52 protein-coding genes, 1 tRNA gene and 1 pseudogene (2 of these 54 running past the window's edge) are annotated in these 57,061 nt (G+C 71.6%); 41 read left to right on the top strand and 13 right to left on the bottom strand.

Annotated elements, in window-relative coordinates; genetic code table 11:
- On the top strand, positions 1 to 1,056 hold the 3' portion of the coding sequence (gene pgm, locus AB0M36_RS28805; protein ID WP_364163462.1) for a phosphoglucomutase (alpha-D-glucose-1,6-bisphosphate-dependent). 588 nt of this gene lie to the left of the window's left edge; the window shows 1,056 of its 1,644 coding nt (coding positions 589-1,644); its start codon lies off the left edge, out of view; it ends in the stop codon at positions 1,054 to 1,056.
- Here pgm and AB0M36_RS28800 read toward each other — a convergent pair.
- A complete protein-coding gene (locus AB0M36_RS28800) occupies positions 1,046 to 1,693 on the bottom strand; it encodes a response regulator transcription factor (RefSeq protein WP_364163923.1) in 648 nt (215 codons plus the stop codon). The genes pgm and AB0M36_RS28800 overlap by 11 nt on opposite strands.
- Complete coding sequence (locus AB0M36_RS28795; RefSeq protein WP_364163459.1) at positions 1,693 to 4,077, bottom strand: histidine kinase; 2,385 nt, start codon at positions 4,075 to 4,077, stop codon at positions 1,693 to 1,695. The genes AB0M36_RS28800 and AB0M36_RS28795 overlap by 1 nt, the downstream gene beginning before the upstream one ends.
- 183 nt (positions 4,078 to 4,260) lie before the next feature.
- On the opposite strand from AB0M36_RS28795, the gene AB0M36_RS28790 reads away from it, so the two are divergent.
- A complete protein-coding gene (locus AB0M36_RS28790) occupies positions 4,261 to 6,588 on the top strand; it encodes a bifunctional diguanylate cyclase/phosphodiesterase (RefSeq protein WP_364163456.1) in 2,328 nt (775 codons plus the stop codon).
- A gap of 12 nt (positions 6,589 to 6,600) precedes the next feature.
- Here AB0M36_RS28790 and gndA read toward each other — a convergent pair whose 3' ends face one another.
- Positions 6,601 to 8,034: an NADP-dependent phosphogluconate dehydrogenase gene (gndA, locus tag AB0M36_RS28785; RefSeq protein WP_364163453.1), complete on the bottom strand. Its 1,434-nt coding sequence runs from the start codon at positions 8,032 to 8,034 to the stop codon at positions 6,601 to 6,603.
- A gap of 210 nt (positions 8,035 to 8,244) precedes the next feature.
- On the opposite strand from gndA, the gene AB0M36_RS28780 reads away from it, so the two are divergent.
- Together AB0M36_RS28780 and AB0M36_RS28775 are read left to right on the top strand one after the other, a co-directional pair.
- A complete protein-coding gene (locus tag AB0M36_RS28780; RefSeq protein ID WP_364163451.1) occupies positions 8,245 to 8,559 on the top strand; it encodes a type II toxin-antitoxin system PemK/MazF family toxin in 315 nt (104 codons plus the stop codon).
- A 159-nt stretch (positions 8,560 to 8,718) separates the two neighbouring features.
- Positions 8,719 to 10,584 (top strand): SpoIIE family protein phosphatase, encoded by a 1,866-nt coding sequence (locus AB0M36_RS28775; RefSeq protein WP_364163920.1) that lies wholly within the window; start codon positions 8,719 to 8,721, stop codon positions 10,582 to 10,584.
- Here the strand turns inward: AB0M36_RS28775 and AB0M36_RS28770 are convergent.
- Positions 10,581 to 11,042: an Lrp/AsnC family transcriptional regulator gene (locus tag AB0M36_RS28770; RefSeq protein WP_364163449.1), complete on the bottom strand. Its 462-nt coding sequence runs from the start codon at positions 11,040 to 11,042 to the stop codon at positions 10,581 to 10,583. The genes AB0M36_RS28775 and AB0M36_RS28770 overlap by 4 nt on opposite strands.
- A gap of 98 nt (positions 11,043 to 11,140) precedes the next feature.
- Here AB0M36_RS28770 and AB0M36_RS28765 point away from each other — a divergent pair, with 98 nt between their 5' ends.
- From AB0M36_RS28765 to AB0M36_RS28750, 4 genes are all read left to right on the top strand, one after another.
- A complete protein-coding gene (locus AB0M36_RS28765) occupies positions 11,141 to 12,058 on the top strand; it encodes an SMP-30/gluconolactonase/LRE family protein (protein WP_364163446.1) in 918 nt (305 codons plus the stop codon).
- A gap of 93 nt (positions 12,059 to 12,151) precedes the next feature.
- On the top strand, positions 12,152 to 13,432 hold the full coding sequence (locus AB0M36_RS28760) for an erythromycin esterase family protein (RefSeq protein WP_364163443.1): 1,281 nt from the start codon (positions 12,152 to 12,154) through the stop codon (positions 13,430 to 13,432).
- The gene (locus AB0M36_RS28755) at positions 13,425 to 14,111 is read left to right on the top strand and encodes a phosphoribosyltransferase family protein (RefSeq protein WP_364163440.1); all 687 of its coding nucleotides are present in this window, start codon (positions 13,425 to 13,427) and stop codon (positions 14,109 to 14,111) included. Before AB0M36_RS28760 ends, AB0M36_RS28755 begins: the two co-directional genes overlap by 8 nt.
- An 85-nt stretch (positions 14,112 to 14,196) precedes the next feature.
- Positions 14,197 to 16,827, top strand: a complete 2,631-nt coding sequence (locus AB0M36_RS28750; protein ID WP_364163438.1) for a hypothetical protein — start codon at positions 14,197 to 14,199, stop codon at positions 16,825 to 16,827.
- Here AB0M36_RS28750 and AB0M36_RS28745 read toward each other — a convergent pair.
- The gene (locus AB0M36_RS28745) at positions 16,810 to 17,811 is read right to left on the bottom strand and encodes a DUF2867 domain-containing protein (protein ID WP_364163435.1); all 1,002 of its coding nucleotides are present in this window, start codon (positions 17,809 to 17,811) and stop codon (positions 16,810 to 16,812) included. The two genes, AB0M36_RS28750 and AB0M36_RS28745, sit on opposite strands and share 18 nt — an antisense overlap.
- A 49-nt stretch (positions 17,812 to 17,860) precedes the next feature.
- Between AB0M36_RS28745 and AB0M36_RS28740 the strand changes: the two genes are divergently transcribed.
- From AB0M36_RS28740 to nrfD, 8 genes are all read left to right on the top strand, one after another.
- Positions 17,861 to 18,469, top strand: coding sequence for a TetR/AcrR family transcriptional regulator (locus AB0M36_RS28740; RefSeq protein ID WP_364163432.1), 609 nt, complete (start codon positions 17,861 to 17,863; stop codon positions 18,467 to 18,469).
- A 28-nt stretch (positions 18,470 to 18,497) separates the two neighbouring features.
- Positions 18,498 to 19,331: a hypothetical protein gene (locus AB0M36_RS28735; protein ID WP_364163429.1), complete on the top strand. Its 834-nt coding sequence runs from the start codon at positions 18,498 to 18,500 to the stop codon at positions 19,329 to 19,331.
- A gap of 84 nt (positions 19,332 to 19,415) precedes the next feature.
- The gene (locus tag AB0M36_RS28730; protein WP_364163426.1) at positions 19,416 to 19,544 is read left to right on the top strand and encodes a hypothetical protein; all 129 of its coding nucleotides are present in this window, start codon (positions 19,416 to 19,418) and stop codon (positions 19,542 to 19,544) included.
- An 87-nt stretch (positions 19,545 to 19,631) separates the two neighbouring features.
- Positions 19,632 to 19,964: a metalloregulator ArsR/SmtB family transcription factor gene (locus AB0M36_RS28725; RefSeq protein ID WP_364163423.1), complete on the top strand. Its 333-nt coding sequence runs from the start codon at positions 19,632 to 19,634 to the stop codon at positions 19,962 to 19,964.
- Positions 19,961 to 20,425: an SRPBCC domain-containing protein gene (locus tag AB0M36_RS28720; RefSeq protein WP_364163420.1), complete on the top strand. Its 465-nt coding sequence runs from the start codon at positions 19,961 to 19,963 to the stop codon at positions 20,423 to 20,425. Before AB0M36_RS28725 ends, AB0M36_RS28720 begins: the two co-directional genes overlap by 4 nt.
- A 21-nt stretch (positions 20,426 to 20,446) precedes the next feature.
- Complete coding sequence (fdh, locus tag AB0M36_RS28715) at positions 20,447 to 23,719, top strand: formate dehydrogenase (RefSeq protein ID WP_364163417.1); 3,273 nt, start codon at positions 20,447 to 20,449, stop codon at positions 23,717 to 23,719.
- Positions 23,720 to 23,723: 4 nt separating this feature from the next.
- Positions 23,724 to 24,632: a 4Fe-4S dicluster domain-containing protein gene (locus tag AB0M36_RS28710; protein WP_364163917.1), complete on the top strand. Its 909-nt coding sequence runs from the start codon at positions 23,724 to 23,726 to the stop codon at positions 24,630 to 24,632.
- A 218-nt stretch (positions 24,633 to 24,850) separates the two neighbouring features.
- The gene (nrfD, locus tag AB0M36_RS28705; RefSeq protein WP_364163414.1) at positions 24,851 to 25,798 is read left to right on the top strand and encodes an NrfD/PsrC family molybdoenzyme membrane anchor subunit; all 948 of its coding nucleotides are present in this window, start codon (positions 24,851 to 24,853) and stop codon (positions 25,796 to 25,798) included.
- 13 nt (positions 25,799 to 25,811) lie between these two features.
- Here the strand turns inward: nrfD and selD are convergent, their stop codons facing one another.
- Positions 25,812 to 26,816 (bottom strand): selenide, water dikinase SelD, encoded by a 1,005-nt coding sequence (gene selD, locus AB0M36_RS28700; RefSeq protein ID WP_364163411.1) that lies wholly within the window; start codon positions 26,814 to 26,816, stop codon positions 25,812 to 25,814.
- Positions 26,817 to 26,863: 47 nt separating this feature from the next.
- Between selD and AB0M36_RS28695 the strand changes: the two genes are divergently transcribed.
- The 3 genes from AB0M36_RS28695 (at position 26,864) to AB0M36_RS28685 (ending at position 28,594) form a co-directional block, all read left to right on the top strand.
- Positions 26,864 to 27,820, top strand: coding sequence for an inositol-3-phosphate synthase (locus AB0M36_RS28695; protein WP_364163408.1), 957 nt, complete (start codon positions 26,864 to 26,866; stop codon positions 27,818 to 27,820).
- A 25-nt stretch (positions 27,821 to 27,845) separates the two neighbouring features.
- A tRNA-Sec gene (locus AB0M36_RS28690) sits at positions 27,846 to 27,941 on the top strand.
- Between the two features lie 182 nt (positions 27,942 to 28,123).
- A complete protein-coding gene (locus AB0M36_RS28685; RefSeq protein WP_364163406.1) occupies positions 28,124 to 28,594 on the top strand; it encodes a GNAT family N-acetyltransferase in 471 nt (156 codons plus the stop codon).
- A 117-nt stretch (positions 28,595 to 28,711) separates the two neighbouring features.
- Here AB0M36_RS28685 and AB0M36_RS28680 read toward each other — a convergent pair whose 3' ends face one another.
- Positions 28,712 to 28,867 carry a hypothetical protein gene (locus AB0M36_RS28680; RefSeq protein ID WP_364163403.1) on the bottom strand — a complete coding sequence of 52 codons (156 nt, stop codon included), beginning with the start codon at positions 28,865 to 28,867 and terminating at the stop codon, positions 28,712 to 28,714.
- A 186-nt stretch (positions 28,868 to 29,053) separates the two neighbouring features.
- On the opposite strand from AB0M36_RS28680, the gene AB0M36_RS28675 reads away from it, so the two are divergent.
- Both AB0M36_RS28675 and AB0M36_RS28670 read left to right on the top strand, forming a co-directional pair.
- Positions 29,054 to 29,629, top strand: coding sequence for a helix-turn-helix domain-containing protein (locus AB0M36_RS28675; RefSeq protein ID WP_364163400.1), 576 nt, complete (start codon positions 29,054 to 29,056; stop codon positions 29,627 to 29,629).
- A complete protein-coding gene (locus AB0M36_RS28670; RefSeq protein WP_364163398.1) occupies positions 29,626 to 30,879 on the top strand; it encodes an MFS transporter in 1,254 nt (417 codons plus the stop codon). Before AB0M36_RS28675 ends, AB0M36_RS28670 begins: the two co-directional genes overlap by 4 nt.
- Before the next feature lie 16 nt (positions 30,880 to 30,895).
- Here AB0M36_RS28670 and AB0M36_RS28665 read toward each other — a convergent pair whose 3' ends face one another.
- On the bottom strand, positions 30,896 to 31,456 hold the full coding sequence (locus AB0M36_RS28665) for a GNAT family protein (protein ID WP_364163396.1): 561 nt from the start codon (positions 31,454 to 31,456) through the stop codon (positions 30,896 to 30,898).
- A gap of 89 nt (positions 31,457 to 31,545) precedes the next feature.
- Here AB0M36_RS28665 and AB0M36_RS28660 point away from each other — a divergent pair, with 89 nt between their 5' ends.
- On the top strand, positions 31,546 to 32,001 hold the full coding sequence (locus AB0M36_RS28660; RefSeq protein WP_364163393.1) for a MarR family transcriptional regulator: 456 nt from the start codon (positions 31,546 to 31,548) through the stop codon (positions 31,999 to 32,001).
- Between the two features lie 27 nt (positions 32,002 to 32,028).
- Here AB0M36_RS28660 and AB0M36_RS28655 read toward each other — a convergent pair whose 3' ends face one another.
- A complete protein-coding gene (locus tag AB0M36_RS28655; protein WP_364163390.1) occupies positions 32,029 to 32,805 on the bottom strand; it encodes a hypothetical protein in 777 nt (258 codons plus the stop codon).
- A 184-nt stretch (positions 32,806 to 32,989) separates the two neighbouring features.
- On the opposite strand from AB0M36_RS28655, the gene AB0M36_RS28650 reads away from it, so the two are divergent.
- Genes AB0M36_RS28650 through selB form a run of 11 tightly spaced genes read left to right on the top strand, consistent with a single transcriptional unit; the run spans position 32,990 to position 44,475 of the window.
- A complete protein-coding gene (locus tag AB0M36_RS28650; RefSeq protein WP_364163388.1) occupies positions 32,990 to 33,181 on the top strand; it encodes a Flp family type IVb pilin in 192 nt (63 codons plus the stop codon).
- Entirely contained in the window at positions 33,178 to 33,603 is a 426-nt protein-coding gene (locus tag AB0M36_RS28645; RefSeq protein ID WP_364163385.1) for a TadE family protein, read from the top strand. The genes AB0M36_RS28650 and AB0M36_RS28645 overlap by 4 nt, the downstream gene beginning before the upstream one ends.
- Positions 33,591 to 34,697, top strand: coding sequence for a pilus assembly protein TadG-related protein (locus AB0M36_RS28640; RefSeq protein WP_364163382.1), 1,107 nt, complete (start codon positions 33,591 to 33,593; stop codon positions 34,695 to 34,697). The genes AB0M36_RS28645 and AB0M36_RS28640 overlap by 13 nt, the downstream gene beginning before the upstream one ends.
- Positions 34,698 to 34,716: 19 nt before the next feature.
- Positions 34,717 to 35,520 (top strand): Flp pilus assembly protein CpaB, encoded by an 804-nt coding sequence (cpaB, locus tag AB0M36_RS28635; protein ID WP_364163379.1) that lies wholly within the window; start codon positions 34,717 to 34,719, stop codon positions 35,518 to 35,520.
- A gap of 11 nt (positions 35,521 to 35,531) precedes the next feature.
- Positions 35,532 to 36,671 (top strand): P-loop NTPase, encoded by a 1,140-nt coding sequence (locus AB0M36_RS28630; RefSeq protein WP_364163376.1) that lies wholly within the window; start codon positions 35,532 to 35,534, stop codon positions 36,669 to 36,671.
- The gene (locus AB0M36_RS28625) at positions 36,672 to 38,027 is read left to right on the top strand and encodes a CpaF family protein (RefSeq protein WP_364163373.1); all 1,356 of its coding nucleotides are present in this window, start codon (positions 36,672 to 36,674) and stop codon (positions 38,025 to 38,027) included.
- A complete protein-coding gene (locus AB0M36_RS28620; RefSeq protein ID WP_364163370.1) occupies positions 38,024 to 39,964 on the top strand; it encodes a type II secretion system F family protein in 1,941 nt (646 codons plus the stop codon). The genes AB0M36_RS28625 and AB0M36_RS28620 overlap by 4 nt, the downstream gene beginning before the upstream one ends.
- A gap of 1 nt (position 39,965) precedes the next feature.
- Positions 39,966 to 40,889 (top strand): type II secretion system F family protein, encoded by a 924-nt coding sequence (locus AB0M36_RS28615; RefSeq protein WP_364163368.1) that lies wholly within the window; start codon positions 39,966 to 39,968, stop codon positions 40,887 to 40,889.
- Between the two features lie 33 nt (positions 40,890 to 40,922).
- Complete coding sequence (locus tag AB0M36_RS28610) at positions 40,923 to 41,348, top strand: response regulator (protein ID WP_364163365.1); 426 nt, start codon at positions 40,923 to 40,925, stop codon at positions 41,346 to 41,348.
- Between the two features lie 56 nt (positions 41,349 to 41,404).
- The gene (selA, locus tag AB0M36_RS28605) at positions 41,405 to 42,730 is read left to right on the top strand and encodes an L-seryl-tRNA(Sec) selenium transferase (RefSeq protein ID WP_364163362.1); all 1,326 of its coding nucleotides are present in this window, start codon (positions 41,405 to 41,407) and stop codon (positions 42,728 to 42,730) included.
- 2 nt (positions 42,731 to 42,732) lie between these two features.
- The gene (gene selB, locus AB0M36_RS28600; RefSeq protein ID WP_364163359.1) at positions 42,733 to 44,475 is read left to right on the top strand and encodes a selenocysteine-specific translation elongation factor; all 1,743 of its coding nucleotides are present in this window, start codon (positions 42,733 to 42,735) and stop codon (positions 44,473 to 44,475) included.
- 81 nt (positions 44,476 to 44,556) lie between these two features.
- Here the strand turns inward: selB and AB0M36_RS28595 are convergent, their stop codons facing one another.
- From AB0M36_RS28595 to AB0M36_RS28580, 4 genes are read right to left on the bottom strand one after another with little or no spacing between them, the layout of a single operon-like run.
- Positions 44,557 to 45,186 carry a hypothetical protein gene (locus AB0M36_RS28595; protein ID WP_364163356.1) on the bottom strand — a complete coding sequence of 210 codons (630 nt, stop codon included), beginning with the start codon at positions 45,184 to 45,186 and terminating at the stop codon, positions 44,557 to 44,559.
- Between the two features lie 30 nt (positions 45,187 to 45,216).
- Positions 45,217 to 46,059 carry a hypothetical protein gene (locus AB0M36_RS28590; RefSeq protein ID WP_364163353.1) on the bottom strand — a complete coding sequence of 281 codons (843 nt, stop codon included), beginning with the start codon at positions 46,057 to 46,059 and terminating at the stop codon, positions 45,217 to 45,219.
- A gap of 30 nt (positions 46,060 to 46,089) precedes the next feature.
- The gene (locus AB0M36_RS28585) at positions 46,090 to 46,446 is read right to left on the bottom strand and encodes a hypothetical protein (RefSeq protein WP_364163350.1); all 357 of its coding nucleotides are present in this window, start codon (positions 46,444 to 46,446) and stop codon (positions 46,090 to 46,092) included.
- Positions 46,446 to 47,126: a hypothetical protein gene (locus AB0M36_RS28580; protein WP_364163348.1), complete on the bottom strand. Its 681-nt coding sequence runs from the start codon at positions 47,124 to 47,126 to the stop codon at positions 46,446 to 46,448. Before AB0M36_RS28580 ends, AB0M36_RS28585 begins: the two co-directional genes overlap by 1 nt.
- 171 nt (positions 47,127 to 47,297) lie before the next feature.
- On the opposite strand from AB0M36_RS28580, the gene AB0M36_RS28575 reads away from it, so the two are divergent.
- From AB0M36_RS28575 to AB0M36_RS28540, 8 genes and pseudogenes are all read left to right on the top strand, one after another.
- Positions 47,298 to 47,525, top strand: a complete 228-nt coding sequence (locus tag AB0M36_RS28575) for a hypothetical protein (RefSeq protein WP_364163345.1) — start codon at positions 47,298 to 47,300, stop codon at positions 47,523 to 47,525.
- Positions 47,526 to 47,666: 141 nt separating this feature from the next.
- On the top strand, positions 47,667 to 49,775 hold the full coding sequence (gene glgX / locus AB0M36_RS28570; protein ID WP_364163342.1) for a glycogen debranching protein GlgX: 2,109 nt from the start codon (positions 47,667 to 47,669) through the stop codon (positions 49,773 to 49,775).
- A 177-nt stretch (positions 49,776 to 49,952) separates the two neighbouring features.
- Complete coding sequence (locus AB0M36_RS28565; RefSeq protein WP_364163339.1) at positions 49,953 to 50,882, top strand: FAD-dependent oxidoreductase; 930 nt, start codon at positions 49,953 to 49,955, stop codon at positions 50,880 to 50,882.
- 79 nt (positions 50,883 to 50,961) lie between these two features.
- Entirely contained in the window at positions 50,962 to 53,058 is a 2,097-nt protein-coding gene (locus AB0M36_RS28560; RefSeq protein WP_364163336.1) for a PhoX family phosphatase, read from the top strand.
- 50 nt (positions 53,059 to 53,108) lie between these two features.
- Positions 53,109 to 53,989 (top strand): annotated as a pseudogene (locus AB0M36_RS28555) (ATP-grasp domain-containing protein).
- A 381-nt stretch (positions 53,990 to 54,370) separates the two neighbouring features.
- Positions 54,371 to 55,543, top strand: a complete 1,173-nt coding sequence (locus AB0M36_RS28550) for a hypothetical protein (RefSeq protein ID WP_364163333.1) — start codon at positions 54,371 to 54,373, stop codon at positions 55,541 to 55,543.
- A 98-nt stretch (positions 55,544 to 55,641) separates the two neighbouring features.
- A complete protein-coding gene (locus AB0M36_RS28545) occupies positions 55,642 to 56,472 on the top strand; it encodes an ATP-grasp domain-containing protein (RefSeq protein WP_364163330.1) in 831 nt (276 codons plus the stop codon).
- Positions 56,469 to 57,061 carry the 5' portion of a hypothetical protein gene (locus tag AB0M36_RS28540; protein ID WP_364163328.1) on the top strand. Its footprint extends 31 nt past the window's final position, so only the first 593 of its 624 coding nucleotides appear in the window; its start codon is at positions 56,469 to 56,471; its stop codon lies off the right edge, out of view. The genes AB0M36_RS28545 and AB0M36_RS28540 overlap by 4 nt, the downstream gene beginning before the upstream one ends.

The raw sequence follows: 57,061 nt of genomic DNA, 5'->3' as shown, positions 1-57,061 counted from the left end.
GCCCGCGCCTCCGAGATGGTGGCCGGCTACGACTTCCTCGGCACGTACGTGGACGACCTGGGCTCCGTGATCGACATGGAGGCGATCCGGGAGGCGGGCGTGCGCATCGGCGCCGACCCGCTGGGCGGGGCCTCCGTGGCCTACTGGGGCGAGATCGGCTCCCGCTACGGGCTGGACCTGACCGTGGTCAACCCGGACGTCGACCCGACGTTCCGATTCATGACCCTGGACTGGGACGGCAAGATCCGGATGGACTGCTCGTCGCCGTACGCGATGGCGTCGTTGATCGCGAGCAAGGACCGGTTCCAGCTCGCCACGGGCAACGACGCCGACGCCGACCGGCACGGCATCGTCACCCCCGACGGCGGGCTCATGAACCCGAACCACTACCTGGCCGTCGCCATCTCTTACCTGTTCCGGGTGCGGACCGAGTGGCCTTCGGGTGCCGCGGTGGGCAAGACCCTCGTCTCCTCGTCGATGATCGACCGCGTCGCGGCGGACCTGGGACGCCGGCTCGACGAGGTGCCGGTGGGCTTCAAGTGGTTCGTGCCGGGCCTGCTGGACGGCTCGGTCGGCTTCGGCGGAGAGGAGAGCGCGGGCGCGTCCTTCCTGCGCCGCGACGGCGGCCCGTGGAGCACCGACAAGGACGGCATCCTGCTCGACCTGCTCGCCTCGGAGATCCTGGCCACGACCGGGCGGACGCCCAGCGAGCACTACCGCGATCTCACCGCCAAGTTCGGCTCTCCCGCGTACGCCCGCATCGACGCTCCGGCGACCCGCGAGGAGAAGGCGGTCCTGGCGAAGCTGTCCCCGTCGCAGGTCACCGCCCGGGAGTTGGACGGCGAGCCGATCACGGCGGTGCTGACCACCGCGCCGGGCAACGACGCCCCGATCGGCGGTCTCAAGGTCACCACCGAGTCCGGCTGGTTCGCCGCGCGTCCCTCGGGCACCGAGGACGTCTACAAGATCTACGCCGAGTCGTTCCGGGGCCCGGAGGCACTCGCCCGCATCCAGGAGGAGGCCCGCGCCGTGGTCTCCGCCGCCCTCAGGGGCTAGGCCGGACCAGTCCGAGGTTGTAGGCGACGATCGTCGCCTGCACCCGGTCGCGGACACCGAGCTTGGCCAGCAGGGCGTTGACGTGCGCCTTGACCGTGCCGGTCGTGATGCCCAGCGCCGCGCCGATCTCGGCGTTGGACATCCCGCGCGCGATGCTCACCAGCACCTCGCGCTCCCGTGGGGTCAGCCCGGTCAGCTGTTTCTCGTCCCCGCCGGTGGTGATCACGGCGCCGCCGGCGAAGGCGTCGATCAGCCGGCGGGTGACGGCCGGGCTGAGCATCGCCTCGCCGTCGGCGACCACCCGGATCGCCGCCAGCAGGTCCGCGGGCTCGGTGTCCTTGAGCACGAAGCCGGACGCGCCCGCCTTGAGCGCCTCGTAGACGTAGGCGTCCTGGTGGAACGTGGTGAGCACCAGCACTCTCGGCGGCTGCGGCGTGGCGGTCAGGCGGGCGGTGGCGGTCAGCCCGTCCATGCCCGGCATCCGGATGTCCATCAGCACCACGTCCGGGCGTACGCGGGCGGCGACGTCGAGGGCCGTCGCGCCGTCGCCGGCCTCGCCCACGATCTCGAGATCGGCCTCGGCGTCGACGATGGCGGCGATGCCGGCCCGCACCATCAGCTGGTCGTCGACGACCATCACCCGGGTTGCGATGACGTCACCTCTTCCTCGTTCGCGTCCACGTTCTGGTCCTGGGCTTCCTGGCGTTCCGCCGCGGTCGCGGTCGGCACCGTGGCCGGGAGCCGGATCTCCGGGGCGCCGTCGGCGGTCGTGCCTAGCGAGCCGCCCACGGCCGCCAGCCGGGCGCGCAGCCCGGCGGCCACCTCGCCGCCGGGGTCGGCGGGCATCGGCGTCACGGTGATGCGCAGCGGGTCGTCGGACAGGTCCACCCGCACGGTCACCGTCGCGGTGTCCCCGGCGAGCAGCAGCTCCACCACCCGGTAGGCGGACAGGTCCACGTCCGGGCTCAGCGTACGGCCCTCGCCGGTCGTTTCGATCGTCACCGTACGGCCGTTCGCGCGCCAGCGCTCCGCCAGCGCGGGAAGCGCCGCAAGGGTCGGCTGCGGAGTGCGGTCGGTGCCGGCGGACTCCCCGGACGGAGCCTCGCGCAGGTCGTTGAGCAGCCCGCGCATCCCGTCCAGCGCGGCCCGGGCCGAGGTCAGGACCTCGTCCAGGTCGCCGCGGTCGGCGGCGTCGGCGACCAGGGCGGTGTCGCGCAGCACCGCTTCGCGCAGCCCCGCGGCGACCCGGGCCCGCTCCGCCCCGGCGTCGTGGAGGGCCCAGGCGGTGGCGGCGGCGACCGCGTGGTGCTGCCGGGCACGGTCCTGGTCGCGGCGGTGGCGCACCAGGAAGCCGATCAGCCAGGCGGCGAGCAGGGGAACGGCCAGCGGGATCCCGCAGACCCCGGTCACGAACACCAGCAGGAACGCGGGACTCTCGCCGGCGAGTTCCTCGGCCGGATCCAACACCAGCATCAGCGTGTACGCCGGCAGGGTGCCGAACAGCACCGCCACCATGGCGAGCCAGGTCAGCACGTGATCCCGGCCGTAGCGGGCCACGGCGTGCACCGCCAGGATCTCCACGCCCATGCCGGCGACCGCGAACCAGCCGAAGTACTCCGGCAGGACCCCGGCGGCGACCATCGCGGGCCACGCCCAGGTCGAGACGACGACGACCGCGAGCACGATCCACGGTCGCTCCCGCCGCCACACCAGCGGGACGGCGTGCGCGATCAGGATCAGCGCGGCCGGTGGCACCCACCCCGTTCCGGGCGACGCGGGGTCGGGCTCGGTGACCGCCACCAGCAGGGCGATGGCGGGGACGAGCAACGCGAGCAGCAGCACCGCGACGTCGATGACCCGGTCGGACCCAGGCCGCCGACGTCCGGCGGCGGCGGAGCCGGCCTTGGGCAGGACCGCCCGCACCCGCCAGCCACCGCCGTCGCGCGGTCCCGCGTCGAGGGCGCCGCCGAGGGCCTCGGCGCGCTCGCGCATGCCGGTGATCCCGCGGCCCGACCCGAGGCTGCCCGCCGGTGGCCGGTCCGCCGCGGCGGGACCGTCGTCGGTGACGGTCAGCTCGACGCCGCACGATCCCTCGTCCAGGCGGACGGTCACCGCGGAGCCCGGGGCATAGCGCAGGGTGTTGGTCAGAGCCTCCCGCACGATCCCGTACGCCGCCTCGGCGACGGCCGGCGGCAGCGTCTCCGCGCCGGCCACCGTGACCCGTTGCCCCAGCCGGCGGAAGCCCTCCGCGAGTTCCTCCAGTCCCGGGCCGGCGGCGTCCGGGCGGGCGTCGGGCCGCTGCAGGAGCGCGACGAGGCGGTGCAAGGCGTTGAGGGTGTCGCGCCCGGTACGCGCGGCGAAATCGCGCGCCTCGGCCATCAGCTCCGGCCGGGATCCGCCGATCCGCTGCGCCGCCGACGCGATCACCACGATCGACGTGAGGTGGTGCGCGGTCACGTCGTGCAGCTCGCGGGCCAACCGGTGGCGTTCGGTGTCGGCCGCCCGCAGCCGTCGGGCCTCGGCCTCGGCCAACTCGGCGGCCGCCCGGGCCCGGTCGGCGTGCCAGCGGTGCCGCGACCGGCCCAGCGCCAGGACCGTCATGTAGAAGACCACGATCATCGCGAAGGCCGCCGCATAGTCCGGATCGACGCCCTCGTACACCGCGACCGACACGCACTGCCAGACCATCACGGCCAGGGCGGCCAGCACGGCGGTGCGCTGGGTGCGCAGCACCGCCACGCTGTAGAGGGCGACGAAGTCGGCGGCACCGATCGCCGTCGTGGCGTCGGTCGGCAGCCCCCACTCGCCGAGGGCGAGCGCCAGCACGATGACCGCGAGGGCCGCCACCGGAGCGGTCCGCCGCCACAGCAGGGCGGCCGCCGCCACCGCGGTCACGGCCAGCGCCGTCGCGGCCTCCGTTGCGGACACCGACTCGCCGATGAGCAGGGGATAGCCCGGCCACGCCGCCAGCTGCAGCAGGGCGAGCGCGGCGGGCACCAGCCAGACCGAGATCCTTTTCATGACGCCTCAGACCCTAGGCGGCGCCCGCACCCGCACACATCGGCCCCCGGTGCCATCCGGGCCTCTATCCCAGGTTGGGGTCCACCCGTGCCGGGGGCCGGAATTCTCAGCTTCGAGTCCGCGGCGCCGACTGGTCAATCGCCGGAAATTCGCCGACGACCGTGAGAGGGAGCAGTGCCCAGCATGACGCCACCAGCCACACCGGTGGGCCGCCGTCGCGTGCGACAACAGGCCCTTCCCGGCCTGCTGCCGCTCGTCGCGGCCGCCGGCACGGTGGCGGCGGTGCTGGTGTGGCTGCTGGTGCGCGAACCCGGGGCCTCCATCCGCCTCGGCTACGCCGCCGGCCCGGTCGCCATGGCGGCCGCCTTCCTCGCCTGCCACCGGATCGGCTCGATGATCATCGTGGCCCGGCCGGTCCGCGCGTTCTGGCGGCTCTACTCCCATTCGGCGATCTGTGTCGGCATCGGCGCCACGGTCAGCTTCGGCCTGTCCAACAACCGGCCCGGCATCTCTCCGTACGTGGCCGGCCCGATGCTGCTCGGCGCGGTCCTGCTGATGCTCGGCTTCCTGCAACTTCCGCGCGAGAAGCGGTCGATGCTGCGCTGGGCGCAGATCCTGCTGGACGGCGCGACCGTCGCCGTCGCGGGAGCCCTGATCTTCTGGTATGTCCTGCTCCAGCTCGCCCCGCCGGGCATCGACACGCTGACCCAGTGGGGCGCCGCGATCGTCGGGGTCGGCGGCCTCATCGCCCTCGTGGTGATCGGGCGCGCGGCGATGAGCCCGGCCAGCGTGGTGGACCCGGCGTCGCTGCGTATCCTCACCGCCGCGCCGTTCACCGGTGTCGTGGCCTCGGTGCTGCTGATCGTAGGCGGGGAGACCGGGCGGCTGTGGCTGTCCGTGCTCGCCGTACCGACCGTCGGCGCGGCGATGACGCTGGCGGCGTACCGTCAGCAGCTGGTTCTGGGTCGGCCCGACGGCGCGGCGAAGCCGGCCGGTGGGCGCAGCGTCTACCAGGCGCTGCCGCTGGTCGCGGTCATCGCGACCGCCGCCCTGGTGGTCTCCGTCTCGGCCCGTCAGCTCGACGCCGGCCCGCGCGTCGTCATCGTCGGCGCGGTGCTGATCGCCGCCTTCGTCATCGCCCGCCAGCTGCTCGGGCGGCGTGCCAACGACCGGATCCTGGACGGCGTCCGCCGCCAGCAGGCCGAGCTCGAGCATCTGGCGATGCACGACCCGCTCACCGGGCTGGCCAACCGGGTCCGCTTCGGCGCGGTGCTCGGGGAGCGGCTGGACGCGCACCTCGCCTCGACCGTGTTGCTGGTCGACATCGACGACTTCAAGATGGTCAACGACACCATGGGCCACGCCGTAGGCGACCAACTGCTCTATGAGGTCGGGCAGCGGTTGCGCCAGCACAGCGCGGTCACCCACCTGCCGGCGCGGCTGGGCGCTGACGAGTTCGCCGTCCTGCTCGACACCGACGAACCGGACGAGGCGGAGGCCGCCGCGACACACGTCCTGGCGGCGCTCGCGGTGCCGTTCCGGGTCGGCGAGCACCAGCTGCTGGCCCACGCCAGCGTCGGGGTCGCCCTGGCCGGACCCGGCGACAGCGCCGACGAGATGCTGCGCAACGCCGACATCGCGATGCACGAGGCCAAGGCCGGCGGCAAGGCGTCCTGGGCGCGGTTCGAGCCGCGGATGCGCCACGAGGTGGTCAACCACGCCCGCCTCGGCAGCGAGCTGCACAACGCGATCATCCGGCATGAGCTGCACCTGGTGTATCAGCCGGTCTTCGACCTCGTCACCGGGCGGATGGCCGGGGCCGAGGCGCTGGTGCGCTGGAACCACCCGACCCGCGGCACCGTCGCTCCCAACGACTTCATCGGAGTCGCCGAGCGTTCCGGGCTGATCGTCCCGCTCGGCTCGTGGGTGCTGCGCGAGGCGTGCGAGCAGCTCGCCGCCTGGCGGGCCGAGCACGGCGACACGTCGATCACCTCGATCAACGTGAACGTAGCGGCCCGGCAGCTGCGCGACCCGGGCTTCGTCGACGAGGTCGCGGCGGTGCTCGCCGAGACCGCTCTGGCGCCGGAGAACCTCGTCCTCGAGGTCACCGAGTCCTCCGTGGTCGACGGTCGCCAGGTCCGCGCCACCCTGGAGGCGCTGCACTCCCTCGGCGTGCGCCTGGCGCTCGACGACTTCGGCACCGGCCAGTCGAGCCTGAGCCTGCTGCGCGCTTTCCCGGTGGACGTACTCAAGCTCGACAAGTCGTTCGTCGACGGCATCTGCGAGGGCGAGGACCGCGGCCGCCTCGCGGTGGCGGCCGCCGTCGCCCAGCTCACCGAATACCTCGACCTGTACGCCGTGGCGGAGGGCATCGAGACCGCCGAGCAGCTGGAACGGCTGCGGCGGATGGGCTACCGGCTGGGCCAGGGCTACCACATGGCCAAGCCGCTGCCGCCGGCCGAAATGGCGGCCCTGATGGTCAGGACCGCCACCGCGACCGTCGCCGCCTAGCCGGGCCCGGTTCTAGGCGGTGACCTCGTTGCGGTCCGCGCCCCACATGGTGTGGAAAGCACCCTCCTTGTCGACCCGGTGGTACGTGTGCGCGCCGAAGAAGTCGCGCTGTCCCTGGATCAGCGCCGCCGGGAGTCGCCGCGCCCGCAGGCCGTCGTAGTAGGCCAGCGCCGAGGCGAAGCCCGGTGCCGGGATGCCCTGCTCGGCGGCGAGCGCCACCACCCGGCGCCACGCTGCCTGGGCGCCGCTGACCGCGTCGAGGAAGTAGTCGTCCACCAGCAGCGTCTGCAGGCCCGCCTGCTTGTCGTACGCCCGCTTGATGTGGTCGAGGAACTTGGCCCGGATGATGCAGCCGTCGCGCCAGATCTTGGCCATCGCGCCCGGGTCGATGTCCCAGCCGTACTCCGCGCTGGCGGCCTGGATCTGCTGGAAGCCCTGGGCGTACGCGACGATCTTGGAGGCGAACAGCGCCTGCTCGACGTCCGCACGCAGGTCCGCGCCGCCGGCGCCGGCGGTGGCCGACGGGCCGGGCAGCTTGCCGGCTGCGGCCTTGCGGACGTCCGCGCCGCCGGACAGGGCGCGGGCGAAGACGGCCTCGGCGATGCCGCTGACCGGGACGCCCAGGTCCAGCGCGGACTGCACGGTCCAGCGGCCGGTGCCCTTCTGCTCGGCCTGGTCCACGACGACGTCCACGAACGGCTGGCCGGTCTCGGTGTCGACCTGCTGGAGCACCTCGGCGGTGATCTCGATCAGGTACGAACCCAGCCGGCCCGCGTTCCAGCCGCGGAAGATGTCCGCGATCTCCGCCGGCGTGTGCCCGCCGGCCTGCCGGAGCAGGTCGTACGCCTCGGCGATGAGCTGCATGTCGGCGTACTCGATGCCGTTGTGCACCATCTTGACGAAGTGGCCGGCGCCGTCGGGGCCGACGTGCACGCAGCACGGCTCGCCGTCCACCTTGGCCGCGATGTCCTCGAGCAGCGGACCGAGCGCCTCGTACGACTCCGGCGAGCCGCCGGGCATGATGCTCGGGCCGTTCAGTGCGCCCTCCTCGCCGCCGGACACGCCGGTGCCGACGAAGTGCAGCCCCCGCTCCTTGAGCGCCGCCTCGCGCCGGCGGGTGTCGGCGAAGTGGGCGTTGCCCGCGTCGATGATCATGTCGCCCTCTTCCAGCAGCGGGGCGAACTCCTCGATCACCGCGTCGGTCGGCTTCCCGGCCTTCACCATGATCACCACGCGGCGCGGCCGTTCGAGGCTCGCCACGAAGTCCTCGGCGCTCTCCGAGGGGAGAAACGTGCCCTCGTGGCCGAACTCCTCGACGAGCTCCTTGGTCCGCCCGTAGCTCCGGTTGTGCACCGCGACCGTGTGGCCGTGGCGGGCGAAGTTCCGGGCCAGGTTACGGCCCATCACCGCCAGGCCGGTTACCCCGATTTGGGCCTTTTCCGTCATGAACGTCCTTCCTCCACGCGAGAGGCGGGCTGCATCCCGTCCGTCGCAAGCCGTTGCGCTCATTGTTACGGATTCACAACGCCCAGGGTTCGACCAGTCGCGAGTAACCCTCGCCCCGCCGGCGAGGAAAAGCGCTCACCAGGCGAAGCGCCGCGTGTCACGCCGCGACGCCGTCGCCTGCGGAGATCGGTCCGACGGTACGCTCGGCGCGTGAAGCGCGGCGAGATCTGGACCATCGGCAGCCGCACCGACCTGCGCTACCGGGTCCTCGTGCTCTCGGCCGACAGCTACAACGAGCGGACGAACGCGTCCCCGTTCTGCGCCCCGATCGTGCGCCAGCGCGGCGTCACCGAGCTGCCGCCGTACGCGGTGGCGCTCACCGAGCAGGATCCGATCACCGGCGTCGTCGTGATCAACCGGATGCGCCGGCTTCCCGCCTCCGTCGGCGCGGAGCGCATCGGCATGGTGACCGGCGCCAGCATGTCCCGCCTGACCGACGCCATGCGCGACTTCTTCGAGCTCTGACGCCCGCCGACGGTAGCCCGTCCGGGTGATCCCGACGCCGTTGCACCGCTGGTGGCATACGGGTGGGGGTGTTCGGGGGATGACGCCACGACGCACCCTGGCGTATTCAGGACGGCGAGGATGTTCCGCGGTGCCGGCGTAAGAGGGGCAGTGACCTGGATGGGCGGTCGGCAGGCGTACGTCGAGGCGATGGAGAGCCTGCGGACAGCCGCGAACCGGCCCTCCGGGGACGCCGCGCGCGCCGTCGTCGACCGGGCGGTGGGTCTGCTGGCCGGGCGGACCCGGTGCCGGCTCGCCGACGCCCACCGACACCTGATGCGCATGAGCGCCGAGCAGGACCGCGACCTCGTCGAGGTCGCCGCCGGAGTGATCAGCCTGCTCGACGTGCCCGAGCGGCTCGACGACGGTGACGGGCTGCTGCTCCCGCCGTACTCCTCGGCCGCGCCCGTCACCCCGACGCCGCGCCGTCACCAGTCCTGGCCGCCCATGGTCCAGGCCGTCCTCGACGCCATGCCCGGCCAGCACGCCCTGCTGGTCGCGGTCCGTGATCCGGCCGGCCGGCTCGCCGACCTCGAGTTCGCGGCCACCAGCCCGGAGGCGACGGCCGCCGACGGCCGCCACGGCCGGGCTCTGATCGGCAGCCGGATCAGCGAGCACTTTCCGCAGACGCTCGTCAGCGACCGGTGGCTGGTCTACGAGCGGGTCCTCGACACCGGTGAACCGGCCGAGATCGGACCGTTCGACCACGCCGGGTCCCGTTACAGCGTGCGCGCCCACCGCCTCGGCCCGGGCCTGCTGCTGTCCTGGGAGCAGCACGAGCACCACCCCGCCGAGGCCGAGCGGATCGCCGCCACCGAGCGCCTGGGCAATCTCGGCTGGGGCGAGTGGGACCTGATCAGCGGCGCCGTCCGCTGGTCCGACCAGCTCTACCGGATCTACGAGCGCGACCCGGCCCTCGGCCCGTTGCCGCGCGAGGAGTCCGAAGCACTCGCCGTCGCGGAGGACCTTCCGCTGCGGATCGCCGCGGCGGAGGCCTTCCACCGTGGCGAACAGGTCGACGTGACCACCCGGGTCCGCGTCAACGGACGCGTCAAGCACCTGCGCTCGGTCGTCGACGCGGTCCGCGACGCCGCCGGCGCCCCGCTGCGCATCTTCGGCATCGTCCAGGACGTCACCGCCCGCGAAACCAGCGTCCGGCGCCTCGCGGAGGTCGAGCACCAGCTCGCCGAGCAGCGCCGCTCGCTCGCCGCCGAGCACGAGCTGGCGGCCCGCCTCCAGCAGATCATCCTGCCGATCCCGGACGGCCCGATGGCGCTGCCCGGCCTCAAGGTCGCGGTGCGCTACCTGCCGGCCGAACAGCAGGGCATGGTCGGCGGCGACTGGTATCACGCGGCCGCCCTGCGCGACGGATCGGTGCTGCTCGCGGTCGGCGACGTCGCCGGCCACGGCACCCAGGCGGCCACCACGATGGCCCAACTGCGCTACTCCCTGCGCGCGCTCGCCGTCACCACCGACGACCCCGGCGAGCTGCTCGGCCACCTCAACCGCCTCACCTGCGACCTCGACCAGGAGACCCCGGAGACGGCGGCCACGGCGATCGTGGCCCGCTACGACCCGGCCCGCCGCCGGCTCACCTGGGCCCAGGCCGGGCACCCGCCCCCGTTGCTGTCCCGAGGTGGCCGCACCGCGCCGTTGCCGCGCCCCGCCGGGCCCATGCTCGGCGTGGTCGAGGACGCGACGTACGGCAGCGCGGTGCTCGACCTCCAGCTCGGCGACGTCCTGCTCTGCTACACCGACGGGCTCGTCGAGCACCGCAGCCGAGGCCTCGACGACGGCCTCGAGGCGGTCATCCGTACGGTTGACGAGGCGGTGGCGGCGTCGCCGCGACAGCCGCTGGCGGAGCTGCTCAGCCGGCTGCGCCGGGCCAACCCGGACGACGACACCTGCATCCTCGCGGTCCGCCCGGTCACCGGAAAAACCCAGGACCTACGCCACTACCTGCGCACGGAACCTCGAGCCCGCTAACGGGACGCCTCCGGGGCGACGAGGCTCAGGGGGCGTTCGAAGAACGACTCGAGGACGACGATGGTCTGGGTGCCGGTGACGCCGTCGATGTCGAAGAGGCGGCGCAGCACCGCCTGCAGGTGCTCCGGTGTGGAGGTGCGGATCTTCACGAGCAGCGACGCCGGACCGGCGATGATGTGGGCCTCCTGGACCTCGGGGATGGCCGTGAGCGCGTCGTGGGTGCTCTGGTCGCCCATCCACGCGTTGGCCTGGAGCATGACGAAGGCGAGCACGCCCCGGTCGACGGCGGCCGGATCCACGTCGATGGTGGTGCGCCGGATGACACCGCGCTCGCGGAGCTTGCGCACCCGCTCGTGGGCCGCGCCTGACGAGAGCCCCACCCCTTTGGCGAGAGCCGCGTAGGCCTGCGTGGCGTCGTCCTGCAGCGCCGTCAGCAGCGCCCGGTCGGTGTCGTCCATCGAACCTCCGTCAGAGTGAATGTGAGTTGGCCAGCCATGCGGTTGACCGCATGCTGTTCGGCAATGTTAGCGTCTTGCCGAACAGAAGGAGTGCGCACATGGCCGAGACCATCCCCGCCGACTTTCAGGTGCTCGACGATCGCTTCCGGTATGTCAACGGCGACTTCGTGCTCGAACGGCTGCACACCGGCTCACGCAAGACCGAAGGGCCGGCATACTTCCCGGCCGGGCGCTATCTGGTGTGGAGCGACATTCCCGGAGACCGGCTCCTGCGCTGGGACGAGACGACCGGCGCCGTCGGCACCTTCCGCCACCACTCGGGCTACGCCAACGGCAACACCGTCGATCGGCAGGGCCGGCTCATCACCTGTGAGCAGGGCAACCGGCGCGTGACCAGGACCGAGCACGACGGCACCGTCACCGTGCTGGCGGAGAAATACCGGGGCCTGCGGCTCAACAGCCCCAACGACGTGGTCGTCCGCGCCGACGGCACGGTGTGGTTCACCGACCCGACCTACGGCATCGCCTCCGACTACGAGGGCAACAAGGCCGACAGCGAGTTCGATGGCGCCTGTTACGTCTTCCGGCTCGACCCGGCCACCGGTGACCTGCGGGTCGTCGCCGACGACTTCTGCCGGCCCAACGGCCTGGCCTTCGCGCCCGACGAGCAGCGGCTGTACCTCGCGGACACCCGCCAGGAACCCAGCCACATCCGGGTCTTCGACGTCGCCGCCGACGGCACCCTGACCGGCGGGAAGATCTTCGCCGAATGCGACCACGGGCGCTTCGACGGCATGCGGGTGGACCAGGACGGCCGGGTCTGGGCCGCCGCCTGGGACGGCGTGCACTGCTTCGACCCCGACGGCACGCTCATCGGCAAGCTGCCGCTGCCCGAGTCGGTCGCCAACCTCACCTTCGGCGGCCCGAAACGCAATCACCTGTTCATCACCGCCGGCACCAGCGTGTACGCGCTGCGCGTGACCGTGAACGGCGCGGCCTATCCCCGTCGGCCCTGACCGACGCCGGATATCCGCGGTGTCGCCGCCCGTGCACCACGTCCGGCAATCATCGGACGTATGACGTCCCCGGGGCCGGGGTAAGCGTCGACCATGTCACGCTTTGGCGACGAGGTCGCCGCGCTGGCGACCGAGCTCACCGATCCCGGTGACCTCGACGTTCTCCTGGACCGCGCCTCGAGCGCGCGGGTGGTCATGCTCGGCGAGGCCAGCCACGGTACGCACGAGTTCTACACCTGGCGTGCCGACCTCACCCGGCGCCTGATCGAGGAACTCGGCTTCTCGTTCGTCGCCGTCGAGGGGGACTGGCCCGACTGCGAACGGGTCGACGCCAGCGTCCGGTCGCTGCCCGGCGCGCCGGAGGACCCCCGGGAGGCGTTGCTGGCGTACGACCGGTGGCCGACCTGGATGTGGGCGAACGAGGAGGTCGTCGACATCTGCCGGTGGCTGCGCGCACACAACTCCCGCAGCGGGCGCGGGGTCGGCTTCCACGGGCTCGACGTGTACTCGCTCTGGGAGTCGATGCGCGAGATCCTCGTGTACCTGCGCGAGCACGACCCCGACCAGGTGCCGACGGCGTTGGACGCGTACCGGTGCTTCGAGCCGTACGCGGAGGATCCGCAGTCGTACGCCTGGGCGACCCGCTTCGTCGGCGCGACCTGCGAGCGTCAGGTCGTCGACCTGCTGGTGGATCTCCGCTCCCGGGCGGCGCAGCGGTCCGGTGAGTTCGCCACCTGGCAGAACGCCGAGGTCGTCGTGGGCGCCGAGCGCTACTACCGGGCGATGGTGAACGGCGGGCCGGAGTCGTGGAACATCCGCGACCGGCACATGGACGACACCCTGGACCGCCTGCTCGGACACTACGGGCCGGACTCGAAGGCGGTCGTCTGGGCGCACAACACCCACGTCGGCGACGCCCGGGCGACCGACCAGACGTCGCACGGAGAGGTGACCATCGGCGAGTTGGCGCGGAACCGTTTCGGCGCCGACCGGGTGCTGCTGGTCGGCTTCGGCGCCCACCGCGGCACCGTCGTGGCCGGCCACGCCTGGGGCGCGCCGATGGAGGTGATGGGCGTGCCACCGGCCCGGCCGGACTCGCTGGAGGACGTCCTGCACGCGACGGCGCCGAGCCGGGCGCTGTTCGTCTTCCCGCCGGGCGACGACCACCCGCCGCTGCTGACCGAGGAGCTCACCCACCGGGCGATCGGCGTGGTCTACCGCCCGGAACGCGAGTGGTGGGGCAACTATGTCCCGACCATCCTCGGCGAGCGGTACGACGCCTTCCTGTGGTTCGACGACAGCAGCGCCGTGCGCCCGATGCACACCCTGGAGGTCGACGTGCGGGAGCCGGAGGCGTTCCCCTCCGGTGTCTGAGTGCTGTTTCACCGACCGCGCGGCGGCGGGACGACGACTGGGTGCCATGGTGGCCCGGCACCTCGGCAATTTCGGCCTGGACCGGCGCCCGCTCGTGCTGGCGCTGCCGCGCGGCGGCGTGCCGGTCGCCGCGCGGGTCGCGGCCGCGGTCGGCGGGGACCTCGACCTGGTCGTCGCGCGCAAGATCGGCGCACCGGGCCAGCCGGAGCTGGGCGTCGGGGCGATCGCCGAGGACGGCGAACCGGTCTTCGACCACGAGCTGCTCGCCGCGCTGGGACTCGAGCCACGGGACCTGTCCGACGCCGTCGCGGCCGAGCGCCGCGAGCTGACCCGTCGGATCCGCGTCTACCGTGGCGACCGGCCGGCGGTGGACGTCACCGACCGGCTGGCGATCGTGGTGGACGACGGGGTGGCGACCGGAGTGACCGCCCGCGCGGCGCTGCGCTGGCTCCGCTCACGCCGGGCACACTCGCTGGTGCTCGCCGCGCCGGTCTGCTCCCGGGAGGCGGACCACTCGCTGGCCGCGGACGCCGACCTGGTGATCTGCCTGGAACGGCCGGCCCGCTTCGGCGCGGTGGGCCGGTTCTACGAGGACTTCGCGCAACTCACCGATGCCGACGTCCGCGAAGGTACGGCCCTTCAGGCCCGTGCGGACCACGCGATGACCCGCCGGCGCTGACGTTCCCTGCGGGCGTGTTTGTCCACAGTAGGCCGGTGTTGTCCGAACTATAGTGGCCACGACATGGCGTTCCGAGGAGGCATGTGTGGCCGCTCTTGAGTCCGCGGCCCTCGGCGTCGCCCGGGCGATCATCCAGAAGGCGGCGGCCGCGTGGATCGCCGACCGTCGAGCCTCGGGAGAACGCAGGAAGGAACTGGCGGGCCTCCTTCGACCGACGCTCGGCCGGCCGGACCCGCTGACCGGGCTCGTCGACGGCGTGGCGTCCGAGCTGAGCCTGCTCGCGGGCCACGAGTTCGCCGGTCTCGAGGAAGGCGACCGCAACGCCGCCCTGCTCGCCGTGGTCATGGTCTTCGACAAGACCGACCTCTCCGACGAAGCCCTCTTCGCGGTTGACGTCGACGCCGCGAAACTGGCCGCCAGGCTGCGCGCCGAACGATCGCGGGAGATCGCCGCGGTGGGCCTGAGCGCCGCGGGCCAGGCGTTCTTCGACAGGATGCTCACCCAGAGCTGTTCGTGTTACCTGCGAACGATCATGCAGCTGCCCGCGTTCATGCCACGGGCGCAGGCCGAGCTCATCAAGCAGGTCGCCTCGTTGCCCGACCAGGTCGCCGACAGGGTCATCACCGCTTGGGAACAGCAGCACACCACCGCCGGTCTCGGGTACTTGAGCGATCGGCCCGCGGCGCGATCCGCCTATCTCGAGCAGGTGCGCTTCATCGCGCCGACCCACCTGGACGGCCGTGATCAGGAGCTTGAGGACCTCGCTGCCTTCTGCACCGCGCCGCGGGAGCGGCCTTACCTGTGGCTCCGTGCGCCCGCGTGGGCCGGCAAGTCCGCTCTCATGGCGACCTTCGCGCTGAACCCCCCGGCCGACACCCATCTGGTGTCGTTCTTCATCACGGCCCGGTGGCCGGGCCAGAGCGACCGGGCCGCCTTCACCGAGGTGGTGGTCGAGCAACTGGCCGATCTCCTGGACGAGCCCATGCCGGTCCTCACCTCGGCTACGCGCGATGCCCGCTTCCTGTCGATGCTCGCCCGGGCGGCGCAGGCGTGTGCGAGCAGCGGCCAGCGGCTCGTCCTGCTCATCGACGGGCTCGACGAGGACACCGGGGTGACCCTGGACGCCGACTCGTACAGCATCGCCTCGCTCCTGCCGGGCCACCCGCCGAGCGGCATGCGGGTCATCGTGGCGAGCCGGCTGAACCCACCACTTCCCGACGATGTTCCCGACGACCATCCGATGCGCGACGCCGCCACGACGAAGCGGCTGAGCCGCTCGACCGAAGCCGACGTCGTGCGCCAGGACATGGTGCGAGAACTGACCAGACTGCTCCGGGGAAGCGCCGAGGAGCGGGAACTGCTCGGGCTCCTCACCGCCGCCGGTGGCGGTCTGAGCGTTCATGACCTGGCGGAGCTGATCGGCGTGTCGGCCTGGGACATGTCGCGAGGCCTCGCCACCGTGGCGAGCCGGTCCGTCGCGCCGCGTACCGGCCACTGGACCGGCCCCGACGTGTACGTGCTGGCCCATGAGGAACTGCGGCAGCTGGCGGTCGAGCGTCTGGGCGACGCACGCCTGGTCGAGCTGCGGCAACGGGTGCACGACTGGGCCGACTCCTACCGCGACCAGGGATGGCCCGCGACAACGCCGGAGTTCCTGCTGCGTGGCTACCACCGGCTGCTGCAAGCCACCGCCGATCTTCCTCGGCTTCTCGCCTGTGCGACCGACCCGCGTCGCCACGACCGGTTGCTCGAGGTCAACGGCGGGGACATCGGCGCGCTGACGGAGATCTCCGTCGCGCAGGACCACATCATGGCGCTGGGCGAGCCGGATCTCGTGGCGTTGAGTCGGCTGGCGGTGCATCGCACGCGCCTTCTCTCCCGTGGCGCCCTTCCCGGCAACCTTCCCGCCGTGTGGGCCCGGCTCGGTTTCCGGGTACGCGCTGAGGCCATCACCCGTTCGATCAGGGATTCGGCGGAGAGTGATTCCGTCGACCGCGCGCCCCGGCGCCGAACCGCGTTGCTGGAGCTTGCCAGAGCCAGGGCCAGAGATCACCACATGCGGGGAGTCAACGACCTTATCCGCGCGATCGATGACACCGAGGCCCCGGGCCCCGACCTCGGCGATGACATCCTCCTGCGCGACATCGCCCTCTCCGTCCTCGACGCGGGATTCTGGGCCTTCGCCGAGGACATCGCCCGGCGGATCGCGGATGCCGGCACGCGGGCGAGCACAATGGATCGCCTCGCCGCCACGTTCCGGGACGCCGGCGACGACGAGCGCGCCGAAGCCCTGATCGCCGGTTCCCCGAACCCGGCAGACGGTCGGAGCGAAGCGGCCGCGAAAGCGGTCGACGAGCCGCGGTCACCGGCGTGGACTCTCGCCGACCAGGCCGAGAAGGCATTGCGAACGGGAGCCCGGGACACCGCGCTCGCCCTCGCGCGGCAGGCGGAGTTGGCGGCACACACGAAAGCGCTGAGCAGTGCGCTGATCAAGCTGGGTGAGCGGGCTCGCGCGACGGCCGTCGCCGAACTCGCCGAGGCGCGAGCCACTCCGGACCTGCCGGGGAAGGGCCAGGTCGACCGCCGCCTGATCGCTCGCCTGCTGCGGACCGAGAGCTGGACGTACTGCCTCGACGAGCTGTCGGTCGTCGAGCCGTCGGCGGTGGTCGCGATCGCCGACGAGTTCACCCGGATACGGTCAGGCTCGCCGGGCTGACGACCGCTGATCCGTGGTGGTGGACCGCCACGGTGCGACGGTCGTCAGGCCGGCGTGGCGCAGCATCGCCCTGACCACCAGCGGGTGCACCAGGCGGACGACGGCGAGGTAGGCGCGGCCGGCGCGGGAGCGGGTCGCCGCCAGGGTGGACACGGTGACCGTCGTGCCGTCGGCGTCCGGCTCGACCAGCACGCCGGCGCGGAAGTCGAGGTGGCCGGCGTCGGTGCCGAGCAGCACTTCGCGGTCCGTACGCGCAATGGTGTCGAAGGCCGACTCGTCGCCGCGCTCGATGCCGAACGGGGTGACCAGCCGGTTGCGCAGGCGCAGCAGCGCGACCACCGCCCGGGGTGGGTTACGGAAGATCGCGTCCGCCCAGTCCTGCGGGTCGGTGGTGGTGCCGGGCGGCACCCGCAGCGCGAAGGCGTCGGCCAGGTCCGGCCGGTCGATCGCGCCGGGCAGCAGCGTCGAGGTGGGCATCGGCACGGCCTTGACCCGGACGCTCTCGAGGCCGACGGCGAGCCGGGCCCGCCAGGGGTAGCGGACGGGCCGTTCGACGGTGCCGGTGACGGCACGTTCGGCGTTGTCCAGCAGATGCTCGATGACGGTGTCGTGACAGACGCGGACCAGCGCCGGCCAGAGGAGCCGCATGCCGCCGGTCGGCCGGGCGACGAGCCGGTGCCGCAGCACGCACGAGTGCGCGTCGCGTTCCTCGACCTCCAGGGTGTGGGTGCCGGTCAGCCCGGTGCGCGGGTGGAAGGTCAGCTCCGCGCGGTGGCCGGGCTGATATGCGGTGACGTGGTAGCGGACCGGACCGTGGCCGCCGTCGGCGCCGACGGCGAGCGGCCGGTCGAACCGCACCGGCACCCAGGCGGGTGACGGCCAGAGCGGGTCGTCGTCGGCGCCGACGCGGTCGAGCAGGCGGCCCACCCGCGCCGCGGAAACCGGCAGGACCCGTTCGTGGATGTTGTGCACCGTGGCTGTCATCATCGCCTCCATACGGTTCCGTATGTTTTCCATACGCTACCGTACAGTCATGAGTGAACGACCCGTCAAGCGCGGTGCCGGAAAGCGGAACGCGCAGCGGCTGACCACCGACGACTGGACCGCGGCGGCCCTCGAGGCGATGGCCGGCGGAGGCCTCGCGGCGGTCGCGGTCGAGCCGCTCGCGGCCCGACTGGGTGCCACGAAGGGAAGCTTCTACTGGCACTTCGCCAACCGGGACGCCCTGATCGAAGCGGCCGTGCTGCGGTGGGAGCGCGAGGACACCGACGCGGTCATCGCGCTCGTCGACGCCGAACCCGACGCTATGGCCCGGCTGCGGCTGCTCATCGGCCTCGTCCTCGATTCGACGGTCGTCACGGCGGAGGGCTCCATCGAGCTGGCGATGCTGGCCACCGCCGACCACCCCCACGTGGCGCCGGTGCTGGCCCGGGTGACCGAGCGGCGGGTGGCGTACACGGCCGGGCTCTTCTCGGCGCTCGGCTGGCCGGCGGAGGAGGCTCGGCGTCGCGGTCTGCTGGCGGTCACCGCGTACCTCGGCTACGCGCAGCTCGCCCACGTCGCACCCGGCACCCTGCCCGTCGCCGAGGAGGATCGCCGCCGCTACATCGACCAGGTGATCGGCCTGCTGACGGCCGGGTAGGGTCTGGGCCGGGCACACGGAGGTGGATGTGAAGAGAGTGACCCGCAAGCTCGCTCTCTGGCGGGCCGACCTCGACGGCGGCGTCTGCGCCGCCCCGGAGGAGTGCGCCGAGGTGCTGCGCCACAGTGGCCCGGTCACCGTCGTGCTCGAGCACCGCGACCGTGGCGTCGCGCCGGCGCGGCACGTCTTCCACAGCTGTCTGCAGCAGGACGTCGAATGGCAGTTCGGCGGCCTCACCTGGCCGGCGGACCTGCGGCCCGGGGTCCTGGTCACCGTCTCCTGGCGGGCCGCCAGGGACGAGGTCGTCGTGCGTACGGCCGCGCTCGACGAGCCGGTGCGCGTCGACGGCGTCCCGTACTTCCACGAGTACGACCCGAAGGTCGTCACCCGCGAGTTCGTGCCGGACGCCTCCAACCGGGCCAAGGTGCTGTTCGCGGTGCGCCGGCACGGGCGCGTCTTCTCCGACGGCAGCGCGATGCTCGTCGAGTCGGAGCTTGCCGCGCACTGTGGGCTGGGGCGGGGCGCTCGCGGCGCGTTCCTGCTCCGCAACGCCGTCGACCAGCTGGTCCGGGAGGGGTTCCTCACCCGCTTGACCGGCGGCACCGATTCCTCGGGATATCCGTGCTATCCGGCCGTCGAGGGCCACAAAACCGCCGAGATGCTGTTCTACGCGCCGCTGGTCGAACCGACCTCCCTCGATGACGAGGACTCTCCGGACGCCGACCGCCAGGACCACTGGGTCAACGGGTTCCTGCGCAAATTGCCGCCGGGGGCGCAGGCGTCGGAGAAGCAGCGCATTCTCCATGAGGGGCCGTTGGCCCCCGGCTTCACCTATGTGAAGAGGCACCACCGCGGCGGCTGAACCCCGGCGGGCCGGCCGCCACCGCAACCGGGATGCTTCCGTCGGGCGACCGTCGGGACCCCGTGGTCGGCCCAGACTGGTGCCATGGTGCCGATCAGCCAGTGGAACGTCGACGACAAGCCGCAGAGCCGCTTCGAGGTGGCGCGCGAGCTCGTCACGGTCTGGGTCGTGCACATCCACCGCTCGTACCAGGTCATCCGGGGTACCCGCTGAACCACGCTTGACATCCCCGCCCGGCGGCGCAGTCTCAACCCATCGGTTGATAAACCGGTTGGTTGATAAGCCAGGTGGTTGAGAGCAATGAGTGCGGATCCCATCAGCGGCGTCTTCGCCGCCCTCGCCGACCCGACCCGACGGGCGATCCTCGCCCGGTTGGCCCGGGGCGAGGCGACCGTCGCCGAGCTGGGTGCCCCGTTCCCGATCAGTGCCCAGGCGATCTCCAAGCACCTCAACGTGCTGGAGCGCGCCGGCCTGATCGTGCGGACCCGCGAGGCCCAGTGGCGGCGCGTGCGGATCGAGCCCACGCCGCTGCGCGACCTCGCCGGCTGGGTCGCGCAGTACCGGCGGCTCTGGGAGGAGCGCTACGACACGCTCGGCGACTATCTGGAGACCCTGCAGAAGGAGGAGTCGTGAGCACCATCGCCATCAGCACCCCGTCCGACACCGAGCTGGTCATGAGCCGCTCGTTCGATGCCCCGAAGGAGCTGGTCTTCGCCGCGCACACCGAGGCCGAGCACCTCCGGCACTGGTGGGGCCGGGGCAACCCGCTCGACGTCACCATCGCCTTCACCGTCGGCGGCACCTGGCGGTTCGTCGAGACCGCCGACGGTCAACAGCACGCGTTCCGCGGCGAGTTCCGCGACATCCAGGCCCCGGACACCTTCACCTGGACCTTCGAGTACGAGCCCATGGCCGGCCACGTCGCCGTCGAGCGGTTCGTCTTCACCGAGCAGGACGGCAAGACCACGGTGACCAGCACGACGACGTTCAGCTCGCGGGCCGACCGGGACGGCATGCTCCAGTCGGGCATGGAGACCGGTGCCGAGCAGAGCTACGCCGCGCTCGACCTCTACCTCGCCAAGATCAAGGGCTGATCGTGGACTAGAGTCGCTTCCATGGGCGTCCGTACGTGGATCCGGGACTGGCCGGTCTATCGGCAGCTCACCGGCACCGACCCGCTGGGTCGGGGCGCGGCGGCCCAGTCCGACCGGTCCCGGAGCCTGACGGCGCGCACCGAGACCGCCGACTCCACAGCCCGATCCGTCTGTCCGTACTGCGCGGTCGGCTGCGGGCAGCGAATCTCCGTCAAGGACGGCGAGGTCGTCGCCATCGAGGGCGACCCGGACAGCCCGATCTCCCGGGGCCGGCTGTGTCCCAAGGGCTCGGCCAGCAAGAGCCTGGTCACCAGCGACCGCCGGCAGCGCACGGTCCTCTACCGCCGGCCGTACGGCACCGAGTGGGAGCACCTCGACCTCGACACGGCGATGACCATGATCGCCGACCGGGTCCTCGCCGCGCGCGAGCAGACGTGGCAGGACACCGACGCGGACGGGCGGCCCCTGAACCGCACGATGGGCATCTCCAGCCTGGGCGGCGCCACGCTGGACAACGAAGAGAACTACCTGATCAAGAAGCTGTTCACCGCGCTGGGCGCCATCCAGATCGAGAACCAGGCGCGCATTTGACACTCCGCCACCGTCCCCGGTCTGGGGACCAGCTTCGGCCGTGGCGGGGCCACCGGATTCCTCCAGGATCTGGCTAACGCCGACTGCGTCATCATCCAGGGCTCCAACATGGCGGAGGCCCACCCCGTGGGCTTCCAGTACGTGGTGGAGGCGAAGAACCGCGGCGCCAAGATCATCCACATCGACCCGCGGTTCACCCGGACCAGCGCCCTGGCGCACACCTACGTGAGCCTGCGCGCCGGCGCCGACATCGCGTTCCTGGGTGGAGTGATCAACTACATCCTGGAGAACGAGAAGGACTTCCGGGAGTACGTCCTCGCGTACACCAACGCGTCCACGCTGGTCAGTGAGGACTTCCAGGACGCCGAGGACCTCGGCGGACTGTTCTCCGGCTACGACCCCGAAACCCACACGTACGACCAGAGCAGCTGGCAGTACGCGGGTCACAAGGAACACGGTCGACAGCAGGACGAGTCCCACGTCGACCGGGAGACCGCCGCCGGGCTCGAGCAGGAGTCCCACGGCACGCCGATCCCCGCCGACGTGCCCCGCGACCCGACGTTGCGAGACCCGCGCTGCGTCTACCAGATCCTCAAACGGCACTACGCGCGCTACACGCCCGAGGTCGTCGAGCGGCTCTGCGGCGTGACCGGGGACAAGTTCCTGGAGGTCTGCGAGGCGTGGACCGCCAACTCCGGCCGGGAGCGGACCACGGCGCTGGTCTACTCGGTCGGCTGGACCCAGCACAGCGTCGGCGTGCAGTACATCCGCGCCGGCGCGATCATCCAGCTCCTGCTCGGCAACATGGGGCGCCCCGGCGGCGGCGTGATGGCGCTGCGCGGGCACGCCAGCATCCAGGGCTCGACCGACATCCCCACGCTGTTCAACCTGCTGCCCGGCTACCTGCCGATGCCGCACCACCGCAAGCACGAGACGTTCCGGCAGTGGGTCGACACGATCCGGCACCCCGAGCAGCAGGGCTTCTGGGCGAACGCCGAGTCCTACGCGGTGAGCCTGCTCAAGGCCTACTTCGGCGACGCCGCCACCGCCGACAACGACTTCGGATACGGGTGGCTGCCCCGGATCACCGGCGACCACGGCACGTACCAGCAGGTCCTCGACATGATCGACGGCAAGATCAAGGGCTACTTCCTGCTCGGGCAGAACCCGGCCGTCGGCTCCGCGCACGGCCGCGCCCAGCGCCTCGGCATGGCCAACCTGGACTGGCTGGTCGTCCGCGACCTGTTCATGATCGAGAGCGCGACGTTCTGGAAGGACGGGCCCGAGGTCGCCACCGGCGAGATCGTGCCCGAACAGTGCAGGACCGAGGTCTTCTTCCTCCCCGCCGCCTCCCACGTGGAGAAGGAGGGCACCTTCACCCAGACCCAGCGGATGCTCCAGTGGCGGGAGAAGGCCGTCGAGCCCTCCGGCGACTGCCGCTCCGAGCTGTGGTTCTTCTACCACCTCGGCCGCCTCCTGCGGGAACGGCTGGCCGGGTCCACCGCCGCGCGCGACCAGGGCCTGCTCCACCTGACCTGGGACTACCCCCGGCACGGCGAGCGCGGCGACGAGCCCGACGCCGAGGCCGTGCTCAAGGAGATCAACGGCTTCGAGATCGCCACCGGGCGGCCGCTGTCCGCCTTCACCGAGCTGAGGCCGGACGGCTCCACCGCCGGCGGCTGCTGGATCTACACCGGCGTCTACGCCGGCGGCGTCAACCAGGCGGCGCGCCGCAAGCCGCGCACCGAACAGGACTGGGTGGCCCGGGAATGGGGCTGGGCGTGGCCGGCCGACCGGCGCACGCTCTACAACCGCGCCTCCGCCGACCCGGACGGCCGCCCCTGGTCCGAGCGCAAGAAGTACGTGTGGTGGGACGCCGAGGCGCTCGAGTGGACGGGTTATGACGTCCCCGACTTCGAGAAGACGAAGCCGCCGTCGTACCGGCCGCCGCCGGGCGCGACCGGCGTGGAGGCGATCTCCGGCGACGACCCGTTCATCATGCAGGGCGACGGGAAAGGCTGGCTCTACGCGCCCAGCGGCCTCATCGACGGTCCACTGCCGACGCACTACGAGCCGGCCGAGTCGACGGTGCGCAACCCGCTCTACGACCAGCAGGCCAACCCGACCCGCAAGGTCTACGACCGGACGGACAACCCGACCCACCCCAGCCCGAACACCACGGTCTTCCCGTACGTCTTCAGCACCAGCCGGCTCACCGAGCACCACACCGCCGGGGCGATGAGCCGGCAGCTCGCGTACCTGTCGGAGCTGCAGCCGGAGATGTTCGTCGAGGTGTCGCCGGCACTCGCCGCCGAGCGGGGGCTGGAGCACCTCGGCTGGGCGCACATCGTCACCGCCCGGGCGGCGATCGAGGCCCGGGTGCTGGTCACCGAGCGGCTCACCCCGCTGCGCATCGAGGACCGCGTCGTGCACCAGCTCTGGATGCCCTACCACTGGGGCGGCGAGGGACTGGTGACCGGTGACTCGGCCAACGACCTCATCGGCATCACCCTGGACCCGAACGTCCTGATCCAGGAGAGCAAGGTCGGCACGTGTGACATCCAGCCGGGTCGGCGACCCACCGGGCCGCGACTGCTGGCGTACGTGCGAGGCTACCGCCGACGCGCGGGCCTTTCGCACGACGGGCCGGAAGCTTCACACGACGGGCCGGAAGCTTCGCACGACGAGTCGGGGGAGTGCTGACGTGGTGGGACCGAACAGCCTCTACGGGCCGCTGGACCCGGCGCCCGACGCCGGCCACGTCGACGCGCCGCCACGGATGGGCTTCTTTACCGATACCAGCGTCTGCATCGGCTGCAAGGCGTGCGAGGTGGCGTGCAAGGAGTGGAACCTCGTCCCGGACGACGGCTTCAACCTGCTGGGCACCTCGTATGACAACACCGGAGGCCTGACCGCCAACTCGTGGCGTCACGTCGCCTTCATCGAACAACCCGCCGCCACCCGCGCCCCCGCCAAGGCGGCCGGACCGGAGTTCCTGGGGATGCCGATGACGGATCTGCCCGGACGCACGATCGACGCCCCGCGCACCGACTTCCGCTGGCTGATGATGTCCAACGTGTGCAAACACTGCACCCATGCCGGATGCCTGGACGTGTGCCCGACCGGCGCCCTGTTCCGCACCGAGTTCGGCACGGTCGTGGTGCAGGAGGACATCTGCAACGGCTGCGGCTACTGCGTTCCGGCATGCCCGTACGGTGTCATCGACCAGCGCGAGGACGACGGCCGCGCGTGGAAGTGCACGCTCTGCTACGACCGGATCGGCGACGGCCTGACCCCGGCCTGCGCGAAAGCCTGCCCGACCGAGTCCATCCAGTACGGCGAACTCGACGAACTCCGCGACCGGGCCCGGCACCGCGTCGAGAAGCTGCACGAGCAGGGCGTCACCGAGGCCCGCCTGTACGGCCACGACCCGAACGACGGCGTCGGCGGCGACGGCGCCTTCTTCCTGCTGCTCGACGAGCCGGAGGTTTACGGCCTGCCCCCGGACCCGGTCGTGCCCACCCGCGACCTCGCAGCGATGTGGAAACGCGCCGGCCTCGCGGCGCTCGCCATGGCCGCCACGGTCGTCGTGTCGTTCGCGGGACGACGCCGGTGACGCCGCCCGAGAACCAGGACCGCCGGGAAAGCGCGCTCCCCGGCGGCGGCTCCGAACGTGGTGGCTCCGAACGTGGTGGCTCCGAACGTGGTGGCTCCGAACGTGGTGGCTCCGAACGCGGGGGCTCCGAACGCGGCGGTCCGCTCACCGGTGGCGAACGCGGTGGGCGCGGCTCGGGTGGGCGGCGTAGTCGGGGTGGTGGGCGCGGGGACCGGGCGATGGTGCCGCCGGCCGACTTCCGGTCCTACTACGGGCGGCCGATCGTCAAGGCGCCGGTCTGGCACCACGACATCGCCGCGTACCTGTTCACCGGTGGGCTGGCCGCCGGTTCGGCCCTGCTCGCGGCCGGCGGTGACGCCACCGCGCGGCCCGCGCTGCGCCGCGCCGGCCGGCTGACCGCGCTGGGCGCGCTCGGCGCCAGCACCTACTTCCTGATCCACGACCTCGGCCGCCCCGAACGCTTCGCGAACATGCTGCGGGTCGCGAAGCCCACCTCGCCCATGTCCATGGGTACGTGGATCCTCACCGCCTTCGGTGCGGCCGCCGGCGTGTCGGCCGTCGCGGAGGCGGCTCCGTTGCTGCCGCCGCGCGGCGTGCCGGGCCTCGCGCGTCGCGTCCTACCGTCGGTCGGCGCCGCCGGCCAGTACGGTGCCGCCGTCCTCGCTCCGGCGCTGGCGACGTACACGGCGGTGCTGCTCGCCGACACGGCCACGCCGAGCTGGCACGAGGCGTACCCGGACCTGCCCTTCGTCTTCGCCGGCAGCGCGCTGGCCAGCGGCGCGGGCGTCGGCCTGCTGGCCGCCCCGGGCGACCGGACGAACCCGGCCCGGCGCATGGCCGTCTGCGGCGCGGCGATGGAACTGTACGGCGCGCACCGCATCGAGACCGGCATGGGCATCCTCAGCGAGCCCTACCGGCAGGGCAGGGCGGGCCGGCTGCTGAAGGCCGGCCGGCTGCTGACGGCGGCCGGAGCGGCGGGCGCCCTGCTGGGCCGACGCAGCCGGGTGGTGTCGGCGCTGTCGGGATTGTCGCTGCTGGCCGCGTCGGTGGCGACCCGCTTCGGGATCTTCGACGGCGGCATCGCGTCGGCGCAGGATCCGAAGTACACGGTGGTGCCGCAGCGTGAACGCCTCGCCCGCCGCGCGGCAACCGAGCCTTCGCCGTGAGCTCGAGCCCTCCTCAGCGAATCTCGATGGTCCTGCCGTCGGCGCGGGCGGGCAGCAGCTCGCCCACCACCGGGTAGCCGGGAACCTCCCCGGCGACCAGCAGCCCCCCGGAGGTCTGCGCGTCGGCCAGCAGCAGCAACTCGTCGACGGATACGTCGCCGGTGTCGGCATGTGGCAGGACCCAGTCGAGGTTGCGCCGGGTGCCGCCGCTGACATGCCCGTCGGCCAGCGCCCGGCGGGCACCGTCGAGGTAGGGCACGGCGGACGCCCGTACCCGCGCCGTGACCCCGCTGGCCCGGGCCAGCTTGTGCAGGTGACCGAGCAGCCCGAACCCGGTGACATCGGTGGCGCACACCGCGCCGGCGGCGAGCGCCGCCTCGGAGGCGGCCCGGTTCAGCTCCGTCATCGCCGTGACGGCCTGCGGAAACACGTCGCCGGTCGCCTTGTGGCGGCTGTTCAGCACCCCGATGCCGAGCGGCTTGGTCAGTGTCAGGGGGATCCCGGCCCGTCCGGCGTCGTTGCGCATCAACCGGTCCGGGTCGGCGACACCGGTCACCGCCATGCCGTACTTGGGCTCGGGATCGTCCACGCTGTGCCCGCCCGCGACGTGGCAACCGGCCTCCCGGGCCACGTCCAGCCCGCCCCGGAGCACCTCGGCGGCCACCTCCATGGACAGGAGGTCGCGCGGCCACGCCAGCAGATTGACGGCGACGACGGGACTGCCGCCCATCGCGTACACATCGGAGAGCGCGTTCGCGGCGGCGATCCGCCCCCAGTCGTACGCGTCATCGACCACCGGGGTGAAGAAGTCGGCGGTGGCGACGATCGCGAGCCCGGCCGCCAACCGCACCACGGCCGCGTCGTCCCCGTCGTCGAGCCCCACCATCAACTCGCCAGGCCCCCGCGGCGCCGCGGGCCCGACGAGCCCGGCCACCACCGCCTCGAGCTCGCCGGGCGGAATCTTGCAGGCACACCCGCCGCCGTGTGCGTACTGAGTGAGTCGCATGCTCGTCGTCACCCTGGCACTGTACGGGTGAGGGTGAACCGCCTCAGTACCCTCCGTCCATGATCGAAAAGGTGAAAGTCGCGGTCGTCGGCGTCGGGAACAACACCTCAGCGCTGGTCCAGGGCATCAACCTCCACCGCCGAACCGGCAGCCTGGTAGGCATCCACCGGCCGCTGATCGCGGGCATCGGCGTCGGAGACATCGCGTTCACCGCGGCCTTCGCCCTCTCCGACGCCAAGGTGGGGGAGGACCTGCACCAGGCGATCTTCGCGCCCCCCAACAACTTTCCCCGCCTCGACTTTCCCCGCCTCGACGCGGACCTCGCCCCGTCCGGCATGACGGTGCAGCGTGGCCTGGTCGACTCCACCGAGATCGAACGGGTGGCACTCGCGCTGAAGGGTTCGGAGGTGCTGCTCTACTCCGCGCCGAGCGGCAGGCCGGACACCGCCCGGGCGTACGCCGAGGCCGCGCTCAAGGCGGGAGTGGCGTTCATCAACACCACCTCGGACCCGATCGCCCGGGACGCGTCCCTGCTCACACGCTTCGAGGAAGCCGGCCTCCCGCTGATCGGCGACGACCTGGCCAGCCAGTTCGGCACTTCCGTCCTCCACCACGCCCTGCTGCGGCTGATCGAGGAGCGGGGACTCACGCTCACCAGCTCCTATCAGGTCAACCTGGGAGGCACCGAGGACTTCCGCAACCTCGTCGAGAACCCGAACACCAAGCACCAGTCCAAACTGAACGCCCTCGGATCCGACAAGGTCCAGGTGGCGCCCCTCGGATACCTGCCACACCTGAAGTCCCAGAAAATCACCCACCTCAACATCGAGGCGCTGGGCTGGGGCGGCACCTCGGTGAGCCTCGACGTACGACTCCAGGTGCACGATCCCAGCGGCGCCGCCGGCGTCAACATCGACCTGATCCGCCTGGCGGCCGTCGCCCTGCGCTCAGGCCGAGGCGGCTACCCGGCCGAGGCGGCGTCACACCTCAAGAGCCCGCCCGGGACCTCGGTGTAGCCGCACGGCGGCTAGGGTTGTCGGCGGAGGCGTTCAGGTGGCTGGTGCCCCTCCCGATCTTCAAAATCGGAGTGACGCGGTATCCGGGTCAGGCGGGTTCGATTCCCGTCCGCCTCCGCCAAGCGGCGAACACCCCGCCTGAGCTGCCTCGAGGCGCCCAGGCGGGGTGCGCCGGACATCGCTCATCCGGGTTCTCCCATCAACGCCATTCGGCACTGATGCTGCCGAGGCGGCAACTTTGTCGCTGGTAGAGGCGATGATGCGCTCGCGCTCGCGATTGCGGCACTTCGTTATGGTCCAGCAGTGGAGACCCTGAAACTCGAACCGATGACTGAGGATCAATATCTCGCGTACCGGCAGGGCGCTGAGTTGGACTACGCGAAGAACATCGCCGATTCTGGCGCCCTGCCGCTGATCGAAGCGCAGCAGCAGGCGAGTGAGGACTTCCAGCGACTGTTGCCCGACGGCTTGCACACCGACGGCCATCATCTGTGGACTGCCTACGACGGTGCCGAAGAGGTGGGCATGGTTTGGCTGCATGTGGAGGAGAAGTCGGACGGGCGACACGCCTTCGGCTACGACTTCGCGGTCCGTGAGCAGCTACGCCGCAAGGGATACGGCCGTGCCATCATGCAGGCGGCCGAGCAAGCATGCCGGGAGTTGGGCGTGGTGTCCATTGGCTTGAATGTCTTCGGATTCAACGCAGGGGCCCGCAGCCTGTATGAGCAGATGGGCTTCGAGGTCACGTCGATCCGGATGCGCAAGCGGCTGTAGCGCCGAGCCTCGGTGATCATGACGGACGGCCACGGACGATGGCGAACTGAGGACCGCGGCTCAGGCCGCTAGCCCTAGGTCGTAGCATCCTTGCTCGTGTCCACCGATTCAGAGCCGTCAGCTGACTGGCGATACGAAGAGCTGAGGCGGCTCGGTGAACTTGAGCGTCGCATGACGGTAGAGCTGGCGGACACTCGTGACGCCATCGCTCGGCTCGTCGGCCAGATTCTTCCGCACCACGCCCGCCCGGATCGGATCGAAGGCGTCGTTCACGCCAGCGGGTATGCGCGGTGGATGATCGAGCGCCTGCGCGACGGCAAGATGTGGCTCCGCTGAGCAGCAGTCCAAGGCCAGTACAGCACCGAAGTACAGCAACCGGTGTGACGCGGTATCCGGGCCAGGCGGGGTAGATGCTAGAGACATGTTGCTAAAGGAGTCTTTATAAAGCATTCTCTAGGTATGGCATCCGAGCAGCGCAAGACAATCCGGTTGGACGACCCGCGGGCCCTGCGCGCCTACGCGCATCCGCTGAGGCTGAGCCTGATCGGGATGCTGCGCCGTAACGGCCCGATGACCGCTACCCAGTGCGCCGCCGTCCTGGACGAGAACGTGCCGAACTGCTCCTTCCATCTCCGGCAGCTCGCGAAGTACGGGCTGGCGGAACGGGCGCCCGCGGCCGACGGACGGGAGCGGCCCTGGCAGGCGACCGCGAGCAGCACCTCGTGGACCGACGACTCGGACGACCCGGAAGCGAGGGTCGCGGCCGACCAGCTGAACGCGGCGATCCTGCGCCAGTACGTACGGCGGGCGGAGGCCTATCTCGCGGTTCGCGGCGAGGAGTCCGTCGAGTGGCGCGCGGCGGCCGGTTTCAGCGACGAGGTGATCTACGTGACCGCCGAGCAGTTGGTCACGCTCACCGAGCAGGTTGAGGCGCTGCTGGAACCGTACCGGGACAAGACTGCGCGGGCCGCGGGATCCCGGCCGGTCACCGTCGTGCAGTTGGCGATACCGACGCCCGATGACGGTGCGCCGTGACGACCGATGCCCTGCCGAAGCCCGCACTGGCGCTGCTGCGTGATCGGGTGTTTCGACGCTACTGGTCAGCGCATGTCGTCTCGTTGGTCGGCGACCAGATCTCGCTGATCGCGATCCCGCTGCTGGCCGTGCTGACGATCGGTGCCGGAGCGGCCGAGATGGGATATCTGACCGCCGCCGCGCTGCTGCCGAACCTCCTCTTCTCGCTGCTCGCCGGGGCGTGGGTGGACCGGCGGGCCTACAAGCGGAAGGTCATGATCGGTGCCGACCTCGGCCGGGCGGCACTGCTGGCGGTGGTGCCGGTCCTGGCGTTCGCTGGCGTGCTGCACTTGTGGCACCTCTGCGTGCTGGCTTTCGCCATCGGCACGCTCACCGTCTGCTACGAGGTCGCCGATGGCAGCCTGTTCGCCTCCGTGGTCCGGCGGCCGGACTACATCGCCGCGAACTCGCTGACCAACGGTGCCCGGGCCATGTCGTATGTGGCCGGTCCCAGCGTGGGCGGTGTCCTCGTGCAGGTGCTCACCGCGCCGTTCGCGCTGGTGGCCGACGTGCTGTCGTACCTTGGATCGGCTCTGCTGCTGACCCGGATCTCCCCGCCGGAGCACGTCGGCTCCGCGTCGGAAGGCGGCGGCCTGCGGATCGGCTCCGGGCTGACGTTCATCATCCGATCCGCGGTGCTGCGGCAGCTCCTGCTGGGCGTCACCGTGATCAACTTGTTCAACTACATCTTCGACGCGTTGCTGATCCTCTATGTGACCACCGAGCTGGGCATCTCACCGGGGCTGATCGGCGCGCTGATCGGCATCGCGTCGATCGGCGGGCTGACCGGTGCCGCGATCGCCACTCCGCTCACCCGCCGGTTCGGCGTCGGCCCGGTCGTGCTCCTCGGGTACGTGGCGTTCCCGCTCCCACTGGTATTGATCCCGCTCGCCGACGGCCCCCAGCCGGTGGTGATCGGCATGCTGTTCGCCGCGGAGTTCCTCTCCTCGCTCGGGGTGGTGATCCTCGACATCGGGGTCGGCTCGTTGCAGACAGCGGCCACCCCGGTGTCCCGACTCTCCCTGGTCAAGGGCGCGCAGCGCACGGTCAACTACGGAGTACGGCCGATCGGGGCGCTGCTCGGCGGGCTCCTCGGCGAGCTGATCGGAGTGCACGCGGCACTATGGATCGGCGCGGTCGGTGCGGTCGCCGGTGTGTTCTTCGTCGTCTTTTCTCCGGTCCCACGCATGCGCGAGCTGCCCGACTCCTGACTGCCGCGGTATCCGGTCAGCGGCGTGCTGTCCACTCGTCGGCGAGGATGGCGAAGAGCAGCTCGTCGTGCCACTCTCCGCCGAAGGCGACGCACTGCCGCAGGTGGCCCTCCTGGCGCATGCCGAGCCGCAGCATGGCTCGCGTCGAGGCCTCGTTGCCGGCATTGGTCTGCGCTGTCACCCGGTGCAATCCCAGCACGTCGAAGGCGAGATCGAGCAGCGCCGCCACGGCCTCGCTCGCGTACCCGTGGCCCTGGGCGTCCGGGTGCAGGATGGCGCCGATCTCGCCGTGGCCGTGCTCCGTGCTGGTGAGGCTCAGGTCCACCTCGCCGATGAGCCGCCCGGTGGAGCGCAGCTCCACTGCCAGGACAAGGAAGTCGCCGTCGGCGGCGAGCGTCGTCATGGTCAGCCTTTGGGCGACCACGTCGCGGACCCCGTCCCGCGTGGCGGGCGGCCAGTACAGGTAGCGCAGCACCTCCGGTCGGCTGCGCAGGTCGTACAGCGCGTCGACGTCGTCGCGGCGGAACGGGCGCAGCAGCAGGCGGTCGGTGGCGAGTGGGGCGTCGACAGTCAGCACGCACCCATGATGACGGGCGCCGTCCACGGGGGGGCAGCCGCGTTTTCGCGCGTTGACCTCAAGGAAGGTTGAGGTTCTACGGTCCCGGAATGACGATCAAGCAGTACCCCCAGGACCGACTCGCCAGTCAACCCATCGGCTACTGGACCGGTGTCGCCAACGAGATCATCGTCGGGAGCATCCGTGCCGCCCTCGGCGAGGAAGATCTCACCCAGCCGCACTGGTGGATCCTCAACCACGTCGCCGGTGCTCCCGGGCAGTGGACCCGTGCCGGTCTCACCGCCAAGCTCTCCACGTTCGACACCCAGGGCCTCGACTTCGACGCTGTTCACGCCGATCTCACCGCCCGAGGTTGGACCGCGGAAGCCGACGGCGGGCTCACGCTCACCGAGGCGGGTGAGGCCGGACGCCGGCGCGCGGCGGCCCGTGCCCGGAAGGTTCACGAGCGGATGCACAACGGCATCGACACTACGGAGTACGTCGCCGCCCTCGACGTGCTCCGCCGGATGATCGCCAATCTCGGCGGCGACAGCGACCTGCCGTAGCCGCGTACGCCCCGTGTTCCGCGGGCGTCAGCCGGTGAACGACTTCAGCATGTCGGCCGGCATCTCCCGCACCTGCTCCCCGGGCGGGGCCTCGACGGTGATCGGGCTGCCGAAGTCGTAGTACTTCGCGGTGATCTTTCCGGATCCCTGGGCCGGCAGGCCCAGGCCGTTCATGTCGATGACCAGCTCGGCGAGCCGGCCCTGGTCGTCGACCTTGGCGGTGAACGGTACGGCCTTGGCCTTCTCGCCGAGCGCGGCCAGCGACGTTTCCTGCCCCTGCGCCCTGGACATGTCCAGCACGCCCTTGAAGTCGCCGGCGCCGACCTTCTCCACCTTGCCGAGCCCGGCCAGGAATTTGTCGGCGTTGACGAGGTTGTCGACGTTCAGTTGGCTGCCGGCGGGGATCTTCGTCGCGTCGACGTGCATCCACGTCTTGCCTCCGCCATCCAGCGAGGCGCCGAGTGGTCCGCCGAATTGCAGATACAGGTCGGGGCCGAGCAGGCGCATCTTCATGTCCATCTTCTGACCGCCGGCGTTGATCCTGATGGTCATGTCGGCCTTGCGGTTCTTCTGGTCGGCCACGCCGGTGGCGCTCATCGCGGCGCCCATGTCCATCTTCGCCTTGAGCGGCTGCTCGCCCAGCTTATTCGACGCCGCGGTCAACTCGGCCGCCGGGTCGGCCGCCGCGGCCGAGGTCGCAGCCGTCCCCGGGGATGTCTGGTGGTCACCGGACCGATCACAGCCGGCCAGCCCGAGCGCGGTGGCCAGCGCCACGCCGGCGATGGCCAAACGACGCGTCTTCATCATGTTCTCCCAGGTCCCTCGTCAACGAGCGGCCTACCTTAGCGGTGAGCTGCGACATCAGCAGTCGCGTGGCTCACCTCAGAATTTCCTCAAGAAAGAGCTCATAACTCTGCGTCGCTGGACGACTGCAAGGCGCAACACCCCGTGAATGTGGGTGGGTACGTCGATAGTCCAGGGAGTCATCATGCTCATTCGTCTCGTCCAGACCTTGGTCAGCCCCGCGCCCCGCGACGACGAGGGGGCCACGGCGGTGGAGTACGGCCTCATGGTGGCACTCATCGCGGTCGTCATCATCGGCGCCGTGATCCTGCTCGGGGACAACCTCAGCGGCATGTTCGGCGGCGTCGCCGATCAGGTGCAGGCGCCGACGCCGTGATCCGGCAGGGGCGTGGCGGGCGTACCTTTCCCGCCGCGCCTGCCCGCCGCGACGAGGGCGCGGCGGCGGTGGAGATGGCGCTGGTTCTGCCCCTGCTCCTGCTCCTGCTCTTCGGAATCATCGACTTCGGTCGTGCGCTGAACATCCAGATCACGCTGACCGAGGCGGCCCGCGAGGGCGCCAGGGCGACGGCCCTGGGATTCGACGGGCGGGTACGCGTCACGTCGGCCGCCGGACCGGTCTCGGTCGACACGCTGGACATCAGTGCCTGCGACGGCGACCTCAGCGCCGACGCGGTCGTCCGCGTGTCGCATGCCTTCCGCCCGGTGACGCCGGTGGGCTCCCTGATGGGGTTCTTCGGCGGCGACTCGGACGGGTCCTTCACCATCGCCGCGCGAGGAGTCATGCCATGCGTCGGATGACGGCCCGGCGCAGGCCCGGTCGCGGCGACGACGGCGCGGTCACCGCGCTGGTCGCGGTGCTGCTCGGGACCGGCGTCCTGCTCGGCGTGGCCGCCGTCGTCGTCGACGTCGGCCGGCTCTACGCAGAGCGGGAACAGCTGCAGAGCGGCGCGGACGCGGCGGCCTGGGCGGTCGGCGAGGGCTGTGTCCTGACGCCCGTGCGGTGCGCGGGCCAGGCCACCACGGCCGGCGCGTACGCCGACGGCAACGCCGCCGACGGGGCCGCGACGGTGACGGAGATCTGCGGCACCGGGCCGGGTCTGCCCACGTGCCCGGCCCCGGTCGCCAACCGGACGAGCTGCCTGGGCACGGTTCCGGCGGCGGTCCCGTACGCGGAAATCCGGGTCGAGACCCGGCTGCCGGACGGCTCGACCGTGCTGCCGTCCGTCTTCGCCCGGGCGCTGACCGGGCAGCGCGACGGCACGACGGTGGGAGCCTGCGCCCGGGTCGCCTGGGGGCCGCCCCGCGTGGCCGAGGGCTTCGCCGTCACGTTCTCGATCTGTGAGTGGCGCGAGCTCACCCAGGACGGTACGGAGTTCTGGCCGTCGCCGTCGGAGGGCCCGCCGCCGCCGGCAGCCGAGCAGATCATCCGGCTCAAGGGCAGCGCGGGCGCGAGCACCTGCCCGGCCGGCCCGTCCGGCTGGGACCGGCCGGGCGGATTCGGGTGGCTCGACGACCCGTCGTCGTCCTGTGCGGTCACGGTCGAGACGGACGGCACGTTTGGCGGCAACACCGGCAACTCCGCGTCGCATCCGTGCCAGGACGCGATGCTCCAGGCGTGGGAGGGCCGCGACGTGGTGCTGATCCCGGTCTACGACGCGGTCCGGTCGCAGGGGGCGGGGACGACCTACCACCTGGCCGGCTTCACCTCGTTCGTGCTGACCGGATACCAGCTTTCCGGATTCTCGGCACCGTCCTGGCTGACCGGCCTGCGGCGGTGCGGTGGCGCCGAGCGGTGCCTCTACGGCTATTTCGTGCGCGGCCTGGTCCGGACGACGGGCGCGGAAATCGGCGGCCCCGACCTGGGCGTCGCCGTCGTCAACCTCGTCGGTTGAGTCGAGCAGGGAGTAAGGGATGAGACGGCGGCTACTCGCGGTTCTCGTGGCGGCCGTACTCGCGGGCGTGGGCTGCCTGGCGGTGGTCGCGTACGTGCGCGGCGCCGACCAGCGGGCACTCGCCGGCCGTGCGGCGGTCTGGGTGTTCGTCAGCAAGCAGCGCATCCCGGCCGGCACCTCCGCGGCCGCCATCCGCGACGGCGGATACACCGAGAGGGTCCAGATGCCGGCCGGTACCGTGCCCGGCACCGCGCTCGGCGAGGTGGGCAGCCAGCTCGACGGTCTCGTGCTCACCGCCGACCTGGGCCCCAGCCAGCTCCTGCTGCGGGGGATGTTCGCGGAGCCCAGCCAGGTGACCGGCGGCCTGGCCGTGCCGGACGGCAAGCTCGCCGTCAGCGTGCAGGTGACCGCCGCCGCCCGGGTCGCCGGCTACGTGCGCCCCGGCTCGCGGGTCGCCGTGTTCACCACGTTCACGATGCGCGAGGGGCGCGGGCGGGTGCCGGCCGGCGACGGCCTGAGCAGCGGGCACGACTACAACCAGGCGACCCGCATGCTGCTGCCCCGCGTCGAGGTCATCGCCGTGGGGGAGCGGGGGGTCGCGGGGGCCGTCACCGCCGGCGACGCGCCGGCGGTGACGCCGTCGGCGGGTGCGAGCGGCGCGAAGCCCGCCGCCGGGATGCTGGTCACCGTCGCGGTGACCCAGGCGGAGGCGGAGAAGCTGCTCCACGTCTCGCTGACCGGGGTGCTGTCGCTGGCGTTGCTGGACGACACGGCCACCGTGGAGCCCGACGAGGGCATCGACAACAACTCCCTCTTTCCGTGACGGGGCCGATGATGACCATCTACTGTGACCCCGGTTCCCCGTCCGGCTACCCCGGTTCGGTCGAGCCCGACTGTGTCGTACCCGAGCCGTCGCTGCTGCCGGCGGCGCTGGCCGACCGTCCCGACGCCCAACTGGTCGTGCTGGGCGCCGGCGTGCCGCTCGACGAGGCCGTCGCGTTCACCGCCCGGCAGCGGGTGGAGCGGCCCTCGCTCGGTGTCGTGCTGCTGCGCGACCGCGTCGAGGTGGCCGTGCTCGCCGAGGCCATGCGCGCCGGGATCCGGGAGGTCGTCGCGGCCGGGGACACCGACGCCGTGGACGCGGCCTGCGCCCGGTCCCTGGATCTGACGCGCCGGCTCAGCCCGGCGGCGCCCGCGGGCGCCCAGGTGATCACCGTCTTCTCCGGCAAGGGCGGGGTCGGAAAGAGCACGGTCGCCACCAACCTGGCCGTCACCCTGGCCGGCGGCGGCCGGAGCCGGGTGTGCCTGGTCGACCTGGACCTGCAGTTCGGCGACGTCGGCATCCTGTTGCAGCTGCCGCCGGAACGGGGTCTGGCGGACGCGGTCGCGATGGCCGGCCGGCTGGACGAGGACGGGGTTCGTTCCCTCATCACGCCGTACCGCCCCGGGATCGACGCGCTGCTGGCCCCGGCCGGACCCGCCGAGGGCGACCAGGTGGACCGGCACCTGGTGACGGAGCTGCTCGGCGTGCTCACGTCGATGTACGACTACATCGTCGTGGACACCCCGCCGTACGTCAGCGACCAGGTTCTGGCGGCCCTCGACCGCACCGACTGGTTCGTCCTCGTCGTGACGCCGGACCTACCCGCCCTCAAGAGCGCCCGGCTGACCCTCACCACCTTCGAGATGCTCGAGTACGCGAGCGAGCGCCGGCTCATCCTGCTGAACCGGGCCGACTCGGAGGTCGGCCTCACCGTCGCGGACGTGGAGAAGGCGCTGGGGCAGCCGACGGCGGTGCTGATGCCGTCGTCGCGCGACGTGCCGCTGTCGGTCAACCGGGGCGTCCCGCTCGCCGCGGAACGCCCGACCCATCCGGTGGCCCGGGCGATGGGTGAGCTCGCCGCGCGCTGTGGCGCCCAGGACGCCGCTCCGGCGCGCCGCTCGCGGGCACGGCTGTTCGGCCGGAGGCGCTGAGTGGGCCTCTCCGATCACCTGTCGCAGCGGCACCGGTCCAAGGAGCCGGCCCGACCCGAGCCCGGCGCCGGCCGCCCGGCGCCGGACCCCCTCGGCGATGTGCGTCAGCGCATCCAGCGCAGGCTGGCCGAGCTGCTCGGCCCCAAGCTGTACGACGACATGGGCGCGGCCGACGAGCTGGAGCTGCAGGTACGCCGCACTGTCGCGGAGCTGCTCGCCGCCGAGGAGACGCCGCTGACCAGCGCGGACCGGGCGCGGATCACCGGTGAGGTGACCGACGAGATCCTCGGGCACGGACCGATCGAGCCGCTGCTGCGCGACCCGTCGGTCAACGAGGTGATGGTGAACGGCCCGCACCGGATCTACGTCGAGCGCGGCGGTCGGCTGGAGCCGGCCGGGGTCGAGTTCGCCGACGAGGCCCACCTGCGCCGGGTCATCGACCGCATCGTGTCCCGGGTGGGCCGCCGCGTCGACGAGGCCAGCCCGATGGTCGACGCCCGCCTGCCCGACGGAAGCCGGGTCAACGCCGTCGTGCCGCCGATCGCGCTGGACGGCTCGACGCTGACCATCCGTAAGTTCGCCCGGGACCCGTTCACCGTCGACGACCTCATCTCCTTCGGCACGCTGACCCGGCAGACCGCCGACCTGCTGCGGGCCTGCGTCCGCGGCCACCTCAACATCGTCGTCAGCGGCGGCACCGGCTCCGGCAAGACCACGACGCTCAACGTGCTCTCCGGGTTCGTGCCCGCCGAGGAGCGGATCGTCACGGTCGAGGACGCCGCGGAGCTGCAACTGCACCAGGAGCACGTGGTACGCCTCGAATCGCGGCCGCCGAACGTCGAGGGACGCGGCGCCGTCACCACCCGGGACCTCGTGCGCAACGCGCTGCGGATGCGGCCGGACCGCATCGTCGTCGGCGAGGTCCGCGACGGCGCCGCGCTGGACATGCTGCAGGCCATGAACACCGGGCACGACGGGTCACTGACCACTCTGCACGCCAACACCCCGCGCGACGCGCTGGCCCGGATGGAGACGATGGTGTTGATGGCCGGCATGGACCTGCCGGTCCGGGCCATCCGCGAGCAGGTCGCCTCGGCCGTACACCTCATCATCCAGGTCAGCCGGCTGCAGGACGGCAGCCGGCGGATCACCCACATCACCGAGGTCGTCGGCATGGAGTCCGGCGTCATCACCCTGCAGGACCTGTTCCTGTTCGACCTGCGGGCGGGCACCGACGCCGCCGGGCGGTTCCGCGGCAAACTCCAGCCCACCGGCCTTCGGCCGCGCGTGCTCGAGCATCTGGCCGCGCACGGCGTCACGGTCCCGCTCGACGTCTTCCAGGCCGGTCCCCGATGATCCGGTACGTGGTCAGCGCGGCGTTCGCGCTGGCGGTGACCTTCCTGTCCGCCGACGGCGCCGCCGCGGCCCCGGCCGGCACGCCGGGCATCGTGGTCACCGGCCTGCAGCCGTCGCCCGGCGCCGTCGAGTTCTTCGTCTCCGGCCACGACCTGCCGGCGGGCACCACCCTCGCCGGTGCGAAGGTGACCGCGACGGCGGACGGCGTCCCGCTCGCGACCGAGATCCGTACGGTGATCGCGACGTCGGGAGGCGCCCCGGCCCGCGCGGTCGTGCTGGTCCTCGACACGAGCGGGTCCATGGCGGGCGCCCGGCTGGCGGCGGCCCGCGCGGCGGCGCTCGACTACGCCGCGGCCGCGCCGGCCGACGTCCGGCTGGGGCTGGTCACCATCTCCGACACCGCCGCCGTGGCGCTGGCGCCCACGACCGACCGGACGGCCTTCGGCGCGACGGTCGCCCGCCTCGCGGCCAGGGGCCGGACCGCGCTGTACGACGGCATCACCCTCGCCGGGAGCCTGCTCGACCCGCGCCGCAACCCGGCTGCGGCTGGGTTCCTCGAGCGTCGCGTCGTTGTTTTGTCGGACGGTGCCGACACGTCCTCCCGGGTGAGCGCCGACCGGCTGCTGTCCGGCGTGGCCCGGGTCGACGCCACCATGGACGCGGTGGCGTTCGGCGCCGACGCGGACCGCCGTCGCCTGGAGGAGCTCACCGGCGTCACCGGGGGCCGGGTTCTGACCGCCGCCGACGCGCCGGCGCTGCGCGCGTCCTTCCGCGGCATGGCGGAGGGCCTGTCGGCGCCGGTGGTGGTGCGCGCGGGCGTGCCGGCGGAGTTGGCCGGAAGGCCCGCCGTGCTGCGCGTCCAGGCCCGGCTCGGTGCCGCGGTCCTGAGCGCCGAGGCGCCCGTCACGTTCCGGGCCGACCCGGCGACGGGGTCCCGCCCGCTGCCGGTCCTGGCTCCCGCCTCCCGCCAACCCGGGCCGGCCGTCACGCTCGTCCTGGTGGCCGTCGCGATCTTCGGTTCGACCCTGCTGGCGCTGCGCCCTCTCGTCGCCCGCGGCCGCGTCCAGCGGCGGCTTCGCGAGCTGGACCGGTTCGCACCCACGCGCCGCGGCGCACCGGCGGAGGCGCCTGACGGCAACGGGCTCGTCCGCGCCGTGATGGGGGTGTCCGAGCGCGCCGTCAGCAAGCCCGACCGGCGTAAACGCCTCGAGCTGGCGCTCGACCGCGCCGGAAGTTCGCTGCGCCCGGCGGAATGGCAGCTGATCCGGCTCGGCTGCGCCGTCGGCGGCGCGGTGGCCCTGCTGCCCGTCGCGCCCTGGTGGGCCGCTCTGCCGGGCGGGATGCTGGCCGGTTGGTGCGGCTCCGGGCTCTACCTGCGGTTGCGGGCGACTCGTCGCACCCGCGCGTTCGCCGATCAGCTGCCCGACGCTCTGCAACTGCTGGTCGGCTCGCTGCGGTCGGGCTTCTCGCTGCCGCAGTCACTGGACGCCCTCGTCCGCGACGGCGCCGAGCCGATCGCCGAGGAACTGGGCCGCGCGCTGGCCGAGACCCGGCTCGGCGGTGACCTGGAGGAGTCGCTGGAACGCGTCGCCGAGCGCAACGCCAGCCAGGACCTCACCTGGCTGGTCATGGCGATCCGGATCCAGCGCGAGGTCGGCGGAAGCCTGTCGGAGGTGCTGGAGACGGCGGTCACCACCATGCGCGACCGGGCCCGGCTGCACCGGCACGTCCGCGCGCTGTCGGCGGAGGGACGGCTGTCCGCGCTGATTCTGCTCAGCATGCCGATCGTGCTCGGCGCCTGGATGTTCGTGTTCCGGCGCGAATACCTGCGCCCCCTCTACACCGAGCCGCTGGGCCTGCTCATGCTCGGCACCTCGGTGACCGGCATCCTCATCGGCGCCCTCTGGCTGCGCAAACTCGTCCAGGTGGAGGTGTAGCGTGCCGCCTTCGATCCTGCTCGGCCTCGGACTGGTCGCCCTCACCGCCGCCGTACTCGTGCTGGCCTTGGCCTTCGCGAGCGCCCCGGCCGGTGCGGCGGTGGCCCGGCTCCTCGAATCGGTGCCCAGGCCGAACCCGGCGACCTTCGTCGCCCCTCGCGACCGGCCCCTCGCCGACCGGCTCGGTGCACCGCTGGCGCGGCGGCTGGGCCGGCTCGGCACACTGCTGACCCCGTCCGGCGCCGTGGCCCGCCTGCAGCGGCACCTGGACTACGCCGGCAACCCGCCAGGGCTGCCGCTGCAGCGGGTGGTGCCGCTCAAGGGCGTCACGCTGGTGGTGGGCGCGCTCGTCGGCGCCGGCTTCTGCGCCCTCCTCGGCGCTCGCGGCGGAGCGGTGATGGGTGGCGTCTTCGGGGCTGCCGCCGGCTTCCTCGGGCCGGACCTGCTGATCTACAACATGGCCCTCAAGCGGCAGCAGGAACTGCTGCTGTCCATGCCGGACGTCCTCGACACGCTGGTCATCAGCGTCGAGGCGGGCCTGGGGTTCGACGCCGCCATGGCGCAGGTGGCGCAGCACGGCCGCACACCGATGGCGCGCGAGCTGTTGCGCGTCCTGCAGGAGATGCAACTGGGGGTCGGCCGGGCGGCGGCGCTGCGCGCGCTGGGTGACCGGACCACGGTCCCCGAGCTGCGTACGTTCGTCACCGCGGTCGTCCAGGCCGGCGAGCTCGGCATCCCGATCGCGGGGGTGCTGCGCGAGCACGCCGCCGAGATGCGGGTACGGCGCCGCCAGCGCGCCGAGGAGATCGCCCAGAAGGTACCCATCAAGATCCTCTTTCCGGTGCTGTTCTGCCTCTTCCCGGCCCTCTTCGTGGTGATCCTCGGCCCGGGCGTGCTGCAGATGATCCACGCGTTCGCCCGCTGACAAAGTTCGACGACCGAAAGGACAGGTAAGCGCATGGCCAAGGTCTTGGTGGTCGACGACGACCCGGCGATCCGGCAGTTGCTCAGCGACGTGCTCGAGCTGGACGGTCACGAGGTGCACGTCGCCGTGGACGGCGCGGACGGCGAGCGGGCGTGCGCGGACCTGCGCCCGGACTTCGTGGTGCTGGACCTCATGATGCCGCGCCTGGACGGATACGAGGTGCTGCGCTGCATCCGCGTCCAGCAGGGATCCGAGGTCCCGGTCCTGTTGCTGACCGCCGCACCGGACGGCGCCGTGCGCGGCCGCGAGAACGGCGCCAACTACTACCTCGCCAAGCCGTTCACGGCCGACGAGGTGCTGTATCTGATCGACGGCGTGCTGGGACACGACACCCCGATCGCCGACGTCCGGGCGGCGGTCGAGGTCGCCCGCGGACGGGGCTACTCCGGGTACGCCTGACAGTCGGCCGTACCCGGTAGGTTGGTTCTGCTGGACCGGCCACGAGGAGGAACGTCTTGGGAGACCCCCGGCGACTGATTCCTCGCACCGACACCCTGCTCGCCGACCCTCGTCTCGCCTCCGCTGTGGAGCGGTGGGGGCGGGGGACGGTCAAGGACGCCGTCGTCGCCGCTCAGCAGCGGGCTCGGGTCGGTGAGATCGCGCCCGGTGAGGTCGCCGCCGCCGCGCTGGCCGGGTTGCCCGGGGCGCCGGGTGGGCTGCGGCCGGTGCTCAACGCCACCGGTGTCGTGCTGCACACGAATCTCGGGCGGGCCGCGCTCTCTCCCACCGCCGTCGAAGCGGTCGCCGCCGCGTGCGGGCATACCGACGTCGAGCTCGATCTCGACACCGGCAAGCGGGCCCGGCGGGGTCGCGCCGCGCTCGCCGCGCTGGCCGCCGCGGTGCCGGCCGCCGGGGACGTGCACGTGGTCAACAACGGCGCGGCCGCGCTGGTGCTGGCGGCCACCGTGCTGGCCGCCGGGCGGGAGATCGTCGTCAGCCGTGGGGAACTGGTCGAGATCGGCGACGGTTTCCGGCTGCCGGACCTGCTCGTCTCCACCGGCGCCCGGCTGCGCGAGGTAGGCGCCACCAACCGCGCCTCCGTCGCCGACTACGCCGCCGCGATCGGGCCGGAGACCGGATTCGTCCTCAAGGTGCACCCGTCCAACTTCGTCGTGCGAGGGTTCACGCGGGCAGTGCCGGTCGAGGAGCTGACCGGTCTCGGGGTGCCGGTCGTCGCCGACATCGGGTCGGGGCTGCTCGGGCCCGATCCGCTGCTGCCGGACGAGCCGGATGCCGCGACCACCCTCGGGCAGGGTGCCGATCTCGTCATCGCCAGCGGCGACAAGCTGCTCGGCGGTCCCCAGGCCGGACTCCTGCTGGGCGAGTCCTCGCTGGTGGAGCGGCTGCGGCGGCATCCGCTGGCCCGCGCGCTGCGGGTCGACAAGCTCACCCTCGCCGCGCTGCACGCGACCCTCGCGGGCCCGCAAACACCGACCTGGCGGGCTCTGCGAACAAACCCGACCACTTTGCGGGTACGCACGGAGCACGCCGCCGCCGATCTCGCCGCCGCCGGGGTGCGCGCCGAGATCGTCGCCTCGGTGGCCGTGGTGGGTGGCGGCGGCGCGCCGGAGCTGGAGCTGCCGTCGTGGGCCCTCGCGCTGCCCGAGGGTTACGCACAGCCCCTGCGGCGGGGGGAGCCGCCGGTCGTGGGTCGGGTCACGCGCGGCCGGCTGCTGCTGGATCTGCGCTGCGTGCCGGCCGACCAGGACGCGACCCTCGTCGCCGCGGTGTCCGGGGCCGCTCGGGCGATGGACGCCACCACCCCCACCGCGGGGGAGTGACGATGCATGTCGTGGCCACCGCCGGGCATGTCGATCACGGGAAGTCGACGCTGGTCCGGGCCCTGACCGGGATGGAACCCGACCGCCTGGCCGAGGAACGCCGCCGCGGCATGACGATCGACCTCGGCTACGCCTGGACCACCCTGGACCCCGGCGGCACCGTCGCGTTCGTCGACGTACCCGGACACGAGCGGTTCGTGCCCACCATGCTGGCCGGGGTCGGCCCGGCGCCGGCCGCGATGATGGTCGTCGCCGCCGATGAGGGGTGGATGCCGCAGTCGGCGGAGCACCTGGCCGCGCTCGACGCCCTCGGGGTACGCCACGGGCTGCTGGTCGTCTCGCGCGCCGACCTCGCCGATCCCGGCCCGGCGCTGGGCGAGGCCGCCGCCCGGATCGCCGCGACGTCGCTCGGCGTGGTCGAGGCGGTGGCCGTCAGCGCGGTCACCGGGGCCGGCCTGACCGAGCTGCGCGCCGCGCTCGGCCGGCTCGTCCTCGGCCTGCCGGCGCCGGCGCAGGGTCCCGTCCGGCTGTGGATCGACCGGGCCTTCACCGTCCGGGGCTCGGGGACGGTCGTGACCGGCACGCTCGGCGCGGGCGAGCTGCGCGCCGGCGACGAGCTGGAGCTGACCGGCGCCGACCGGCCCGTGCGGGTACGGGGCTTGCAGAGTCTGGGCGAGCCGGTCGAGGCGGCGCGCGGCACGGCCCGGGTCGCCGTCAACCTGCGCGGGGTGGCCCGGGACGCGGTCGGGCGCGGGGCCGCTCTGCTGGCGCCGGGGCGTTTCGTGCTCACCGATCTCGTCGACGTGCGGGTGCACGGTGACGCCGTCGCTGACCTGCCGGCGACGCTGACGTTGCACGTCGGATCGGCCGCGGTGCCGGCGCGGGCACGGCCCCTCGGCGCCGACACGGCACGGCTGCGCCTGGCTCGGCGACTTCCCTTGCGTCTCGGCGACCGGGCGCTGCTGCGCGACCCCGGCCGCCACCACGTCGCCGGCGGGGTGACCGTGCTCGACGTCGTACCTCCGGGGCTGAGCCGGCGGGGTGCGGCCGCGGCCCGGGCCCTCACTCTGTCCGGGATGGACGGTGTCGCGGACCCGGCGGGTGAGCTGCGGCGCCGGGGGCTGGTCCGCCGCGACGACCTCGAGCGCATGGGGGCGGCCCCGGACGGCGAGCCGGTCGCGGGCGACTGGTTCGCGGATCCGGACCACTGGGCTCGGTTGCGGGACCGGCTCGTCGAGGAGGCGGGCGACTATGCCCGTGAGCGGCCGCTGGAGCCCGGAGCGCCGCTGGAGGCGTTGCGGCATCGGCTCGGCCTGCCGGAGCGGTCGTTGGTGGAGGCACTGGTGGCACCGCCGCTGATGGTGCGGTCGGGACGCGTCTGCGTCGGTGCCGTCGGGGTCCCCGGCGAGCTGGTCGCCGCGGTGGAGCGGGCCTTCGACGCCGGCCGGCCGTTCGCGGCGCCGGAGACCTACCGGCTGGCCGAGCTGGGGCTCGGGGCGCGGCAGCTCGCGGCGGCGGCGCGCGCGGGGTTGGTGGTGCGGCTCGCGGAGAACGTGGTGCTGCCCGCCGACGCGCCCGAGCGGGCGGTGGGCGTGCTGGCCGGGATCGCCCAGCCGTTCACCCTCAGCGAGGCCCGCCGGGCGCTGGACACGACCCGGCGGGTGGCGGTGCCGCTGCTCGGCCTGCTCGACCGCACGGGCGCGACCCTGCGGCTGCCCGACGACCGCCGTACGGTGGCCGGCTAGCCGGTCGGGCCGAGGCCCGTCGGACCGGACCGATCTTCCCTGAACCACCATGCCCCGAACACCGTTCAGGAACCACTCATGTCACACCAGGTCGTCGAGGACGTCTTGGCCGAGGGCGACCAACGTGTCGGTGTTCTTGTCGAGGTTCGCGGCGAACGAGTCCGGCGCCAGGTCCGCGACGCCGTGCGAGACAAGGATCTGGACGTTGCTGGCGCGCGACGACAGCACGAGGCTCTGCCGGTCGCGGTGGACCCCGATGTACGCCTTGTCGCCCACGCCGCTCGCCGGCTTGGGGACCAGCGTCCGGCCGTCGGCGATCGACGCTTGCCAGTCCCGCTCGAACTGCTGGGCGGTGCTCTCCTCGGCGGTCGGGGTGCCGGTGCGGCGGTCGATGGTCACCAGCACCGAGACCGAGCCGGTCCCGGTCCCCCACGTGCAGGTCACGATCTGCGAGATGGGCGTGTCGGCGTTGACGGCGGCCGGTTTCCCCGCCGGCAGCTTCAGACCCTTGGCGACGGTGCCGTCGAGTGTCGGGCAGGTGCCGTTCAGCTTGGTGTACTTGCCGACGAACTTGTCCGCCCCCGGCGCTGACGCCGGGGCGGACGGATCAGAGCCGGGCGGGAGCGCTACCGGGTCGGCGTCGATCCCGCACCCGGTCACGGCCAGCGCAACGGCCAGTGTCGGCACGATCGCCGAGCGACGCATGGTCATTCTCATCTCCCTGATCACCGCGGACGAACGTCAGCCCGAGACGGGGGCCGGCCACATGCCGTCCTTCGTGAGACCGGTGAGGTCGGCCTTCTCGGCTTCGAGTTGCAGGATCTGATCGAGCACCTGGGTGATGCGGGCGGCGAGCTGCGAGGCGTAGCCGATGATCTCGGCGGCGGCGGTGCCGATGACCTCGGAAAAGTGGGCGAGCAGAGCGATACCCTGTGGGAGCGCGCCCACTGCGATGGCCGCCAGGTCGACGCAGGCGGTCACGATGCTGCCGTAGATCTGAGCCATCCGCTCGCCGAGGCTCGACATGTACGACATGTTGCCGTTGCCGGCCTCGCCCAGGTACTCCACGAGCTTCTTGACCTTGGCGGTGGCGTTGGTGACCGCGTCCTGCTGGTCCTTCACGCGCTTCTCGTACGTGTCCTTGGTGGGGCCGTGCCAGGAGTCGACCTCGCCGGAGCCGGTCATGTCGCCGTGCATGCCGCTCAGGGGCCGGGTCACCTGGTCGTTGATCTGGAAACCGTGGGAGAACAACGACGCGACCGGCACGGCGCCGGCCACCGCTTCGGCGGCCTTGGTGAGGATCTCGGAGATCTTGTCGCGGACCTGCTCGGTCATCGTCTTGATGTTCGCGAGATTCTCCTCGAGGTCGCCGGTGAAGAGCTCGACGAAGTTACCGAAGAAGCTGTCGTTCACCTCGTCCACGGCTTTTTGCATGAGTGTGTTGACGTTGTTGATCAGCTCGGTGAGCTTGTCCCGGACCTTCTTGATCATGTCCTCGACCAGCTGGACGGCGGCCTGGAACGCCTCGATGGCGACCGGCGTGTAACCGCTGCTCGTCGCCGGCGCGAGGTCGGAGTCAGTCAAGGGAGAGTCCTTTCCCCGTGGCAGGACACGTCACGACTTGGCGATGGTGTCGAACGACTTGGCGGTCTGACCGTCGGTGCGGTCGTACTCGTCGGCGCACTTCTTCAGCGCCTCGCCGAACTGCTCCATCTTGACCGACGCGTCCCGGAAGAGCCCGGTCAGCCATGTCTGCGTCGTGGTGTAGGAGTTCGACTGGTCGATGCTTGTCATGATGCCCGCGAGGTCGATGACCGCGAAGGCCGAGGGCGGCAGCGTCATGCCGTTCATGGTCTTGGCGAGGTCCTCCATCTCGTCGGAGAACCCGAGCCATTTCCTGGCCTCGGCCCGGATACCGTCGGTCGCGACCTCGATGACGTCCGCTCGGTAGTACGGATACTCGTCGGGCATTACGCCTTGACCTCCCTGGAGAACCAGTACCTCGGGTCCTTCTCGCGTGTGGCCTGCCGCAGCGCTTCGCGTGCGTCCTCGGCCAGCAGGTCGGCGTCCGCCGCGGACAGGGCCCCCTGGTCGACGTCCGCCTGCTGCAACTCGAAACCCGCCATGGTCACCCGGAACAGGCCGCGCGGACCGGCGACGATGCGCTGCTGCGCGGTGTCGTGCATGCGACTGATCCGGTCGGCGGCATCCACGATCGCGACGGTGCGACGGATCTTCGCGTACGCCTCGGCGATCTCGGCCTCCGGATCGGCGGGGTACGGCGCGTCCGGCGTGTGCAGGAACGTGTACGGATTCTCCTGGCGCACGTCGGCCAGGCGCCCGTGTCGCTCGAGGATCGCCATCGCGATCAGGCTCTTCTCCTGGGCGAACGCGAGCGCGTCGAGCACCGCGGAGGCGACGCCGGACGGCCCGACCGTGTACCACCAGTCGGAACGCAGGCTGAGGTCGACGAACTCGCCGCGGACGTCCACGTAGCAGGTGACCGTGTCGCCGGCGTCCGCGCCGGGGATTCGGTCGAGTCCGCCGACGCTCTGGTCACGGGGCGTCTCCGCGATCGTGTGTTGAAGGTGCTCGGCGAAACGGCGCGCGTCGGACAGACGCGGATCGTTCGGAGCGATGGTGCGCTTCATCGTCAACATCTGGGTCCCCCGACCCTCGCGGGAGCCCTCGTGAGTGATGGCACCGAATGGGGTGATCATGCTCGGTCGCAGGCCACGATAGCTCACCCCCGGGCCCGGCACCGTCTGCGCCCTGGTGGCCACTGACGATAGGTTGTGCCCATGCAGCCAGCATCCATGCCCATGAACCACGAGGTCGACGCGGCGCGTGTCCTCGCCGGCCAGTTCGATACCCGGGCATATCCGTTCCCCTACCTGGCCGTCATCGCCAACCTGGGGGTGTCGGGGGGTATTTTGTCGGCGTTGATGACCGCCGTCGGAATGTTGAAGGAACACGGGTGGGAGCTGGTGAGCGTCGCCAACACGGGCGGGACGGTGCTTCAGCTCACCGCCTTCCTTAAGAGGGCGTGAGGATCGGGGTCGGCCGCGGCCGGCGCGGCGAAACTGGCCGTAGTGCGGCCCGTGTTCGCGCTGGAGCCCGACACCCGCCCGCAGGACCGGGCCGCTCTTCGAAGCGGTTCGACGCAGATGCCCGGGGGTAGGTGCGTGCGCATGAGAATCTGGCCGGGCAATCCGTATCCACTCGGCGCCACCTACGACGGCGGCGGCACCAACTTCGCCCTCTTCTCCGAGGTCGCCGAGCGCGTCGAGCTGTGCCTGTTCGACGACGACGGCGTGGAGACCCGGATCGACCTGCCTGAGCGTGAGGCGCTGGTGTGGCACGGATACCTGCCGCGGATCGTGCCGGGGCAGCGGTACGGCTACCGGGTGCACGGCCCGTACGACCCGTCGCGGGGGGTGCGGTGCAACCCGCACAAGCTGCTGCTCGACCCGTACGCGAAGGCGATCGAGGGGCACAACGAGTGGGACAACGCGCTGTTCTCGTACCACTTCGGCGATCCGGGCTCGTACAACGACGCCGACTCCGCCCCGTACGCGATGCGCTCCGTGGTGGTGAATCCCTACTTCGACTGGGCCAACGACCGGCCGCTGCGGATCCCGTTCCACCAGACGGTCATCTACGAGGCCCACGTCAAGGGCATGACGGTGCGCAACCCCAAGATCCCGGAGGATGTCCGGGGCACCTACTCGGGCCTGGCGCACCCCGAGATGATCAAGCACTTCCAGCAGCTCGGGGTGACCGCCGTCGAGCTGATGCCGGTGCACCAGTTCGTGCACGACAGCGGGTTGATCGAGCGCGGGTTGAGCAACTACTGGGGCTACAACACCATCGGCTTCTTCGCGCCGCACAACGACTACGCCTCCTTCGGCGGTCGCGGCGGGCAGGTCCAGGAGTTCAAGTCGATGGTCAAGGCGCTGCACGCGGCCGGCATCGAGGTGATCCTCGACGTCGTCTACAACCACACGGCCGAGGGCAACCACCTCGGTCCCACCCTGTCGTTCCGGGGCGTCGACAACCCGGCGTACTACCGGCTCGTCGACGGCGACAAGCAGTACTACTACGACACCACCGGCACCGGGAACAGCCTCAACGTGCGGCACCACGAGTCGCTGCGACTGATCATGGACTCGCTGCGCTACTGGGTGACCGAGATGCACGTCGACGGCTTCCGCTTCGACCTGGCCGCGGCGCTGGCCCGCGAGTTCCACGAGGTCGACCGCCTCGCCGCCTTCTTCGACCTGGTCAACCAGGACCCGGTGGTCAGCCAGGTCAAGCTGATCGCCGAGCCCTGGGACGTCGGCGACGGCGGATACCAGGTCGGTGGCTTCCCGCCGCTGTGGACCGAGTGGAACGGCAAGTACCGCGACAGCGTCCGCGACTTCTGGCGCGGCGAACAGGCCAGCCTCGGCGAGTTCGCGTCCCGCTTCACCGGCTCCTCGGACCTGTACGAGATCGACGGCCGCCGCCCCATCGCCTCGATCAACTTCGTCACCGCGCACGACGGGTTCACCCTCAACGACCTGGTCTCCTACAACGGCAAGCACAACGACGCCAACGGCGAGGACAACCGCGACGGCGAGAGCCACAACCGCTCCTGGAACTGCGGCGTCGAGGGCCCGGCGGACGACCCGGAGGTCGTCGCGCTGCGCGAGCGGCAGAAGCGCAACTTCCTCGCCACGCTGCTGCTGTCGCAGGGCGTACCCATGATCGCCCACGGCGACGAGCTGAGCCGTACCCAGCGCGGCAACAACAACGTGTACGCCCAGGACAACGAGCTGAGCTGGATCGACTGGGCCGACGCCCGGCACCACGACGTGCTGACCGGGTTCACCCGGCGCCTGACGAAGCTGCGCGCCGAACACCCGATCTTCCGCCGCCGGCGGTTCTTCACCGGCGACCCGGCGGGCGACTCGAAGCTGCCGGACATCGCCTGGCTGCGTCGCGACGGCGAGCCGATGACGCCGGCGGACTGGACGGCGCAGTCCGGCATGACGATGACGGTCTTCCTCAACGGCCACGGCATCCCGGAACGCGACGCCCTCGGCGAGCCGATCACCGACAACTCGTTCCTGCTGCTGTTCAACCCGCTGCCGGAGCGGGTCACCTTCACGGTGCCGCCACGCTCGTACGGTCGGAGCTGGGAGAAGGCGATCGACACCGCCGACCCGCTGCTGGCCGGCCGCCGCAGGCTGGTCCGGGCGGCGGGGTTCCTCGAGGTAGGCGGCCACACCATGGTCGTCCTGCGCTGCAGCTACTGACTCGCGCCTTTGCGAGAACCGGCGCGACCCACGACGAGGTCACCGTGTCCGACGGCGCCACCGACGTCATCCCATCCCCGAGGACTCGCCCGGCCGCGTGGCCGGACGAGTCCGCGTGTCCGTCGCAAAGTTGACTGACAGGCGGACTGGCGACCCGCTATGGCGCAGGATGGCGGCGTGGCGGATGTCATCGTGGTGGGTGGCGGAATCATCGGGATGACGGCGGCGACGCGGCTGCGGGAGCGCGGCGCCGACGTGACGCTGTGGAGCCCGGTCGGGCCCACGGAGACGGTTTCCGCCGTCGCCGCGGCCGCCTGGTATCCGACCGGCCTCACTTTCGAGCCCCGGCTGCTCGCCTGGGCCGCCGCGACCTACGCGTACTTCCGCCGGCAGGCGCGCGACCGCGTCCCCGGGGTGTCGGTCCGCGAGAACCGCAATCTCGAACGGGACGGCGCGACCGGCGAGCCGTGGTGGGCGCCCGCCGCCGGCCGGGTGCGTTACCTGCCGATCGGTGCGCCGTGGACGCGCGAGGTGCGCTTCGAGGCCCCGGCGGTCGAGATGGACCTCTACCTGCCGTGGTTGCGGCAGCGGTTCGAGCGGGCCGGTGGCCGGGTGGTGCGCCGCCGCGTCGATCGGCTGGAGGAGGCCCTGGCCGAGGCTCCGGTGGTCGTCAACGCCACCGGACTCGCCGCCGGCTCACTCTGCGGCGACCCCGAGGTCTATCCGGTACGCGGGCAGATCGTGCTGGTCGCCAACACCGGCGTCTTCGTCTCGGTGCGTGACCTGGCCCGGCCCAGCACCTACGTGCATCCGCGCACCCGCGACGTCGTGCTCGGCGGCACCTTCGAGGAGAACAGCTGGAACACGACCCCCGACCCGGCGACTCGCCACGCGATCCTCGAGCGGTGTCTCGCGCTCGTGCCGGAGCTGGCGGGTGCGCCGGTGGTGGGGGAGAAGGTCGGGCTGCGTCCGGCTAGGCGAGGCGGGCCACGGGTGGAGATCGAGAAGTTCCCCGGCGGGACGGTGGTCCACGCGTACGGCCACGGCGGCGCCGGAATGACCCTGTCCTGGGGCTGCGCGGACGAGATCGCCTCCCTGGCACTCTGATTGCTGAGCGTTAACCTTCCGTTTACCCAGAGTCCCGCTTAGACTCACCGAAGTCGATCTGCGAGGAGCTCTGAGGGTCATGTCTCCACGACCGGCACCGCTGCCGTTGCCGCTGCTCTCCACCCGCTCCGGACCGCCTCCCCATGCCGGGCGCGACGCCATGACCTGCCTGTACCGTTGCGGCAACGCCTGCGATCACCCCGTGCCGAACACCTCCGGCAACCCGTACCTTGGCGATCTGGTCCGTGCCGGGATGACCCGGCGCGGCCTCGTCCGGCTCGGCGCCGCCGGCGCCCTGGTGCTCGGCTTCGGTGCCGCCGCCTCGGCGGGGTCCGCGACCACCGCCGCAGCCGCGCCCGCCCCGGTCGGCCGCGGCCCGGCGCCAGGCGCCCTCACCTTCACTCCTGTCCCACCGAACACGGTCGACGCCGTGATCGTGCCCAACGGCTACGACTCGGCCGTCGTGATCCGGTGGGGTGACCCGATCCTGCCCGGCGCGCCCGCGTTCGACCTGCACCAGCAGACCGCCGACCGGCAGCTGAGCCAGTTCGGCTACAACAACGACTTCCTCGCCGTGCTGCCGCTCGGACACGACGGGCGCCGGGCGCTGCTCGTGTCCAACCACGAGTACACCAACGAGGAGCTGATGTTCCCCGGCTTCACCACCCACGAGGCGATGACCGTGGAGCAGGTGCGGGTGACGATGGCGGCCCACGGCATGTCGGTGGTCGAGCTCGAGCGGGTAGGCCGCACCGGGCGGTGGCGTCCGGTGCGCGGCAACCGGCTGCCGTACAACCGTCGGTTCACGATGCTGGAGTCGCCGTTCCGCTTCACCGGCCCGGCCGCGGGTTCGTCGCTGCTGCGCACGGCCGAGGATCCGGCGGGCACCACCCCCATCGGCACCCTGAACAACTGCGCCGGGGGGCTCACGCCGTGGGGCACGGTGTTGTCGGGCGAGGAGAACTTCAACCAGTACTTCGTCGGCGGCGACCAGGCACCCGAGGCGCTCAAGCCCACCCTCGCCCGCTACGGCATCCTGACCACGGCCCGCTACCCGGCCGGGTCGCGGCGCTGGGAGCGGGCGCAGGAGCGGTTCGACCTGGCGAAGCACCCGAATGAGGCGCACCGGTTCGGGTGGATCGTGGAGGTCGATCCGCAGGATCCGCAGTCGCGGCCGCGTAAGCACACGGCGATGGGCAGGTTCAAGCACGAGGGCGCCAACGTGATCGTGGCCAGGAGCGGTCACGTGGTGGCGTACATGGGTGACGACGAACGCTTCGACTACCTCTACAAGTTCGTCTCCGAGAAGAAGTTCGTCCCCGGCAACCGGCGACACAACCTGACCTTGTTGGAGTCGGGCACATTGTATGTGGCGAAGTTGACCGGCGACAGTCCGGCGGCGGAGATCGACGGCACCGGCAAACTGCCATCCGACGGCGCCTTTGACGGTACGGGACGCTGGATCAAACTCGCCTCCGGCCACCGCTCGTACGTCCCGGGCATGAGCGTCGTGGAAGTCCTCACGTACGCCCGCCTAGGCGGCGACGCGGTCGGCGCGACCAAGATGGACCGGCCCGAGGACGTGCAACCCAGCCTGGTCACCGGGAAGATCTACGCGGCGCTCACCAACAACAGCAACCGGGGCGTCGGCACCTATCCCGGCGTGGACGAGGCGGCCCCGCGAGCGGCCAACAAGCACGGCCAGATCCTCGAGATCACCGAGGACGCCGGCGACCACACCGGGGAAACCTTCACCTGGTCGCTGCCGATCGTCTGCGGCGATCCGGACGACCCGGCGACGTACTTCGCCGGCTATGACAAGAACGCGGTCTCGCCGATCTCCTGCCCGGACAACGTCGCCTTCGACCGTGCGGGCAACCTCTGGATCTCCACCGACGGCAACGCGCTCGGCAGCAACGACGGCCTGTTCGCGACACCGATCGAGGGACCCGAGCGCGGCCACCTCAAGCAGTTCCTCACCGTACCCCCAGGCGGCGAGACCTGCGGCCCCTTCATCACGAACGACGGCCGCTCGGTATTCGTAGCGGTGCAACACCCCGGCGAAATCACCGGCGCCACGGTGGACGACCCGGCCTCCACCTGGCCCGACGGCGACTACGCCAAGCCGGCGGTCGTGGTGACCTGGCGCCCGGACGGCTGCCCCATCGGCACCTGACGCGCGCGGGTCGCCGGCACTGTGCCCCACCGGCACAAATCCCCGCCACTGTGGGGAAACCTCCGTGCCCAAGATCAGATATCGTTCGATCCGATGCGGCCACTCCCACCACAGAACCCGAAACTCTCCGCGGCCATGACGGACATCCTGCGGGCCCTGCATTGACCGAGCGGCTCCTGCTGCCACCGCGCCTGACCGCGTCCGCCGCGCGGTTGCGTGACACCGCGCAACGCCGCGGGCTGGCCACGGTGCAGCTGCCGAGCTTCACCGTGCCCGCCGGCCTGACCGCGGACCACCTCCACGCCGGACCGACGTTCGCCGACGCCGTGGCGCCGCTGGTGGGCGTCGCCCTGCTCGAAGCCCCCGCCGGCTGGCTCACCCTCCTTCCCCGCGAGCTCACCCGCCGAGACCTCACCCTGGTCCCGATCCGAGAGGCGTACCAGCTGCGCCGGCCGGCGTTCATCAAGTCACCGAACGACAAGAGCATCAAGGCGATGATCTACACCGACGGTTCCCGCCTACCCGGGCCGGACGCCGTCGACCCGGACACGCCCGTACTCGTCAGCGACCTCGTCGACTTCACCGCCGAATACCGCTTGCACCTGCTCGACAGCGCCGTGCATGCCGGCAGCCAGTACGCCGACCAGGGCCGGCTGCACCTCGGCCCCGCCGGCGCCGACGCGGTCGCCTTCGGCGAGGACCTGCTGGCCGCGACGGCACAGACCCTGCCTCGGCGATCGTCGTCGACATCGGCACCGTCGACGGCCAGTGGGCGGTGATCGAAGCCAACGCGGCATGGGCCAGCGGCGCCTACACCGCCGACCCCGACCGGGTCCTGGACGTCGTGCTCCGCGCCGCCGCCCCCGCAACCGCGATCAGCGACCGCGACCGCCCCTTCCTGCGGACGCCCGCCCCCGATCCTGCACGCTGAGTGGCTGTCTCTCCTCGCGCTTCCGCCTGTCCGAGGCGGGTACCCATCGACCGGGTGAACCGCACCCTGTCCCTGCTGGTGGCGGCCGATGACTAAACAAGACCACGACCGGCAAACCCCACCACCGATCACGGTGGATGCCTGGTTCGTCCTCAGCATCGCACCCACCGAACGCGTCCCCTGGTGGGCCGCACACTGGCTCGCGGGGACTACGACAACGAGGTGATCGACCTTCCCCTAGGTGTGCTGTCCAGAGAGGTTGGTCGAGGAACTCAAGACCACAGTGCGTGCTTGCTGCGCCACTAAGCCGTAAGGTTCCACCGCCACGCTGGGCGAACGACAGGCCGAAAGAGTCACCGAATACCAAGCCAGGGGACAACGATGAATACCGCCGAGGAGCAGGACCGACTACTGCGGGAACCCAGGATTGCTCTCGAACGAGCCCGACGGGACCAGGCGACGTGGGCGGACCTCGCTTACCGCGGTCAGGGCACCGACGACGGTCGCTTGACCGACCGCAACCGAGCCGCCCGCTTCGCGGTTCTGTGGGCACTGCAATATGACCGCCGCCCTCATGATCTTCCGCTCCTGCGCTTCCTCCTCCAGCAGCAGACCATGTACTACCGCGAGGCCGTCCCGTCGGGCCTGGCCCCTGACCTGACCCTGGCGGGGTTCCTGGTCGCGGAGCACCGGCAGGTCGAGGACCTGTGGCTGCACTGGGCCGCCAAGAACCTCAGCTTCGATACGGCCCTGGGCTACCACCTCTACCACCTGCTCACCGCAGGCATCGCCGCCAGTACCGAGATGGTACGTACCAGCTCTCGCCCTGACCGCGACCGCATCCTGGGAGACATCACATCGGCCCGCCATACCGATGCCGCCGTCGACGAGTGGCTCGACCAGCAACGCGTACGATTCCCGGCCAACCCCGCCGACGAAGGGCTCAAGGCGTGGGCCCGCCACGCCAAGCGCCTGGGCGAGCGCGAAGCATCGCGCCAGTTCATGACCGAGTGGGCGGCAGGCGAACCGCGAACCGCCACCACGCTCAACACCCTGCAGTTTCACCTCGCCCATCTCGGCTATCTCACCGAAGCCGTGGATGTTCAGATAGAAGCCGTCGCGCTGAGCGACTCATGGCCGGGAGCGAAGACGAGCAAACTGCTCACCCTCGCCCGGCTGCAACGACGAACCGGCGACTTCGCGGGCGCCTGTCAAACGCTTCAGGAGGTCCAGCGCGTCCTGCCGTCCGACAAGCACGGCTTTGAGCAAGGGAATTGGCGGCACTTCGTCAAAGAGTGCTTCCTACTCGTCCCGATCGCACCCGCCGCCTCCGCCGCCCGGCGTCTCCTTGCCGCGAGCGAGCAGGATCTGCGAGGGATTCCCCGACTCTGGATGGACGGAGTCCTCGACGCCGCACTCGCGGCTGCCGAACACGTCGGCGATCCGCAGGCACTCCACCGCTACGGCGTTCTGCAGCAGGCTGCGGCCCGGGAACGCACTCAGGAAGTCGGCCAAACGGCCCGCCCTTCGGAGTCAGGACCCACAACCACGTGAACCCAGCGCCCTCGTACGCGGAAGAGGCAAGCCGGCCGGAAGCCGCAGGGGGAAATGCCCGCGACAGGATCGCGGTTGGGGAGCCAGAATGGTTCGCCATGAGCGCCGCCCGTCCCGTGACCGACTTTCTCGTGTTGCCGCCGCGGCCCAACAGCACGGCCGAGTTGCTGGCCGAGGCGGCGAGGCGCCGAGGCATGGCGGTCGAGCGCTTTCCGGTCGGTGCGGTGCCGGCGCGGCTGCGTGGCGCCTCGGGTGGGCACCTCTACGGCGGTCCGGTGTTCGCCGGCGCGGTCGCCGCGGACCTCGATCTGGCCCCGCTGGAACCGGCCGACGACTGGCTGGTGCGGTTACCGGCCGAGTTCGCCCGGCGCGAGGTGACGCTGACCTCGCTGGGCGAGGCCCGCGGGTCCCGCACGCCGGTCTTCGTCAAGCAGCCCCGGGAGAAGGGTCTGCCGGCCGGGGTCTACGCGGACGGGAGTCGGCTGCCCGCGGGCGGGCTCCTTCCCGCCGACACGCCGGTGCTGGTCAGCGAGGTCGTGACGTTCGTGGTCGAGTACCGGCTGTTCGTCCTCGACGGCGTGGTCCACGCCGCCAGCCGCTACGCCACCTTCGGCCGGCTCGACCCCGCACCCCTGGACGACTGCCCCCATCGGGACGCCGTGCTGGACTTCGCGGCCGCGATGCTCGACGCCTGCGCCGACAGCCTGCCCAGCGCAGTCGTCGTCGACGTCGGGATCGTCCGCGATGCCGACCGGGGCGACGAACACTGGGCGGTGGTGGAGGCCAACATGGCCTGGTTCAGCAGCTGTTACGCCGCCGACCCCGACCGGGTGCTCGACGTGGTCCTGCGCGCCGCCGGCCCCCGCCGACGTCTGTCCGCCCGCGATCACCAGTTCGTCCGCGCCCCGAGGTCCGGGACAGTGAGTTGACGGGTGATCTTGGGCGCTGGGAGCCATGGACTCCGCGGCAGGTCGTGGAACGCTTCCACCGCGACGGCGTTCGCGATCCTTGGTGGATCGCCGGCGGTTACGCGATCGAGTTGTTCACCGGCCGATCTCTGCGACCCCACGCGGACATCGACGTGGTGGTTCTGCGACGCGATCAGCGGCTCGTCCATCGCCTGCTGCGGGGGTGGGACCTCCAGGCGGCCGATCCGCCCGGGCGGCTCCGTCCCTGGCCCGTCGGGGAGACGCTGCCCGGCCACGTCCATGACGTCTGGTGTCGGGAGGCTCCTGACTCGCCCTGGCGAATCCAATTCATGATCGACGAGGCTGACGGCGGGTGGTGGCGCTCACGACGCGATCCGGCGGTGACACTCCCGCTCGCCCGCTTCGGTCGACGCACGCACGAGGGCTGGCCCTATCTGGCCCCCGAGGTGCAGCTCTACTACAAGGCGATGCCGGAGGGACAGCGTGCCAAGGACGAGATCGACTTCGCCGCCGCGCTTGCGCACCTCGACGGTCCGGCCCGTCGGTGGCTCGACGACGCGCTGGACGTCACCATTCCGGACCACCACTG

The organism is Actinoplanes sp. NPDC051346, from assembly GCF_040682215.1.
GTDB lineage: Bacteria > Actinomycetota > Actinomycetes > Mycobacteriales > Micromonosporaceae > Actinoplanes.
This window is presented reverse-complemented; position numbering and strand designations above follow the sequence as displayed.

Coding starts and splice junctions, on each gene's coding strand:
- AB0M36_RS28800 (WP_364163923.1), bottom strand. CDS start 1,693: ATGGTCGTCGACGACCAGCTGATGGTGCGGGCCGGCATCGCCGCCATC.
- AB0M36_RS28795 (WP_364163459.1), bottom strand. CDS start 4,077: ATGAAAAGGATCTCGGTCTGGCTGGTGCCCGCCGCGCTCGCCCTGCTG.
- AB0M36_RS28790 (WP_364163456.1), top strand. CDS start 4,261: ATGACGCCACCAGCCACACCGGTGGGCCGCCGTCGCGTGCGACAACAG.
- gndA (WP_364163453.1), bottom strand. CDS start 8,034: ATGACGGAAAAGGCCCAAATCGGGGTAACCGGCCTGGCGGTGATGGGC.
- AB0M36_RS28775 (WP_364163920.1), top strand. CDS start 8,719: ATGGGCGGTCGGCAGGCGTACGTCGAGGCGATGGAGAGCCTGCGGACA.
- AB0M36_RS28770 (WP_364163449.1), bottom strand. CDS start 11,042: ATGGACGACACCGACCGGGCGCTGCTGACGGCGCTGCAGGACGACGCC.
- AB0M36_RS28765 (WP_364163446.1), top strand. CDS start 11,141: ATGGCCGAGACCATCCCCGCCGACTTTCAGGTGCTCGACGATCGCTTC.
- AB0M36_RS28760 (WP_364163443.1), top strand. CDS start 12,152: ATGTCACGCTTTGGCGACGAGGTCGCCGCGCTGGCGACCGAGCTCACC.
- AB0M36_RS28745 (WP_364163435.1), bottom strand. CDS start 17,811: ATGACAGCCACGGTGCACAACATCCACGAACGGGTCCTGCCGGTTTCC.
- AB0M36_RS28740 (WP_364163432.1), top strand. CDS start 17,861: ATGAGTGAACGACCCGTCAAGCGCGGTGCCGGAAAGCGGAACGCGCAG.
- AB0M36_RS28730 (WP_364163426.1), top strand. CDS start 19,416: ATGGTGCCGATCAGCCAGTGGAACGTCGACGACAAGCCGCAGAGCCGC.
- AB0M36_RS28725 (WP_364163423.1), top strand. CDS start 19,632: ATGAGTGCGGATCCCATCAGCGGCGTCTTCGCCGCCCTCGCCGACCCG.
- nrfD (WP_364163414.1), top strand. CDS start 24,851: ATGGTGCCGCCGGCCGACTTCCGGTCCTACTACGGGCGGCCGATCGTC.
- AB0M36_RS28695 (WP_364163408.1), top strand. CDS start 26,864: ATGATCGAAAAGGTGAAAGTCGCGGTCGTCGGCGTCGGGAACAACACC.
- AB0M36_RS28675 (WP_364163400.1), top strand. CDS start 29,054: ATGGCATCCGAGCAGCGCAAGACAATCCGGTTGGACGACCCGCGGGCC.
- AB0M36_RS28660 (WP_364163393.1), top strand. CDS start 31,546: ATGACGATCAAGCAGTACCCCCAGGACCGACTCGCCAGTCAACCCATC.
- AB0M36_RS28655 (WP_364163390.1), bottom strand. CDS start 32,805: ATGAAGACGCGTCGTTTGGCCATCGCCGGCGTGGCGCTGGCCACCGCG.
- AB0M36_RS28650 (WP_364163388.1), top strand. CDS start 32,990: ATGCTCATTCGTCTCGTCCAGACCTTGGTCAGCCCCGCGCCCCGCGAC.
- AB0M36_RS28640 (WP_364163382.1), top strand. CDS start 33,591: ATGCGTCGGATGACGGCCCGGCGCAGGCCCGGTCGCGGCGACGACGGC.
- cpaB (WP_364163379.1), top strand. CDS start 34,717: ATGAGACGGCGGCTACTCGCGGTTCTCGTGGCGGCCGTACTCGCGGGC.
- AB0M36_RS28630 (WP_364163376.1), top strand. CDS start 35,532: ATGACCATCTACTGTGACCCCGGTTCCCCGTCCGGCTACCCCGGTTCG.
- AB0M36_RS28620 (WP_364163370.1), top strand. CDS start 38,024: ATGATCCGGTACGTGGTCAGCGCGGCGTTCGCGCTGGCGGTGACCTTC.
- AB0M36_RS28610 (WP_364163365.1), top strand. CDS start 40,923: ATGGCCAAGGTCTTGGTGGTCGACGACGACCCGGCGATCCGGCAGTTG.
- selB (WP_364163359.1), top strand. CDS start 42,733: ATGCATGTCGTGGCCACCGCCGGGCATGTCGATCACGGGAAGTCGACG.
- AB0M36_RS28595 (WP_364163356.1), bottom strand. CDS start 45,186: ATGACCATGCGTCGCTCGGCGATCGTGCCGACACTGGCCGTTGCGCTG.
- AB0M36_RS28585 (WP_364163350.1), bottom strand. CDS start 46,446: ATGCCCGACGAGTATCCGTACTACCGAGCGGACGTCATCGAGGTCGCG.
- AB0M36_RS28580 (WP_364163348.1), bottom strand. CDS start 47,126: ATGAAGCGCACCATCGCTCCGAACGATCCGCGTCTGTCCGACGCGCGC.
- AB0M36_RS28575 (WP_364163345.1), top strand. CDS start 47,298: ATGAACCACGAGGTCGACGCGGCGCGTGTCCTCGCCGGCCAGTTCGAT.
- glgX (WP_364163342.1), top strand. CDS start 47,667: ATGAGAATCTGGCCGGGCAATCCGTATCCACTCGGCGCCACCTACGAC.
- AB0M36_RS28560 (WP_364163336.1), top strand. CDS start 50,962: ATGTCTCCACGACCGGCACCGCTGCCGTTGCCGCTGCTCTCCACCCGC.
- AB0M36_RS28550 (WP_364163333.1), top strand. CDS start 54,371: ATGAATACCGCCGAGGAGCAGGACCGACTACTGCGGGAACCCAGGATT.
- AB0M36_RS28545 (WP_364163330.1), top strand. CDS start 55,642: ATGAGCGCCGCCCGTCCCGTGACCGACTTTCTCGTGTTGCCGCCGCGG.